31 protein-coding genes and 2 pseudogenes are annotated in these 43,125 nt (G+C 37.4%); 25 read left to right on the plus strand and 8 right to left on the minus strand.

Annotation, left to right across the window (positions count from 1 at the left end):
* Positions 1–109: 109 nt before the first annotated feature.
* The gene (locus tag FY049_RS21055) at positions 110–5,392 is read left to right on the plus strand and encodes a DUF637 domain-containing protein (protein WP_446084311.1); all 5,283 of its coding nucleotides are present in this window, start codon (positions 110–112) and stop codon (positions 5,390–5,392) included.
* A 15-nt stretch (positions 5,393–5,407) separates the two neighbouring features.
* Positions 5,408–5,731, plus strand: coding sequence for a hypothetical protein (locus tag FY049_RS21060; protein WP_446084312.1), 324 nt, complete (start codon positions 5,408–5,410; stop codon positions 5,729–5,731).
* Positions 5,732–5,985: 254 nt separating this feature from the next.
* Here the strand turns inward: FY049_RS21060 and FY049_RS21065 are convergent, their stop codons facing one another.
* The 3 genes from FY049_RS21065 to FY049_RS21075 all read right to left on the minus strand — a co-directional run bounded on the left by FY049_RS21065 (position 5,986) and on the right by FY049_RS21075 (position 9,445).
* The gene (locus tag FY049_RS21065; RefSeq protein ID WP_446084322.1) at positions 5,986–7,257 is read right to left on the minus strand and encodes a tyrosine-type recombinase/integrase; all 1,272 of its coding nucleotides are present in this window, start codon (positions 7,255–7,257) and stop codon (positions 5,986–5,988) included.
* A gap of 443 nt (positions 7,258–7,700) precedes the next feature.
* A complete protein-coding gene (locus FY049_RS21070; protein WP_262086501.1) occupies positions 7,701–8,507 on the minus strand; it encodes an alpha/beta hydrolase in 807 nt (268 codons plus the stop codon).
* A 401-nt stretch (positions 8,508–8,908) separates the two neighbouring features.
* The gene (locus tag FY049_RS21075; RefSeq protein ID WP_262781232.1) at positions 8,909–9,445 is read right to left on the minus strand and encodes a DUF4189 domain-containing protein; all 537 of its coding nucleotides are present in this window, start codon (positions 9,443–9,445) and stop codon (positions 8,909–8,911) included.
* A gap of 430 nt (positions 9,446–9,875) precedes the next feature.
* On the opposite strand from FY049_RS21075, the gene FY049_RS21080 reads away from it, so the two are divergent.
* The 8 genes and pseudogenes from FY049_RS21080 (at position 9,876) to phnX (ending at position 18,709) form a co-directional block, all read left to right on the plus strand.
* Positions 9,876–10,205 (plus strand): hypothetical protein, encoded by a 330-nt coding sequence (locus tag FY049_RS21080; RefSeq protein WP_262086499.1) that lies wholly within the window; start codon positions 9,876–9,878, stop codon positions 10,203–10,205.
* Positions 10,206–10,384: 179 nt separating this feature from the next.
* The gene (locus FY049_RS21085) at positions 10,385–11,119 is read left to right on the plus strand and encodes a UTRA domain-containing protein (RefSeq protein ID WP_411909874.1); all 735 of its coding nucleotides are present in this window, start codon (positions 10,385–10,387) and stop codon (positions 11,117–11,119) included.
* A gap of 149 nt (positions 11,120–11,268) precedes the next feature.
* Positions 11,269–12,270: a putative 2-aminoethylphosphonate ABC transporter substrate-binding protein gene (locus FY049_RS21090; RefSeq protein ID WP_410549118.1), complete on the plus strand. Its 1,002-nt coding sequence runs from the start codon at positions 11,269–11,271 to the stop codon at positions 12,268–12,270.
* 70 nt (positions 12,271–12,340) lie between these two features.
* Positions 12,341–13,534, plus strand: coding sequence for an ABC transporter ATP-binding protein (locus tag FY049_RS21095; protein ID WP_446084313.1), 1,194 nt, complete (start codon positions 12,341–12,343; stop codon positions 13,532–13,534).
* Positions 13,528–15,242: pseudogene (locus tag FY049_RS21100) on the plus strand (putative 2-aminoethylphosphonate ABC transporter permease subunit). Before FY049_RS21095 ends, FY049_RS21100 begins: the two are co-directional and overlap by 7 nt.
* Positions 15,243–15,356: 114 nt before the next feature.
* Entirely contained in the window at positions 15,357–16,511 is a 1,155-nt protein-coding gene (locus FY049_RS21105) for a TIGR03364 family FAD-dependent oxidoreductase (RefSeq protein WP_446084314.1), read from the plus strand.
* Between the two features lie 56 nt (positions 16,512–16,567).
* Positions 16,568–17,701 (plus strand): 2-aminoethylphosphonate--pyruvate transaminase, encoded by a 1,134-nt coding sequence (phnW, locus tag FY049_RS21110; protein ID WP_446084315.1) that lies wholly within the window; start codon positions 16,568–16,570, stop codon positions 17,699–17,701.
* 192 nt (positions 17,702–17,893) lie between these two features.
* The gene (phnX, locus tag FY049_RS21115; protein ID WP_446084316.1) at positions 17,894–18,709 is read left to right on the plus strand and encodes a phosphonoacetaldehyde hydrolase; all 816 of its coding nucleotides are present in this window, start codon (positions 17,894–17,896) and stop codon (positions 18,707–18,709) included.
* A 293-nt stretch (positions 18,710–19,002) separates the two neighbouring features.
* Here phnX and FY049_RS21120 read toward each other — a convergent pair.
* Positions 19,003–19,183: pseudogene (locus FY049_RS21120) on the minus strand (3-oxoadipate CoA-transferase); the annotation flags it as partial.
* Between the two features lies 1 nt (position 19,184).
* Positions 19,185–20,381: a peptide antibiotic transporter SbmA gene (gene sbmA / locus FY049_RS21125; RefSeq protein WP_151958178.1), complete on the minus strand. Its 1,197-nt coding sequence runs from the start codon at positions 20,379–20,381 to the stop codon at positions 19,185–19,187.
* Between the two features lie 1,178 nt (positions 20,382–21,559).
* Here sbmA and FY049_RS21130 point away from each other — a divergent pair.
* Positions 21,560–22,528 carry an esterase/lipase family protein gene (locus FY049_RS21130; protein WP_056513849.1) on the plus strand — a complete coding sequence of 323 codons (969 nt, stop codon included), beginning with the start codon at positions 21,560–21,562 and terminating at the stop codon, positions 22,526–22,528.
* A 272-nt stretch (positions 22,529–22,800) separates the two neighbouring features.
* On the opposite strand, the gene FY049_RS21135 is transcribed toward FY049_RS21130, so the two are convergent.
* Positions 22,801–24,984 (minus strand): solute carrier family 23 protein, encoded by a 2,184-nt coding sequence (locus FY049_RS21135; RefSeq protein WP_446084317.1) that lies wholly within the window; start codon positions 24,982–24,984, stop codon positions 22,801–22,803.
* A 985-nt stretch (positions 24,985–25,969) separates the two neighbouring features.
* Here FY049_RS21135 and FY049_RS21140 point away from each other — a divergent pair.
* The 8 genes from FY049_RS21140 (at position 25,970) to FY049_RS21175 (ending at position 33,936) form a co-directional block, all read left to right on the plus strand.
* Positions 25,970–27,313: a putative bifunctional diguanylate cyclase/phosphodiesterase gene (locus tag FY049_RS21140; protein WP_446084318.1), complete on the plus strand. Its 1,344-nt coding sequence runs from the start codon at positions 25,970–25,972 to the stop codon at positions 27,311–27,313.
* A 221-nt stretch (positions 27,314–27,534) separates the two neighbouring features.
* On the plus strand, positions 27,535–28,521 hold the full coding sequence (locus FY049_RS21145) for a quinone oxidoreductase family protein (protein ID WP_056513858.1): 987 nt from the start codon (positions 27,535–27,537) through the stop codon (positions 28,519–28,521).
* Positions 28,522–28,532: 11 nt separating this feature from the next.
* Positions 28,533–29,381 (plus strand): TauD/TfdA dioxygenase family protein, encoded by an 849-nt coding sequence (locus FY049_RS21150; protein WP_446084319.1) that lies wholly within the window; start codon positions 28,533–28,535, stop codon positions 29,379–29,381.
* Between the two features lie 58 nt (positions 29,382–29,439).
* Positions 29,440–30,492 carry a 3-keto-5-aminohexanoate cleavage protein gene (locus FY049_RS21155; RefSeq protein ID WP_004724790.1) on the plus strand — a complete coding sequence of 351 codons (1,053 nt, stop codon included), beginning with the start codon at positions 29,440–29,442 and terminating at the stop codon, positions 30,490–30,492.
* Positions 30,493–30,610: 118 nt separating this feature from the next.
* Entirely contained in the window at positions 30,611–31,954 is a 1,344-nt protein-coding gene (locus FY049_RS21160; RefSeq protein WP_446084320.1) for an MFS transporter, read from the plus strand.
* Positions 31,954–32,607: a DsbA family oxidoreductase gene (locus FY049_RS21165; RefSeq protein WP_004724786.1), complete on the plus strand. Its 654-nt coding sequence runs from the start codon at positions 31,954–31,956 to the stop codon at positions 32,605–32,607. The genes FY049_RS21160 and FY049_RS21165 overlap by 1 nt, the downstream gene beginning before the upstream one ends.
* Positions 32,604–32,933, plus strand: a complete 330-nt coding sequence (locus FY049_RS21170; protein ID WP_056513865.1) for a Rieske (2Fe-2S) protein — start codon at positions 32,604–32,606, stop codon at positions 32,931–32,933. The genes FY049_RS21165 and FY049_RS21170 overlap by 4 nt, the downstream gene beginning before the upstream one ends.
* Complete coding sequence (locus tag FY049_RS21175; RefSeq protein ID WP_056513868.1) at positions 32,926–33,936, plus strand: YeiH family protein; 1,011 nt, start codon at positions 32,926–32,928, stop codon at positions 33,934–33,936. Before FY049_RS21170 ends, FY049_RS21175 begins: the two co-directional genes overlap by 8 nt.
* Positions 33,937–34,067: 131 nt before the next feature.
* Here the strand turns inward: FY049_RS21175 and FY049_RS21180 are convergent, their stop codons facing one another.
* Together FY049_RS21180 and FY049_RS21185 are read right to left on the minus strand one after the other, a co-directional pair.
* A complete protein-coding gene (locus tag FY049_RS21180) occupies positions 34,068–35,099 on the minus strand; it encodes an AraC family transcriptional regulator (protein ID WP_224965537.1) in 1,032 nt (343 codons plus the stop codon).
* A gap of 399 nt (positions 35,100–35,498) precedes the next feature.
* The gene (locus FY049_RS21185) at positions 35,499–36,596 is read right to left on the minus strand and encodes an OmpW/AlkL family protein (RefSeq protein ID WP_234623775.1); all 1,098 of its coding nucleotides are present in this window, start codon (positions 36,594–36,596) and stop codon (positions 35,499–35,501) included.
* A 342-nt stretch (positions 36,597–36,938) separates the two neighbouring features.
* Between FY049_RS21185 and FY049_RS21190 the strand changes: the two genes are divergently transcribed.
* From FY049_RS21190 to FY049_RS21215, 6 genes are all read left to right on the plus strand, one after another.
* A complete protein-coding gene (locus FY049_RS21190) occupies positions 36,939–37,529 on the plus strand; it encodes an RBBP9/YdeN family alpha/beta hydrolase (RefSeq protein WP_224963934.1) in 591 nt (196 codons plus the stop codon).
* Between the two features lie 194 nt (positions 37,530–37,723).
* Positions 37,724–39,559: a DUF1302 domain-containing protein gene (locus FY049_RS21195; protein WP_224963933.1), complete on the plus strand. Its 1,836-nt coding sequence runs from the start codon at positions 37,724–37,726 to the stop codon at positions 39,557–39,559.
* A 660-nt stretch (positions 39,560–40,219) separates the two neighbouring features.
* Complete coding sequence (locus FY049_RS21200; RefSeq protein WP_004724773.1) at positions 40,220–40,555, plus strand: hypothetical protein; 336 nt, start codon at positions 40,220–40,222, stop codon at positions 40,553–40,555.
* A gap of 927 nt (positions 40,556–41,482) precedes the next feature.
* A complete protein-coding gene (locus FY049_RS21205; protein WP_224963932.1) occupies positions 41,483–42,019 on the plus strand; it encodes a Csu type fimbrial protein in 537 nt (178 codons plus the stop codon).
* 60 nt (positions 42,020–42,079) lie between these two features.
* Entirely contained in the window at positions 42,080–42,634 is a 555-nt protein-coding gene (locus tag FY049_RS21210) for a spore coat protein U domain-containing protein (RefSeq protein WP_224963931.1), read from the plus strand.
* Between the two features lie 11 nt (positions 42,635–42,645).
* On the plus strand, positions 42,646–43,125 hold a 480-nt coding region (locus FY049_RS21215), incomplete at its 3' end, for a Csu type fimbrial protein (RefSeq protein ID WP_446084321.1).

A 43,125-nucleotide genomic window follows, 5' to 3' on the forward strand; every position in this document is an offset into this window, starting at 1 on the left:
GGATATAAACATAAAAAATAATCTAATTGCAGCACAAAATGCTGGATTGGTTGTTAGTTACGACTTAAATATTGCAGCTGGGAATAAGCAAGAACTGAAGGGTAGTCTATTGCAGGCAACAGTAGGCACAATCAACTTAAAGGCGGGTTCAAACGATACCAAAGGATTAATTAATATTCAGGATGGTACTGTCTGGGCAGGTGAAAATCTGAATTTAAACAGTTCAGGTGATATTGCGATAAAAAATATGGGGCTGATTGCAGATAATGCAGTTAGTAAAGTCAAAAATATTAATGCTTATAGTGATCAGAATTTAACATGGGAACATACTGGCCCAGCCTTAGCTCAGATTTCAGGCAAAGTACAACTGGATGCTGCAAATAAGCTTAACCTTTTAAATGGTGCTCTTTCAGCCAAAGATGATATCAACCTGCAGGCGAATCAATTGGTTTTAGGGAGTGCTTTGACTTCGGACAAGTCGATTAATATTACATCCAAAGTCGGTGATTTAACGTTAAGTCATGGATTGACCGCCAACGGTGATATTAATGCTTCTGCTGATAAAGGCAGTTTAATCACCAGTGGTTTAAAAGCCACATCCAATGGTGGAAAACTTTCACTGATGGCAGGAAAAAACGTAACGCTTACTCATGCAGGGCTGACTCGATCAGTATTATTGGGTGCTCAGGGAGTTAATGTTGCTTCAGTTGGAGATGGCAACGTCACTGCTTTATCATCAGATTTATATTCCAATCAGGGTAATGTTTTAATCAATTCTAATCTTAAAGCCAGCTTGACTGACACGACCTTAAACGCCACTAAAAATATTGAGGTTTTTGCAAAAGATAACCTGACTTTGGATGGTATGATTACATTAGGTAGAGCACATACGGCCTTAAATTCTAAAAAGAATATCTATATCAACAGCTCTGCAGTGGCAGCAGATGTACCTATCTTTAGTTCAGCCAAATCCACACAACTTACCTCTACAGGTAGTTTGTCTGTAACCAGTGGCGGAGATATTAATGTACAAAATGCAAAATTGACGGGTGGGGCTGTACTTGTTGAAGCAGGTGGAGGTTTTAACCCAAATACAGCAGTTGAGCTAAATGCAACAGGCAGTGATTTATTAAAAAATGATACGAAGATTAATAGTATTAATGGTGATTTAAGTGTTCAAACGAATAAAACATTAAATATAGATCCTAAAAAAATCACTTTAAAAGCTACTGGTGATATTGAATTAGTCTCTAAAGCTGGTGATTTGAACTTACTTGGTTATGGTGGGGCAGCTGGAAATGGTTCTGAGCAAGTGGTTAAATTAAATACGTCTAACGGTGGGGTGAGTTTAGAAGGTAAAAATATCAATATCGAAGGTGCTCAAATTAATTCAAATAATGATATTAAAATTATTTCATCAGATGGAAATATATTGGTTGATGGAGTTAAAAATACCTTTAATAATTATAAGGTTGTTAAAATTATTAATGATTTGAATAATACTAAAGCTATTTTAGATTCAAAGCAAAAGAGTTTATTTCAAGACCCAACATATAAATTCATTAATGATAACTATGGTGTTTGGGTTGAAGGAACTATTGACCCACAAGTTTTATCAAATGCTAAAAAGCATTTAGAAAGTTTATATGATGTAAAAGTATACATTGATAAACAATATTCAAGTTTTAAGAAACAATGGAGATATTTTGTTGATATTAGTAATAAGTATCCAAATAAAATAAAAGATTTAGATGAAGATCTTAATTTTTACAAAGATAATTTATCCGGATATATGCATCAAGGCGTTAATTTAAAAAGTAATGTTGGTAAAATAGATATTATATCGAATAAAGGTACGCAAATTACTGGTGCTGAAATTGTTGCATCGAATGGTATTGTAAATATTGAGGCACGCGGACCTTTACCACAAATATATACAAGTACGACACTGGATAAAGATGGAAAAGCAAAAAAAATTGGTGCAAGTATCATAATTGATGGCTTAGCAGATTTTTATGATAGAGGTAAAGATACAGATGCAGACTATAGTGTGCGTCGTTTAATTAGCCCTACAGTGATTAATGGTTCAACAGGCGTAAATATTAAGGCTGTTGGAAATAGCTTTAACGACAATTTAGTTTTACAAGCAACTGGTGTGGTATCTCAAAATGGTGATGTTAGCATCCAGGCCAATAAAAATATTTTATTCGATGCTGCTGTAGAAACTAACTATGATCGCTCAACAAAAACAGAGAAGAGGAAATCGTGGGGAGGGCTTAAAAAAAAGTATATTACGACAAGAGTTGAAAATGAAGAAGCAAATGCTGCTTCAGTAGAAATTATTGGTAAGAATATTAAGGTTGAAAGTAAGGAACAGAACCAAAATAATAGTATTGATATCTATTCTGGTAAATTTATAGCTGATGGAGGAAAAATATCAATACGTTCAGGCGGCAAGCTTAATTTTTATACAGTACAAGAATCATCAAGCAGTCAAACTGATGTGACGAAAAAATCATCATTTGCTGGCATTAAAATAGGAAACTCTAAAACGAGTACTAGTAGAGAAATACTTTCAGAGTTACCAACAAAATTAAAAGCGGATTATATTGGTGCTAAGTCTGGTTATGATATGCGTTTGGAAGGAACTGAGTTTCAATATTTAAAAGAAGCAACATTAGAATCTGGTGGGAAAATTGAATTATTCCCAGCAATAACAAAAATTACAGAAATAACAAAAAAGGAAAAGTCTTCTGTTGTTTGGCAATCTATGCAAGATAAAGGCTCAATCACTGAAACGGCAAAATTACCAAGTTTTAATGGGGCAACACCACCAGTTTTTAAAGCAGCAGGGGGGATTAGTATACAAATACCCGTGGGAGAGAAGGATCAGAATAAAGTACAAATTAGAGATGAGATATTAAGATTAGCAAACCAACCTGGGAATGAATATTTAAAAGATTTAGTTAATCGTAATGATGTTGATTGGAATAAAGCCATTCTTGCTCAAAAGGATTGGGATTATAAGTCACAAGGTTTAACAGGCGCTGGCGCAGCAATAGTTGTAATTATTGTTACTGTTTTAACATCTGGTGCTGCTTCTGGTGCAGTAAGTGCAATTTCAGGTTTAAGTGGTAGTCTAGGTGCTAGTGCTGGGGCCAGTGCTGCAATAGGGGCAGGTGCTGGTGCAGCAGTAAGTACTCTCGCAACACAGGCGAGTATTAGTTTGATTAACAATGGTGGCGACATTGGAAAAACCCTTAAAGATTTAGGTAGCAAGGAATCTGTAAAAGGCTTAGCAACATCAATTGTAACAGCAGGCCTATTAAAGCAAGTAGGTACTACACTTGGGTTGAAACCAGAAAGTACTCTATGGTCTGAACGAGTAATTAATAATTTCACTAATTCGGTTGGTTCAACTTTAGTTCAAACTGCAGTGAATGGTGGTGATCTCAGTGAAAATCTTCAAAAAGCATTATTGTCTGGTCTTGCTGGAGCATTACAAGGTGAACTTGCTCAGCAAATAAAGGGTTTGGAAGGCAACTATGTTTTACATAAGATTGCTCATGCAGCTGCAGGTTGTGTTGCTGGGGCTCTTCAAAAGAGTTGTGAGGCTGGAGCTATAGGTGCAGCAATGGGCGAGATTGTTGCAGGAGCTATACCTAGTGATAAACCAGTAGATCAAATGACAAATGAAGAGCGGATTGAATATGGGAAAAAGGTACTAGGGCTTTCTCAATTATTGGCGGGTACAGTTTCTGCAATGGCTGGTTATGATGTAAATATTGCAGCTAATGCAGCGAATGTTGCTATTAATAATAATTATTTAACTTCTAAACAGGTAGTTGAGTTAGATAAAGATATAAGAAATTGTGGTGGTAATAGTAATTGCTTAAACCAAATAGATAATAAATATTTTGGTAAAAATGGTTATTTTGCAATTAACCAAGAAGCCTATTTAAATTGTAAGACCTTAGATTGTAAATTAGAGCATGAAACAGCGCGACAAGCTGGAATTTTGACAAAAAAGAATACTCCATTTGTCGATTATAATTTACAAACTAAATTTATTAATAGACAAGATGCTTCGGCTGTAGGTTTATTAAAAAATGCAAATAGTGATACTGCCTTTATTCAAAGTGCCTCAAAAATATTAGCTTTTATTGATGTGAATTGTGGAGGGACAATAAATGCATCTTGTAATACTAAATGGCAGAACTATCAGGAAAAACAGAAATCGGATATGGTACTTCTGTTTGGTATGGTTGCTTCAGTTGGTGGGGGAGTAGTTACTACAGCTGCAATTAGAGGCTGTTTAACCAATACAGCGGCTTGTAATGTATCATTTCGCTTAGCAGTCGATGGTTTGTTTGCAGATGGAGCAATTTATGGCCCTGGAGCAGCAGGTATTACTTTGGCAGCTCGAAATCAAATGCTTAAAGAGGCTGATGAGTTGAAAGGGCTCTATAGTAAAGTTGTTTTAAAACAAGAATATAAACCACTTAGTGCCACGCAATGTAGCGGTTCTTCATGCTTTGTTGCTGGAACATTAATAGAAACAGACAAAGGATTAAAGCCTATTGAGCAATTGACAAATGGTGATCTTGTTTGGTCAAGAAATGATTCAAATTTTGAATATAGTTTTAAAACAGTCATTGGTACAAAACGTACAGAGAATCAATCGATTTATAAGATTATTATAAAAAATCAGAAAGGTATAAATGATATTTTATACACGACAGTAGAACATCCATTCTGGGTGAAAGGACAAGGTTGGATAAAGGCAGAACTATTACAATCGGAAATGCAGCTTTTAGATCGAAACAATGAAGTTTTAACAGTAGTAAGTCAAGAGAAATTATCTCATATTGATACTGTTTATAATATTGAGGTTGATCAGTATCATACGTACCATGTAGGTGAATTTGGAATTTGGGTTCATAATGCTAATTGTTGTGACTTTATTACAACTAATTCTGGACAGGTTGTAGATTTACGAGGGTTAACTAATAATCAACGTTTAAGCTTAGAAAGAGAGGCAACTGTTGCATCAATTACAGGTGGAAAAATTGCGGTTGAGCCCTATACTGTAAATGGAAAAATAATATTAGAAGATGTTTGGATTATCGGTAAAAATGGAAATAGATTAACTGGTATTGATGTATATGGTAAAAATGGAGAATTAATTTTAGTTGGAGGACCTGGAAAAAATAGTTCTGATAAAGTTTGGCAAGGTACTGAAATAGCTTTGAAAGCTATTAAATCAGAAGCAGTTTCAAAAGGCGTCAAAGCGCAGGTTTATTATCAAAGAGGAAATAGTGAAAGATTTTCTCAATTAATAATACAGTCTGAGAAAATTTTGGGTAAAGGTAATGTATTTATATTTGATTGATTAAGGAGAATTAAGATGGGGATTTGTATTGTAGCTTATAATAATGAGAACGATAATAAAACATTTTACTTAGGAAGCTTTAGTGCTTTATTTTCGCAGATTTCTAGCTCTACATTTGAAGATATGCCTATGTTTAATAAATTAATTGATGAATCTCATAGTGAAGATGAATTTTTTATCGAAAATGAAGATTTAAAAAGGTTAATAGATGAAATACATCAGCTTTTAAAAGATAATAGTGCTGTTTATTTGTCTGAAAATTTGAGAGGTTCTTTGCAAGATTTCTTATCTTTTTTTAGCAATAAAAAAATAGAATTCTGGAAAGTTTTGATCGCATAGTTTCTGTTTTTAGTAACTGTGTATGATAGCGGATTTATTGCATAAATTGTACTAGCTCAAACCAATCCGCCAGTTACCCATTTTTTAGTGTGTCTGTCAGTTTAAATTTGTGCTAGATTCTTTCAACTTATAATTCGTTTTCAATCTAGTCTATAAGTTATTTTATATGCGCCTTTTAAAACTGATAAATAGAATGGATTCGAGAAGCTTCCAGCCATCAGAGGGCTGGAGGCTCAGTTTTATGCGGGTTTTGCTCATTTTGAGCTACAAAACTGAGCCCAATCTGCCATTAAACTTTTACGTTTTTCTAAGTATGCCCCACGTAAGTATGCAGCTTCAACTTCATCAGGCAGTTTATGTGCAAGGACATGTTCACAGACTTCGCGAGGATAATCGGTCATATCAGCAGACCAGTCACGGAAAGTAGATCGAAAACCATGTGTGGTAATTACTCGATTTTGTTTTGGGTCAATATAGCCTAAGCCATTTTCCTTAAGTTTTTGTTCATGCATACGCTTAATCAAAGCAGTTAAGGACATATCGGAAAGCATGCCACCACCACGAGGTGCAGTGAAAATGTAACACTGTGATCGAGCATCAGCTTGAATTGATTTTAGCAATTCAATAGCTGGCTCTGAAAGCGGAACACGATGCTCTTTTTCAGCTTTCATGCGTTCTTTGGGAATAGTCCATACTTTATATTCAAAATCAATTTCTTGCCATTTAGCTCCAAAGATTTCACCAGAACGACAAGCTGTTAAAATTGCAAATTCTAGCGCTTTAGGTGAAATACCATTTTTATGGCGCAGGTGTTGAACAAATTCTGCTAACTGATCATAAGGTAAAGAAGGGTGAGGGCGTGATACTTGTTTTAAATTACCTAGAATAGGTTCTAAGTTACCTTTCCATTCGGCAGGGTTATCACCTTCAAAATATTCCATAGCCTTGGCATAATCAAAAATGGTTTCAATACGGCCACGGAGTCGTTTAGCCGTTTCATTTTTCTCAGCCCAAATGGGTTCCAAAACTTTGGCAATATCGACTTTAGTTATTGAGCCAATCACACGGTCACCTAAAATAGGATAGATATAAGTTTCTAACGTGGTCGACCATTGAGCAATATGTTTCTGATTTTTCAGCTCACGTGATTTATTGGCAATTACAATTTTGGCACATTCACTGAAAGTACGATCACGGAGCTTTTGAATACGTAAAGCTTGAAGTTGATCTTGTTTTTGTTGGATAGGATCATTCCCATTTCGAATTTGGGCTTTCATTTCATGAGCTTTAGCCCTTGCTTCTGCTAGTGACACTTCTGGGTAAGATCCCAATCCAATATCACGGCGATGAAGTTGCTGTTTGCCATTTTCATCAAAGCGCTGACCTACAACAACACGTAGTACCCAAGCACGAGAGTCATTCACAATACGCAGGTGCAAACCATTGACACCGCCTACAGCATGCCTGCCATTTCCTTTGATTTTTGCTACACTGAGTGCAGAGAGTTCCTTGGCTTTCTTAGGCATAGGCTTGTTCTTGTCCCACATAAAAACCCACATAGAATATTAGAAATGATTGGGTTTTGCAAGACGCGGTTGGATTGATTTTTACATAAATTGTTGAAAAATATATTTATGTTGGATTGGGTTGGACGGCATAATACAGGTGTTATACGGACACCGCTCCCGCCAAATAAAAAGGGAATCAAACGAATAGTTTGATTCCCTTTTTATTTGGCACAAATTTGGCACTATTCGAAATTGTAGCTGATGACCATTCAAGTCCATTGGCGACGCTACGCAACATTTGGCTGCTATTGTATTGATCGCGATCTCAGCGAATAGCGGCATCCGGAGCCGCTCCAAAATGGACAAAATATTTTTCTATAGATTTTAGCTGCAGGCTTATTCACCTAAGAATCATATTGCTGAATAAGCCTTAGAGATAGGTTTGTACTGCAAAACCGTTTCTAAGCAAAATGCTGCTTTAAAAAGGGTATTACGCATGCTGAATATTGTTCAGGGAAATCTCGATAAATATAAGTATGTTCTGCATCCGCGAAGATTTTAATTTCTACTTTTGTTACATGGTCGAGCCCTACTTTAAGCCGGTGGCCAAACTCGGGTGGAGTATAAATATCTTTTTCTCCATACATTAATAAGATGGGTGGTTGATATTTTACTTGTGTAGATTTTGCTAACGGATTGAGTTCCTGATTAAGTTTTGGTAGTAGTGTATTTGATACCTTGAGCATTGCATGAGCGACTGGATAATGTTTCCAGAATTCTGGTAATGTCGGAAATGTGCCTTCAAATACTGCAATTTTATATGGGTGTCCATCTTTTGCTAATGAGCATAGTCCCCAAGCTGCACCAAATGACGCACCAATTAAACCTACATTTAATTCGGGTGTTCGCTTTTGAGCATATATCCCTGCATGATATACATCATTGGGATAGTCAAATGAGAATCCTTCACTTTCTCCAAAACCATTAGCATCATAAATAAGTACGTTATAGCCATTTTTTAAAAATAGATCTGCATGTCCGTAACGGAGCCAAAATGCTTTAGCCGCTTTTCCCATTGGATGAGCAAGTACTAAAGTTGCTTTTGCTGCTGGTGCACTTTTCCAGTAGCCTGCGAGTGCTTGCTGGTCAGTTAAGGGAATAGTGACAGCCTCCCAGTCTTCTTTAGAAATAGCTTGAGGCCAAATCCAAGGTACTTCGAATCTTCCAAAAAATGGCTTTCGTAGAATTTGGTGAGCAATTTTTTTCATTTTGGTTATCCGATATTTTTCAAAGTTTATAATATCTAATAAAGTTCCTTTTTGGAACTTGTATTTCAAAATGTATTACTTATTAATTTCCTTTATGGAAATTGGGTATCGCTCATATTTTTAACCATTTTAATGATACATCGGGCAAACATGACGAATACGTTGAAATTAAGAAATGGAATAGATCAATTATCATTTATTTTTTAATTATATATAGAACGCAATAGCTATAATTCGAGTTGATAAGCCAAATTACTGAAAATAGATCCTGCAACAAAAAATTGTCGTGGTTTAAAGTCCAAGTAGTGTTTCTGGCATACGATTGTTTTACCTTTATGTAGATTAATAAAAGCAAAATCATCATTTGGGGTATGAATCAGTAAATTATGTTTTTGTTAGTGCTAGTATCCGAGACTACAGCCAGAATATACAATACGACAAGGCTGTAAATTTTCACTTAAACAAAACACTAATGCACCTTTTTTAGCCCCATCCTCTGAAAAATCAAGTAAAATTTTTGATTTTTGACCATCATTAATTGGATCAGCTATAGCAACACAGCGATTAGAATAGGTTTTAGATACTTCACATTTTTGTCCGCCATCCTGTTGACACGCTTTTAATGCTTTTGCTTGTGCCTCATCTTTAGATTTAAAATTTCTTGTAAAACCAATTGGACGCCCTTTTAAGCCTTTACTTTTATCCTCTGCAATCGCACCCCATAATGTTTCAATCATAGGATACAAAGTTGGATTTTGATTCGTATATCCACCACTTCCTCCACCTGGAATAGGTGCGCAACCTTGAGCACCTTGCCCACCTATTGGATAATAGCCTGAAGGACAATTCCCTTCAGCATGTGCATTCTCAATAGTTAAATAAATGATAAGAATAAAGAAAATGGATAAATTTAAAATCTGATTATTTGTCAATGTCATTCATTAATCTCCTTTAAAATCATGGCTTAATAATAAGGAAAGCTATGAGTTATTCTATATAAATCCTATATTTTAAAATGATAATAAGTTCTTTTGTGTTTTTAAATGTCAGTGCAATCTCGGTAGAAAGGATAGCACCTAAAATTTTTAGTTCCGTCTTTTAATGCAATAATTTGGCTAATTGATGTGGCATTAAAATGAACATTGGCTTTCTTTCATATAGAAAAAAACAAATCGTTCGGTAATACCCCCATTTTGAGTTGATTGAATGAGTAGAACACCAAAGTCCTTATACTGTGATCATATGCTGCAGATTGTTTTATAAAAGCTCATATAGTTTTGGCTGACTAAAATATCATTTTCATGTCACTTTAAAGTTTGGCAAATTATTTTATTGTAAAAGTCAACAAACTTAATCTGAGAGAAACTCATGAAAAATGTACTTAATCGAAGTGTAACAGCTTTAATCTGTATGGGTGCTTTAATGACCACAGTTCAAACATGGGCACATGAGGATGAAGATAAAGTGTTGACTAGAACAGTCGATGAACAGCCAATAGACAAGAAACAAAAGAAATGTGAAAAAAATTGTAAAACAAACAATGATCCTAAAACTCAAACAAATAACTCAACGCAACATCAGCATGGAAACGCCTCAGAAATGTCACAAATGGATCATTCAAAAATGACCAATATGCCTTCTTCGATGAAGGATATGGATCATTCAAATATGGAGATGCCAAACAAAACAAATAAGTAATTCTTTGAGAAAAATTATGAGTCTTTTAGACTCAACACATTTCATTGTGATCTCCAAAAGCTCATCAAAAGATGAGCTTTTTTAAAACATAAAATTTGTGTATGAACTATGCTTATTTTAAAAATGTCATCGCTTAGACACGATATTTGAGTATATTAGAAGAAATTTTCACAAAATAAATGTGTATGCCTGTTCAAGAAACGACTTCTCCACGTATTCCCAAATATATTGCCATTCGAGATGCTATTGCCCATGAGATTGAGTCAGGGCAATGGAGTGCCAATACCAAACTGGCTTCAGAGCGTGTGTTGATGGAACAATTTGCTACCACACGTGTCGCTGTTCGAGAAGCATTATTGGCTTTGGAAATGGATGGTCTTATTTATCGTTTAGATCGCCGTGGTTGGTTTGTTCGTGCGCCACGAATTATTTACCGTCCGCAATCAACCAAAAGTTTTAACCAATATGTGACTGAGCAAAGTGGTGTACCAAGTACGGAATTGATTTCTGCGGAATTGGTGCAAGCGACTTCCTGGGATGCAGCACATTTAAAAATTTCGGTGGGTGATGATATTTATTCGATGTGGCGACGTCGTAGTATCAATGGTCGTCCTGCGGTAGTTGAACATTTACGTATCAATGCAAGTTTATTTCCTCAATTCTTAGAACAACAATTAGAAGGTTCTATTACGACTTTGATGGCAGAGCACTATCAACGGCAATTGACCCGAGCGCATATTAATCTCTATCCAACGGTATTGTCAGAACAACAAGCCAAAGCATTGCATGTCAATGTTGGTAGTATGGGTTTATATATTTGTCGCACCAACTGCGATCAAAATGGAGTGATTACCGATGTTGACCAAGAATATTGGTTACATGATGTACTCGATTTGCATTTTGAAGCGTCATGATAAAGAATTAAAATAATTAATCTGGTTTAAACCAGATTAATTAAATTGTCATAAACTTTTGTTGAAATACAGGCTATCAAGAAGCAGCATTCGTTAGGAATGTCATAATGAGCCCGTATCTAAAACAGCAGCAAAAAAAGCTCCTCGCCATGGGCACAAGTATTTTATTTGCTTGTGTCAGCACGGCATGCACCACGTCTTCAACCTCGAATGATGCTGAGCAAATCACGGTCTATACCGCGGTTGAAGCGGATCAATTAAAGCGTTATCAATGGGAATTACGCAAAGCACATCCTGAATTAAAAGTAAAATGGGTGCGTGATTCGACAGGTGTGATCACCGCAAAATTATTAGCAGAACAAAAGAATCCACAAGCCGATGTGGTGATGGGACTTGCTTTGACCAGTTTATTGGTCATGGAAAAAAAAGACTTATTGCAACCGTATCGCCCGAAACATGTCGAACAACTTAAAATCGATTTTTATAGCCAAAAAGACATTCCAACATGGACAGGCATGACTGCTTGGGAGTCGGCTGTTTGTGTCAATACTGTTGAATTGGAAAAGAAAAAATTACCGATTCCGCAAACCTGGCAAGACCTGACTAAACCAATTTATAAAGGGTTAATCGTGATGCCAAATCCGGCATCGAGTGGCACAGGCTATTTGGATGTGACTGCATGGATGCAAATTTTTGGTGAAAAGCAAGCTTGGCAATATATGCAGGCACTCGATAAAAACATCTCTCAATATGTACATTCAGGCTCTAAGCCTTGCAAGATGGCGGCTCAGGGTGAAACGGTCATTGGAATTTCGTTTGGTTATCCGGGCTTTAAGTTGAAATCGCGTGGTGCGCCTTTAGAAATCGTCTATCCGAAAGAGGGGCTAGGTTGGGAAATGGAAGCCTCAGCCATTGTCAAAGGTACGAAAAAACTCAGCAGTGCAGAGAAGTTTATTGATTGGAGCATTAGCCAAGCTGCCAATGAAGCTTATGCACAAAACTTTTCAATGGTGGCACATCAAAATGTTCACAGCAAAAATCAGGACTTCCCAAAAAATCTTGCGCAGCAATTGGTGAAGAATGATTTTTATTGGGCAGCTGAACAGCGTGAATCAATTCTAAAACAATGGTCAGCAAAATTTGAAAAGTAATTGAATCATGTACACAACAAGCTATTCAGAATCAGTTATTCAAAATTAACGATAAAAAACTAGGTGCAGTATGCAAATTCCATCGCATTTACAAAATAGTAGGACAGGGCAAGCCATGCCAAATTCGGCAGGGCATCTGCTCTCAACTTTAAGAACATTTAAAATGGCAGAATCAAAAACAGTGCTTGAAGTGATGGATATTCAAAAATCTTTTGGTTCAAGCCGTGTCTTGGAACACATTAACCTTGACCTGAAAGCAGGTGAATTTGTTAGCTTTTTAGGTCCATCAGGTTGTGGTAAAACAACATTGCTACGCATCATTGCTGGGCTTGAACAGCCTGATTATGGCAAAGTGATTAAACAACAAATTGATATTACCCATTTTAATACTGCAAAACGTAAATGCGGGATTGTTTTCCAAAACTATGCACTATTTCCAAACTTAACTGTGGCGGAAAATATTGCATTTGGTTTGCATAAAAAACACTGGTCAGCGCAAGAGATTCAATTTCGTATCAATGAATTATTAAACTTAATTGAATTGCCCAATATTGCAGAAAAATATCCCAATCAATTGTCAGGCGGTCAGCAACAGCGTGTGGCTTTAGCCCGTGCGATTGCGCCCAATCCTGATGTTTTGTTGTTGGATGAACCGTTGTCAGCTTTGGATGCGTTGGTACGTTTAAACCTCCGCCAAAAAATTCGTACCATTCAATGCCAATTAAATTTGCCTGCGATCATGGTTACGCATGATCAGGAAGAGGCGTTAAGTATTTCTGACCGTGTGGCAGTGATGAATAAAGGTGTGATTGAACAACTCGATACGCCACATAATATTTATTACAAACCGCAAACTCGTTTTGTAGCACAGTTTATTGGTTCGATGAATTTTATACAGACAGTAGCGGTCGATACGCATCGTTTAAAAATGAATGAGCAATCTTTTATTGAATTTCCACATTTAAACTTTGCCCAATATGAACACTATGAAATTGCTTTTCGACCTGAAAATGTCAATTTAGTTGCTGGAAATGAACCTTCTACTGAATATTTAAATTTAGCTGTACATATTGTCAACACTGAGTTTTTAGGCGCAAAACGTCGTTTATTCTGCGTGGTGCAAAACCAAAATCATGCCGATGACAATATGTTGCAAGTTGATGTGGATCACCAACATATGGCGGTTGTGCAAGATGGAATGTATCTGCAAGTGCCGATTCGTGACTTACATGTGTTTGATTCACGAGGGCATGCGAGATGTTAAATCAGTCTGCCGCAGATGCTTTATTAAGTAGTCAAACAGCACATCGTTTTCGTTATTCATTGCGTTCAAGTGCAGTGTTGTTTGTCGCAGCAATTCTATTCACCTTGAGTTTGATTGCACCCTTAATCGTATTGATGCAAAGCGCATTTTTAAATGAACAGCATCAATTTGTCGGGTTGGATAACTTTACAGCTTATTTTTCCAATCCGGCCTTAATCTCATCGATTTTTAATTCGATGTGGATCGCCATTACAGCCATGTTGATTACGGTGAGCTTGGCAAGTGTTTATGCTTTTGCATTGATTAACTGCAATATTCGAGGCAAAGCTTTCTTTAAAACCGTGGCATTTTTACCGATTCTTGCACCTTCACTTTTACCTTCATTGGCTTTGGTGTATTTGTTTGGTCAGCAAGGTGTTTTTAAGGGCATGATGGGCGAGGTGGAAATTTATGGTCCACTAGGCATTTTGATCAGTTATTGCTTTTGGCTATTTCCTGCCATGGTCATGTTGATGATGGGGGCATTTCGCCATATTGATCAACATTTGATTGAGGCTTCGCATGCTTTAGGAAAAAATACGCTACAAACTCATTGGGCTGTGACTTTTCCTGCGATTCGCTATGGTTTAGTCAGTGCCTGTCTGGTGGCATTTACTTATGTCATTACCGATTTTGGGATTCCCAAAGTGATTGGCGGGTCATTCAATATGATGGCGTTGGATGTGTATAAGCAGATCATTGGTCAACAAAATATGAACATGGGTGCCGTCATTTCGATTTTGTTGCTCTGTCCTGCGGTGTTGGCATTCATTTTTGATCGATACCAAAGTCGTCATCAGGAACGCTATCAAAATTTCCAAATTCAGCCTTATCGTTTGCGTGCCAATCCTCGAATTGAAAAGCATTAACTGTATTTTGTGGGGTGATTTCAGGCGGTATTTTACTGATTATTGTGACTGCGATTCTCGCATCATTCATTCGCTATTGGCCCTATGATTTGTCAATAACCTTAAATCATTATCGTTTTGAATATGTTGATGGTGGTGGTTGGGCAAGTTATTTTAACTCAATCAAATTGGCATTGTTCAGTACCGTTTTCGGTACGATGATAATTTTCATCATTGCCTTATTTAGTACCCGTTTTAAAGCATATCCTTTGCTAAAAAACTATGTAAAAGTCTTGGTGTTATTGCCTTTGGCTGTGCCGGGCTTGGTGTTGGGTATTGCTTATATCTTGTTCTTTAACGCACCGCAAAATCCTGTGTCTTTCGTTTACGGTACGATGACGCTGTTGGTGATTTCAACCATTATTCATTATTACACTGTGCCACATTTGACCTTAACGCATGCGATTCAACAGATCCCAAATCAACTTGATCATGCTGCACAAAGTTTAGGATCTTCACATTGGACAATGTTCCGCAAAGTATATTTGCCTTTAACCTTTCCTGCGCTGTGTGATGTGTTGGTGTATTTATTTGTCAATGCCATGACTACTGTTTCAGCTGCGATTTTCCTTTATTCACCTGATACCAATTTGGCATCGGTGGCGGTGCTGAATATGGATGATGCAGGTGATACCGTGGCAGCTGTGGCGATGAGTATTTTGATTTTACTCACCTCATGTGTAGTCAAGTTGCTGCATTGGTTATTCACTCGGAAAATGATGACGTCAACACAACGTTGGCGTGAGCAAACACATTCATAACAAATTGATCTTTCAGTCAATCTTTTTAATTAACTAAACCATTTGAATTGAACGCTTTCTTTTAGGCGCTGGGGATTTTGCGTGCTAAAAAAAGTAGATAAGGTGGAAAAGACAATGAATACAGCACAATTTGACTTAATTATTGTCGGTGCAGGCATTTTAGGAATATCGGCTGCGATCCAAGCGGCAGAGCAAGGTTTAAAGGTACAAGTCTTTGAAAAATATGCACAACCTATAGGTGCGACTCGCCGTAACTTTGGCATGGTTGGGACTTCGACTCTAAGCCGTCCTGATGCGAAATGGCGTGAATATGCTTTGGCAACCCGTGAATTTTATCAACGGATTCAGGCACAAACCGATATTTCATTTCAACAGCGGAACGGGTTGTATCTCGCGAATACTGAACTTGAATGGCAAGTATTAAACGAGTTTGCTCAAGCTGCAGCTGATTATCAGATTCCTGTAAGTCTATTGTCTAAGCAGCAACTGTTTGATCAATATACTTATTTAAACCCAGAAACTGCGCTACGTGGCGGTATGGTTTTTCATGAAGATTATTCAGTTGAGCCACATTTGGTGGGACTGCGTTTGTTGCAACATGCCGAAAAACTTGGTGTACAAATTCATTGCAATGCCTCTGTGGTACTGACGCAATTTAACCAAGGCATGGCGTACATTCGCTTGGCATCAGGTCAAACATTTACCGCAAATAAAGTCATGATTTGTCATGGTGAAGAGACACAATTGTTGTATCCCGAGCTCTTACAACAAAAAGGTTTATTGCGTTGTACTTTACAAATGGCATTAACCAAACCGCTAAAAGTCAATCTCAAAGGTTCGATTTATTCAGGATTGTCGATCTCTCGTTATCCCGCTTTTGAGATTTGCCCTAGTCATCAAGATTTACGCAATGAATCACAAATCGATTTAGTTGAAAAGTACGGTATTCATATCCTGATTAAACAAAATGAATTCGGACAAATTATTTTGGGCGATAGCCATGAATATTATCCGATTGAAGACATACCACAATTTAATCAACGTGAAGAAATTAACCAATTCATTTTGCAATATTGCAAAGAAAATATTGGCTTAGAACTACCTGAAATTGAATCTCGTTGGAATGGTTACTATCTGACTCATCCTACGGAATTGGCATGTGTGATGGAAGCTGAAACCAATATTTTCCTTGTCAGTGCGATTGCAGGCAAAGGCATGACCACAGGCGCAGGATTTATGAAAGAAATGTTAGAAAATTACATTTTGTAATCTGGTTTAAACCAGATTTGTTTATGCTGTATGAAATTGATCAAAGGTTAGGCGAAATGAACGTACAAATTGAACTTTCAAACACAATTGAAAACGATGTTGAAAATAAATACTTACTGTTGACACCAGGACCATTGTCTACTTCGAAAAGTGTGCGTCGTGTGATGCAACGTGATTGGTGTACTTGGGACAAAGAATATAACGCATTGGTTCAGGAGATCCGCAGTCGTTTGGTGGCGTTGGCAACTGCAAAACCTGAACAATATAGTGCTGTGTTGATGCAAGGCAGTGGGAGTTTCTCTGTAGAAGCAGTGTTAGGTTCGGCGATTCCAAAGGATGGTAAAATTTTAATTATCAATAACGGGGCATATGGTGCACGCATGGTGCAAATGGCTCGATGTTTAAAAATTGACGTGGTGGAATTACGCTACCCTGAAATGCAAATCCCTCAACTGGCTGATATCGAAAAAGCACTTGAAGATGACAGCATCACTCATGTGTCATGTGTGCATTGCGAAACCACCACAGGTGTATTAAACCCAATTCAAGCGATTGGGCGTATTGTCAAAGCCAAAAACAAAGTGTGGATTGTCGATGCGATGAGTTCTTTTGGTGGCGTGCCAATGGACATTGCAGAGCTCGAAATTGATTTCTTGATTTCAAGTGCCAATAAATGCATTCAAGGTGTACCTGGCTTTGGTTTTATTTTGGCAAAACGTGAGCAATTACAAGCGTGCAAAGGTTTGGCTTGTTCAGTCAGTTTAGACCTATACGACCAATGGAACACCATGGAACACCATAATGGTAAATGGCGTTTTACTTCACCCACTCATGTGGTGCGGGCTTTTTATCAAGCGCTTTTAGAATTAGAGCAAGAAGGCGGAGTAACCGCACGTTATCAGCGTTATTTCAATAATCAACAACGTTTAGCCGCAGGTATGCAAGCGCTTGGTTTTGAAATGGTCTTAGATCAAGACGCACCACAATCTCCAATTATCACTACATTTTTATATCCAAATGAAGCCGATTTTAGCTTCCAAGCCTTGTATGAAAATCTGAAACAAGCAGGGTTTGTAATCTATCCGGGCAAAGTCACCGACTTAAATTGCTTCCGTATCGGCAATATCGGAGAGATTTATTTAGATGATATTGAACGACTTTTAACAGCGATTGAGCACTATCGTATTTGATTGGAATTCACAGTTCCTTTTCTTGTGCCATTTATGGCTTAGGGCGGAGGTTAGGCTGGGGAGATTATAAATCCTCTTCCTAGCTCTCCTTTTAAAAGGAGCGGGCGCTGCCATTAGAAATTAAATATTACGCAAAACTTAACTTACGCAATACAGCTATTTTTAACTTTGAGAAATGAATAGGATAACCTTATGAACACTTCAAATTCAGCATTACAAGCCGTCGTTTTTGATTGGGCAGGTACAACAGTAGATTTTGGTTCACGCGCACCAATTTTGGCATTTATGGCTTTATTTGCAGATAATAAAGTTGAAATTTCAATTGAAGAAGCACGTGCACCAATGGGTTTGGAAAAACGCGATCACATTGCGGCAGTTTTGAAAATGCCTCGTGTTGCAAGTGCGTGGAAACAGGCACATGGTGCTGAAGTGACTGTGGCGGATATTGACCGTTTATATCAGGACTTTATTCCATACCAATTGAAAAGCATCCCAAGCTGCTCAAAATTGATTCCGGGTGCATTAGACGCATTTGCTGATATTCGTGCCCGTGGTGCAAAAATTGGCAGTAATACTGGTTATGCTTCGATGATGATTGGTCAATTGGTGCAAGATGCAGCTGATCAAGGTTATGTGCCTGACTGTACTATTACAGCCAGTGATGTGAAACATGGCCGTCCTTATCCTGAAATGTTGTGGAAAAACCTAATTGAACTTGATGTGTTAGATATTAAAACTGTGGTGAAAGTGGATGACACAGTGGTCGGCATCGAAGAAGGTTTAAACGCTGGTTGTTGGACTGTGGGCTTGGCCGTCAGTGGGAATGAAGTGGGGCTAAGCTTCGAAGAGTGGTCTGCACTATCAGCGTCTGAACAACTAGGTTTAAAAGAAAAAGCATACGCAAAAATGAATGCTTCAGGTGCACATTATGTAATTGATAGTATTGCTGACTTACCTGCGGTATTGGATGCGATTGAACAGCGTTTAGCAAATGGTGAAAAGCCTTAATAGATGATGAATACCAGTCTTTATGACTGGTATTTTTTTAGAGCTGAAATATCAATTCTTTTTTTAATTTCCTCATGCTGCATGAAAATGATGAATCCATGAGAAATTGTTTAATTAACTTGAGTGTTTGCTTGGTTGTTTGTGGTAGACCAAGCTATGAGTTAAATCGATTTTATAAGGAAGCGAGTACGGTTTTCCAAAATTATTCTTATAAAACTTATGTTGCCTAATAGCATCCATTCAATGTTTTGCAATGTAAGTTGCCCCCCTTTCATGAGGAACGAAGGGAGGTTTTATACAGTTACATCAATCAACTTCGCATCCAGTTATCGACTGCAATTCGTCAAAGCTTAAACCGTCTACATTTTCAATGACTTTCACACCTTTCTCAGCCACATCAATCACACAAAGATCAGTATAAATACGATCAACACATTTCAAAGCTGTTACAGGATAAGATAATTTAGTCTTAATGTTATTTATCTAAAATTGATTCAAAAGCTTTTAAACGTTTGTGAATGGAAAGTAACTCTATAATTGTTTTCCAAGAGTTAATCAAATATTGAAAAGATTGACGTACTTGATCAAAAACATTGGTAATTTGGGTAATGAGTCCTAATGTCATTTTTCCAGTTGCAATGGATGGAAATAAAACGAATAAGCTAAACAAAATATCTAATTGAATATACCAGATGCTTGCTAGGTTAAAATAGGTGTAATGAAAGTACAATCGGAAATAGTTTTGCCGAACACTTCCAAATAGTGCTTTTAATGTTTTAGGTTGTGCCCGTTGCTCATGATCCTCTCCATAAACCAATTCTTTGCGATAAGCCGCTTCAACCTTTTGATTATTAAATTGTAGACCAGGTAATTTAATCCCGACCAGCATAAGTAAAACTGTACCGAATATTGCCCATACGATTGCTGCCCAGACTAAAGAGTGATCAATATTTCCAACCAGTGGTAATTCTGTTACTTGTTTAGAAAGTTCAAATAAAATAGGCAGGAAAGCAATTAATACCATGATCGCCTTAATAAAATTTACACCAAGGTCTTCTAAAATTGTTGCAAAACGCATGGTATCTTCTTGAACACGTTGGGAAGCACCTTCTACATGACGTAGTTCTTGCCAGTGCTCGGTATAATATTCATTCATAGCTGTGCGCCAACGAAATACATAATGGCTGGTAAAAAAAGAATTGATTACAGCTAAAGTAACTGCAACTAGAGCAATCAATAAGAAAGTAATTGTTCCCATATAGAGTTCTTTAATATCACCTCCACCATTTTCTAACATGTTTTGAATAAGGTTATAGAATGGTTGATACCAAGCATTGATTACGACGCTTACTTGAACGCCAAACCAGATATTAAATAGAATAAATGATGACCCCCATACGGACCATCTTTGCCAACGGTTATCTGATTTTAAATGCCAAAAACCTGCAAAAATAGACGTTGAGATGAAGAACCATAAATAAAACCATATAAAAGAGAGTGACCAGAAGCGACTAACGCCTATGGGAAGTTCTATATTTGCATAACCTTTGGGTAAACCTAAAAACTCACCCCAATGGCTTCCACCAGAATTCCACAAAAATAAATTAATGATGAACCAAGCAATTAAGGATAAAAAAAACCACTTTGGATTGGGAAAAAACGACCTAAACATGTAAAAAATGCCCTGTGACTTGAAGGAACGCAGTTAATAAGATTATTTAAGTGTTATGTTATAATATAACAATAAAGGGCATTCAAGTGCATTTCTAATGTTGAGTTTTCATTTCATCTGAAATTTAAAAAATAAAAGCTTACGGTGAACTTATCGTTCTGTACCAAATGACTTTTTGGGATAGTTACAATCGAAATTGGCCAACAAAATAAGCAGTTATCATTTAACTAATGTGCTTTAGACCATAAGAAAAATCTGAGTTTTGCCTAGTATCGTTTGAGGTGTATTTGCAGTAAAATTTTGATTTTATGGAAAAATTTATATAAATAATGAATTTGAAAACGGACAAGTTAAATCAAAATTTAAGTAATGGGATTCATTTTTGTAAAAGTATTTCAGTGGGTTGCATGGAAGTGCTGCGGTAACTTTTGAAAAATGGAAGGTTTTTCATAGTTAAGTTATTCAAAGCCACACCAATAAATAATGATGACTATTCGCATGTATCTGTTTAGGTGGTATTTAGCCAGCGGGACGATTTTCTTGGCTTCACACAGCATCTCTAAAGTCGTATCTCAGCTTTTTTCAGCAAAATGAACTGATGAGTTACTTTTCGTTCTTTTCATATCCAAAACAACAAAGTCATCAACGCCCCGTAATATGATTCAGAAATATTTTAAATATTATCAATGGGCTTCTTTAAATTTAAAACAACTACAAAACCTCTTTCTTTTGGGTGAAGAGGTTAGCGATCTAATTAGACAAGTAAGCGACTTACAATACTTACACAGTCAAGCGAATAAACGTGATAGATCATGAAAATCTTTCAACTACTGAGCAAGCTCAAAACTGGAAAAATAATTCAATACACTTTTAGAAAGACCGAAAAGAAGAAATTCAGCAACAGTCAAAACTAAAAGATATTCCGACACTGCGTGATTTAGTCAAACAAATGCAGTCACTTCATTTATGCAATCAACCAGAATAAATGTGCCTGTAGAACTTTGTATATGTCTATGACTAAGGAGGATAAATAGGATTGAGTAAATAAGGCTTTTAGATGACAGCTTTATTTATGAGGAGCACTATGCAAAAAAACAAAAAATGCATGGTTATAGAGGATTTATAACGTGAATGATGCTGATTTCTAAAGAAAAGAAATCAAGATAGCAGGGAAATATATGAAACAGACTTTACTCACCGCTAGTATTGTGGCTTTGGCCACATTGGCTATGCCAGTTTTTGCTTCTGGTTTACAGAGCGTTAGCAGCAACTATGTGGCTTCTGATTATGCAAAAACCAAATATCCAGTTGTATTTAACCATGGGATGTTTGGTTTTACTCGACTCGGTCCGACAGCTTTTGGGATGGACTATTTTTATCAGGTTCTTCCTGATTTGGCACGGAATGGTGCGACGGTTTATGCGACACAGGTTTCTCCACTAGAATCCACCGAAGTTCGTGGCGAGCAGTTGCTACAACAAGTAGATGAAGTTTTGGCACTCTCAGGAAAGTCAAAAGTTAATCTAATTGGTCATAGTCATGGTGGACCGACCATTCGTTATATTGAAGCAATTGCACCTGAGAAAGTCGCTTCACTCACTGCTGTTGCTGGAACGTTTAAAGGGTCCAAAGTGGGAGATGATATGTTGGATAATCCTGCTGAGAAATTTTTATTTACCGTCTTAGGACAATATATCGTTGCTCCAGTGGAGTTACTTCTACAAGGTAATCCTGATTTGCCGATTAGTCTGGATCGCTCATTGAAATCATTAAGTGAAAAGGGTTCTGCAGAATTCAATGCAAGGTTCCCAACTGCAGCAATCCCATCTGATTGTGGCAATGGTCAGAAGATTACCAGTAATGGGGTTTATCATTACTCGTGGACAGGTAAAGCTCAAGCAACCAATCTACTTGATGTCATTGACGTTGCCATTTCCACCATGGCACCAAGATCTTATAAAAATAATGACAATGATGGTTTGGTTAACCGTTGCAATGCACATTTCGGACAGGTGATTCGAGACGACTATAATCAAACTCACCTAGATGAAATTAATCAGATTTTGGGCTTGAAAGCATGGTTTGGACCTGATCCTGTGTCACTTTATCGTCAACAGGTTAATCGACTAAAACTTGAAGGCTTATAAGGGAATATTATAAGAAATAGACTCTAAGCGCATCATAAGGGAGTCTGAATATTCAGGCTTCTTTTGTTTAGAACACAATGATTGGCTTTAGGTTTAATCTTTACTAAAAATTTAGATTCTTTCATCTATGAATAGAAAGCTGATAGAGATCCATAACAGATCCTTACTAGCGGGGAAGATGACATCCATGTCGATCACTACACTTGTCTTTAAGACCAGCTTTATGCTGATATCCTTATACAGATCATAACGAGATCATACTGGTATCGACTTTATAAAAATTCCACCTTTCCTGTTTTTACATCATAAATACCACCTGCAATGCCAATTTCACCTTCTTCGACCATCTTTTTCAGTACTGGGCTATTTCTTAAGATATAGGCAATATTATTTTGTACATTTGCGATGGTCACCGCCTGAATGAAATTACTGGTGAGTTGGTAATCGGTCATTTCTTTATGCACATTTTCTGCCGCCTGCATAATCGGTTTAAGAAAATATTGTACATGTGGGGTTTCGCTGAGTTGAGTAATATCCTTTTTTTGTTCATACATCTGACAAGCTGCTGTCACTGCACCACAATCTGTATGACCCAATACTAAAATTAATTTGGAACCCTTACTCTTACAGGCGAATTCTAGAGAGCCTAATACTTTTTCGCCCGCTATATTTCCAGCGATCCGTAAACTAAATAAGTCACCAATACCGACATCAAAAATCCGTTCTGTTGGTGCACGTGAATCCATACAGCCTAGAACGGCGGCAAATGGATGCTGTCCAGATTGTGCAGTGACTTGAATTTGACGAGCAATATTATGATAAATCCGTTCATGGTTAACGAACCGCTGATTGCCTTCTTTGAGTAGCTGAAACACTTGTGCAGGCGTAAGTTGTCGTTGAATTTCCTGAGTACTGACATCAATATCCAGTTCTTCTTCTTTAATTTCAGGATAATGTATTTTAAAGCCAATTAGTTTTACATCGATGCCATTTTCTGCAGCTGTTTCATCCCTAAAATCTTTAATCACTTGATATACATCCGGATCAATATAATAGGTATTCGACGCATCGATCACTACAGTATCGCCACTGACTATTTTCTCTAAGGCAGAAACTAATGCGGAACGATTTAAAAAGCTAATATTGGGTGCCAGTTCAATACGGGTAATATTTCCATGCAAATGTGCTTCATGGATGATACGAACACCACGGAATAAATTATTTTTTAATACAATGATAAAACTAATCAACAGCCCTAACAAAATACCGATAAGTAGATCCGTCGCGATAATTGCAACAACCGTTACAATGAAGGGTAGAAATTGCTTCCATCCTTGACCATAGATCCGTTTAAAAAGTGAAGGGCTGGCTAATTTTACGCCAGTTAAAATTAAAATGGCGGCAAGGGAAGATAATGGAACAACATTGATTAATGGTGTCAGAAATAAAACCGCAATAATCAATAAAATACCGTGAAAAATTGCAGAGAATTTGGTCTTTGCACCACTTGCTGCATTGACTGAACTTCGGACAATCACTGAGGTAATCGGCATACCTCCAATTAAACCAGACATGGTATTTCCGATACCTTGAGCCACCAACTCTTTGTTTGGCGGAGAGGCACGCTTTTGCGGATCCATTTTGTCCGCAGCTTCTAGATTTAATAGTGTTTCAAGCGAGGCGACGATCGCCAGCGTAATGGCACCTGTATAAATTATAGGATTATTCCATTGAGTGAAGTCAGGGAAACTGATAATTGATTCAACACCTGAAAAAATATTGGGAAGATTGACTAGATGTTCAGTGCCGACTGCGAGGCTGGAATTGGTACTGATAAAAAAATAGTTTAAGAGTCCCGCAAAAATGACCGCAATAAGTGCAGAGGGTACAACCATTTTTTTTAAAGGTGTTTTATCCCACAATAAAATAATGAATATACTTGAGATACCAATGATTGCCGCACCATAATCAAGATGCTGTAATAGGCCTGTCCCTTCGGACCAACGTTGTTGAAGAATTTCGGTTTTAATCCCAAAGAGCAGAGGAAGTTGATTGATAATCAAGATTAATCCGATGGCAACAAGAAGCCCCATAATCACATTGGTTGGGATAAAATTTGAATAGGTCCCCAACCGAAATAACCCGAAAAATAATTGGATGAGGCCGGCTAAAACTAAACAAAATAAAAAAGCTTGGTAGTTGCCTTCAAGCTTATCTAGCTGTGTTAAAACAATAGCGGTAAGCCCAGCAGCGGGACCTGACACACTGATATGAGAACCACTCAAATAACCGATAACGATTCCACCAATGACACCCGCAATAATACCGGAAATCAAGGGTGCACCTGAGGCACTGGCTATACCTAAACAGAGCGGTAGAGCAACTAAAAAAACAACTAAACCTGAGAGCAAATCATTTGTATAAAACTTTCTTCTGGGAACCAATTCCTGTTGCATAAATATTCTCGGCAAATTTATAAGTTTGATATGCATTTGGATACAGCCTATTTCATGCTGTACACAAACTTGCCTAAGTTAGATGAGAATGCGTCCGTAAACTTTAATAAAGACCAAATGACAACAGATTATGAAAGAAACTCTATATCAGCTTTACAAATGATAAATTTTTCTGAATATTAAAGAAATTCTTAAATATTTGTTCGAACAATTTGGTTAAATTATAAGTATTTTAATACGTTAATTTTAATTTGATTTTTAGGTTTTTGGCTAAAAAGTGCTGATGAAGTCTGTATAACTTATGGCTTGAGCAATAAGGAATGGTGATGTATTTGTTTTTTAATAGGTAAGTTTTACTTTCGAGCCGTGAGATCCTTTTCCAAAAAATTATTCAGATGTAAAACTTTTATTGTTTTTATATTGGGTTTTGTAGGGTTTATGAAATATTTTAGAAAATATGTTTTTTCACGTGAATTTGGTTGTTTATTTGAGTGGGTAAAATGAGTATTGCGGTGTTTTAACTACACAATACTTGCGGAGATATTTACTATATCTACTCATCTGTTGGTGCTATATCATGTGAAAAAACATGTTATATTTCATTTGTATCTGAAATGGATTTTCAACTAAAACGGTCTGTTGAGTACAACTCGTTTAGTAGGAGGCAGGAGCTGATACAATTTCATTAAAAAATACTTTTTATCTTCACGACTATTTTTAATATTATTCGCAACATTGATTTTGAAAACTTTTGCGCTATAAATGTCAAAAAATATAAATGGATGGATTACTAGATGGATAATTATTTAAGGGACTAAATTGAAGACGACATTCGTTTTTTAAAAGCTAATCAAGCATATTAACAAGTCAGATATTTATAAATTATAAGTATTTTTAATAGCTTAGTGTTTATTGATGTGATTCTGAAATTGTGTATAAAACAATGCGGATACTTGATCAATAAATATTTGTAATGGGGGTATTTATGGTCATTTTATCCTATTTAAAAAACCAAAATAAACATTTCAACGCCATAAAAAACCAACAAATAACGATTGCAGCTAAAGCAAACATTGTTATCTGTATCGCATTTTGCCTATTTTGGACAATATATTTTAGCTTTGCTGAGATGTGGTTCATTGTTTGTATTGATATTTTTTTTACAGCAATGTCTATCTTCAGTTTATTTTTGATTTATATACATCGAATTTCAGCGGGCATATTGGTTTCACAAATTGTCCTCTTTGTTTTTCCTGTGGTTTTTTGCTTAATATTTGATGTGGCTACAATAGATCACCCCAGAGTTGCGCATTTATTTCTTCCAGCAGGAGCTATATTGGGATATTTGAATTATCGAAGAGATCCCAATGCGTTACAACTGATTTTAATTATCTTATCCATTGCCGCTTTTATCTTTTTTAGCGGGAGTGCGTTTACTTTAGATGGAGCAATACCTTTAGCTGAAAGCATTCGAGCTTATGGTGGTTGGATTGCAATATCCGTTGCCACTTTAATGATTTGTATCTCAATTTTTGTGATGCAATTGGAGTTGCAAATTGAAAACAAGTTGGTGCAGGATCTACGTTTAGCGCTTTCAAAACAACAGTTTGAGCTCTTTTATCAACCTCAAGTAAATTCTTCTGAAAAAATTATAGGCGCTGAAATTTTGTTACGTTGGTGTCACCCGACACTTGGCTATATCCCTGCGAAAGATTTTATTCCTGTAGCGGAAACTTTGGAGTTAATGCCTAAAATTGGAGATTGGATACTGATTCAGGCAAGTAAAGTATTACAAGACTGGCGTAAAAATGAATCTACAAAAGATCTTACACTTTCAGTCAATATAAGTGCTGATCATTTCATGCAAGAGAATTTTGAGCAAATCGTTACTTCCATGGTGCAGAAAAATGCAGTGTTTCCATCCCAACTTATATTAGAAATAACTGAAAGGGTTGCGTTAAATAATATTGAAAGTGTTATAGAAAAAATGGGTTTTCTACATAAAAATGGCATTCAGCTTTCTTTAGATGATTTTGGTACTGGCTATTCATCATTAAGCTATTTGCAGAAAATGCCCATTAGCCAAATCAAAATTGATCAGAGTTTTGTGCAAGCGGCTTTAGAAGATGAGCGGTGTAATAAATTGGTATATGGGATTGTTAAAATTGGCCTTGATTTAAACCTGCGTGTTTTAGCAGAGGGGATTGAGACCGTTGAGCACTTTAATCGCTTTCAAGAAAATGGTTGTACTGAATTTCAAGGCTACCTATGGGGATGTCCTATGCCTTTAACTGATTTTATGAAAAAAGTAGCTGAGGAAAACCATTAAAGTTTAGATAAAAAATCCACTCAAGATAAACTATAAAAATTATTCAAATCCCTAAAATAACTCAAAAACAGAGCCTTACTAAACTAGCTTACAATTTTAACCACAAGCGTGTCGTAAAATGCTAAGTCAGTGTCGTCTTATGTAAAGTGAGCTGCATCTGCTGTGTTGTAGTTTTAATCATGATTTTTAAATATTGATAAAAATACGGCATGGATAGGGAAATGGCATTGAATAAAGCAATACGGTTTTATGAAACAGGAACACCAGATGTTCTGCAATATGAAGACATCGATGTTGGTGAACCAGCAGCAGGGCAAGTGCGTCTGCGTCATGTGGCAGTTGGATTAAATTATGCTGACACTTATTTTCGTGACGGCACATATAAGATTCCACTGCCAAACGGGATGGGCGTAGAAGCGTCTGGTGTAGTCGAAGCCGTCGGTGAGGGTGTAGCTCACATTCAAGTGGGTGATCGAGTCACTTATACCGGTTTTTTAAATACGTTAGGTGCTTATAGCACTGCACGTCTAATCTCAGCTGATGTATTAATCAAACTACCTGAAGAAATTTCTTGTGAAACAGCCGCAGCAATGACCATGCGGGGATTAACCTCGGCTTATTTAATGCGTCGTATTTATGACTTTAAAAAAGGGGACACCATTTTATTACATGCCGCCGCAGGTGGTGTGGGTTTGATTGTTTCTCAATGGGCAAAGTTACTCGGTTTAACTGTGATTGGTACAACCTCTTCAGAAGAAAAAGCGCAAATTGCCCGTGCACATGGCTGTGACCACGTTATTAATTATAGCTATGAAAATGTTGCAGAACGAGTACGAGAATTAACCGATGGAGTCGGTGTGAATGTGGTCTTTGATAGTGTCGGTAAAGACACGTTTATGGCATCGCTTGATTCATTAAAACGCCGTGGCTTATTGGTTTGTGTGGGGACTGCTTCTGGTGCAATTCCAGAATTTAACCCCGTCTTGTTGGCAATGAAAGGCTCTCTATATATGACTCGTCCAGCACTGGCAGATTTCATTGCTGATCCTATAGAAAAACAAGAACTTGCCAATGAACTATTTGACCACGTCCGACATGGACGCATCAAAATTGAAATCAATCAACGCTATGAACTCAAGGATGCAGTTCAAGCTCACCGTGATCTAGAAGCACGTAAAACCACAGGATCATCAATTTTTGTCATTTGAAGGGATATCTTATGCAAGTTGAACAATTAAGTTGCAATATCGGTGCAGAATTGTTGGGGGTCAATCTGGCAGATGCCATTGACGATGATGGGCTATTTACTGAAATTCGTCAGAATTTGTTAAAGCATCGGGTTTTATTTTTAAGAGATCAAAACCTAAGCCGAGCTGAACATGTAGCATTTGCTGAGCGCTTTGGACAACTAGAAAGCCATCCTGCTGTTGGAAGTCATCCAGAGCATCCTGGGCTGGTACAAATTTATAAAAGCCCAGAGAGCCCAATTGATCGTTATGAAAATGCTTGGCATAGCGATGCAAGCTGGCGCAAAGTTCCGCCAATGGGTTGTGTACTACGTTGTATTGAATGTCCGACAGTGGGTGGAGATACCATGTGGACCAATATGGTGATGGCCTATGAAAATCTACCCGTAGAAATCAAAACAAAAATTGCAAATTTACGCGCCTATCACAGTATTGAAGCCAGTTTTGGCGCAATGATGCCGATTGAAAAACGTTTGGCATTAAAAGAACAGTTCCCCGATGCAGAACATCCTGTGGTACGTACGCATCCTGAAACGGGTGAGAAGATTCTTTATGTCAACGCCTTTACCACTCATTTTAGTAATTACCATACCAAAGAACACGTCCGTTTTGGACAAGATGCCAACCCCGGTGCAACCGATTTACTGCGTTATTTAATTACCCAAGCCTATATTCCTGAGTACCAAGTTCGTTGGAGTTGGAAGCCGAATAGTATCGCAATTTGGGACAACCGTAGTACACAACATTATGCCGTAATGGACTATCCACCATGTCATCGAAAAATGGAACGTGCGGGCATTATTGGCGATGAAACTTACTAAGCTGAGCAGTTAAAGATTTTATTCAAACCCTATTTTAAAAATACATATGGAGATGTTTATGCAATTTTTTGATGACTCATTACACCCTGAAAACATGGACAAAGTGGTGATTACGGTAGCACCTTATGGGCCTGAATGGATGCCTGAGGATTTTCCTGAAGATATCCCAGTGACCATGCAAGAACAAATTCAAAAAGCGGTAGAGTGCTATGAAGCAGGTGCTTCAGTCCTCCATTTGCACGTTCGAGAGCTGGATGGGAAAGGTTCGAAACGTCTGTCTAAGTTTAATGAACTCATTGCAGGTGTGCGTGAAGCGGTGCCTGATATGATCATTCAAGTGGGTGGATCAATTTCTTTTGCCCCAGAAAGTGAAGGTGAAGCTGCAATTTGGTTAAGCGATGATACGCGTCATATGTTGGCCGAATTAATGCCAAAACCAGACCAAGTAACCGTGGCGATCAATACCACTCAAATGAATATTATGGAGTTGCTCTATCCTGAATATTTAGAAGGCACTTCTTTGGCACATCCAGCAATTCAGGCAGCTTATGCAGAAATGACAGTACCCGCAGGTCCAGCTTGGGTTGCAGAGCATTTAAAGCGTTTAACTGAAAATGGCATTCAACCGCATTTCCAATTAACTGGGATGCATGGTTTAGAAACGCTGGAACGTATGGTGCGTAAAGGGCTGTATAAAGGTCCGTTGAATCTAACCTGGATTGGAATTGGTGGTGGTTTTGATGGGCCAAATCCTTTTAACTTCTTTAACTTTATTCATCGCGTACCTGATGGTTGTACTTTAACTTCAGAGTCTTTACTTAAAAATGTTTTGCCGTTTAACACCATGTCAATGGCGATGGGCTTACATGCACGCGTCGGAAATGAAGACACCATTATTGATCATCAAGGTCAGCGTTTTTCTTCAGTACAGCAGATTCAACAGACCGTGCGTATTGCCCATGAATTAGGTCGTGAAGTTGCATCAGGTAAAGAAGCACGTGAAATTTATCGTATTGGCGTGCAATACGACACGATTGAAGAAACTTTGTTGGAAAATGGTATGGCGCCCAATCGTAAAGCAGGTCAAAAGGGTGTTCCACAGCGTAAATAATGATTTGAGCCAAAAGGATTTTTGATTCAAACAGTGAGAAAAAGATGATTACGTTACTGTGAAGTCGCGTAGTCATCAAAAAAATGAATGAGAAATTATAAAAACACAAGGAGAACGTATGGATGCGCATCAATATTCAAGTCCTGCGGACGGTGTAGATACTTCGGTTGGCATACCACGTAAATATGCATGGTTGGTTTTTGCACTCACATTTGGTCTGTTGATTTCTGACTATATGTCACGGCAAGTCTTAAATGCAGTATTCCCACTGATCAAAAGTGAATGGGCTTTGACAGACAGCCAACTTGGATTATTAAGTGGAATTGTGGCCTTGATGGTGGGTTTATTAACCTTACCTTTGTCGATCTTGGCAGATCGTTTTGGCAAAGTAAAAAGCTTAACTTTGATGGCCGTGTTATGGAGTATGGCAACCTTAGGCTGTGCAATTGCTGAAAGTTATCAACATATGTTTATTGCCCGATTTATGGTGGGTGTTGGCGAAGCTGCCTATGGCAGTGTCGGGATTGCTGTTGTTGTATCGGTTTTTCCTCGTGATATGCGTGCAACTTTAGCAAGTGCTTTTATGGCAGGTGGTGTGTTTGGCTCATTCTTAGGCATGGCTTTAGGCGGTGTAATGGCTGAACATTTTGGCTGGCGTTGGGCATTTGGTGGAATGGCAGTCTTTGGGCTGATTCTGGCATTTTTATATCCTATTGTGGTTAAAGAAAACAAGATAGGAACCGTTCAAGACAAAATTAAGACCCTACAGAAACAGGAGAAGTCGAGAAGTCCTTTACGATCGATTTATTCAAGTCGGTCTGTGATCGCCACTTATATTGGCAGTGGCTTGCAATTGTTTGTGGGTGGCACGGTCATCGTTTGGCTTCCCAGTTATCTCAATCGATATTACGGATTGGGTACAGATAAAGCGGGGCTGGTCGCGGCAATGGTTGTACTCAGTAGTGCAGTTGGCACGATTTTATGTGGGATGTTATGTGATCGTTTAGGACGAGATCGACCAGATCGAAAAGTCAGTTTAGCGATTGCATTTTGTTTGATCGGTTGTGTGTTGCTATCCATCGCTTTTGCCATGTCTGTCGGAAATGCTCAATTAATCATGATTTGTATTGGGATGTTTATCGCATTGGGTACCAATGGACCATCTAGCGCAATGGTTGCCAACCTGACACATCATTCTGTACATAGCACAGCATTTGCAACATTGACTTTGGCAAATAATTTTCTCGGTTTGGCTTTAGGGCCTTTAGTGATTGGAAAGCTATCTGACGTGATTGGTTTACACCATGCTTTTCAATTGATGCCTCTGATGAGCATTGTGGCTGCTGCCGTATTCTTCTATGCAAAACGCCATTATGCCCATGATATTAAAAAATTTAATGCACAAGCCGCACGACAAGCTCAAACAGTACAAGCACAGTCATGCAATATGGGTAATCAGTAATGACACGTAAAATGAATATTGAAGTTTTTTTTGATTTTATCTGTCCTTGGTGTTTGATTGGAAAACGTCATTTACAGACTGCGATTCAAAAATTAAAACAAAGTGATCCAGATGTTGTGGTCAATATCCAGTGGCGTGGTGTACAGCTTTTACCCCATATTCCACTGGTGGGTGTTCCTTTTGATGCCTTTTATTTACAGAGATTAGGCAGTTCAACAGCCGTTCGAATGCGTCAAACTCAAGTTCGTCAAGCAGCGAAAGCGGTCAATGTTGATATCGATTTTGATCGCATTCGTCGTATGCCAAACACAGCTATGGCACATCATTTTTTTGCAAATATTTCAAAAGTATATCATTCAGATCAAAGTGAGCGATTTTTAGATGCGCTATTCACAGCCTATTTTCATCATTCGGAAAATATAGGCGAGTTAGCAACATTGCAGAAAATAGCCATGTATTGCGGTTTTGCGGATGAGGTGGTTGAAGGTATTTTAGCAAAACCATTCGTTCCTTTTATCTCAGCAGATACAGGGGGTAAAGGGGTACCATATTTTGTTTTTGATGGAAGTTTTGCAATGGCAGGAGCGCAACCTGCAAGTGCACTTTATCAAGCAATGCTGGAAACGCTTCAAACACAAGGACAAATGGTATGAGCTTGCGTTTTCAAGTTCCTCAAGAAAAAATCCCAACTTTAGGCAATCGATCCTTTTTGATGATCGGTGACCGATCTCTAATTTTATTTAATATTGCTGAACAATTTTATGCGATTAATGACAGTTGCCCGCATCAGGGTGCCTCATTACTCAATGGGAAATTAGAAGGCAGGGTAATTCAATGTTGTGCACATGGTTTACGTTTTGACTTGGCAAATGGTTATTTACTCAATTCAACACAGCTACAAGTTCAATCATACCCAGTAGAAGTGATTGGCGAAAATGTTTTTATTGGTTTGGATTGTGGAGTAGCGCTAGATGAGTAAATTAGATTCTATGGCTTGGCAGCCACGGCTAAGTGCGCTTATGCCTGGATTTATTGTCAGTACTGTGGTTGCCGCTGCGGCCTGTTTTTTATCTGAGCATTATGGTGCACCAGTGATGTTATTCGCTTTGTTGCTTGGGATGGGCGTGAACTTTCTTGCAACAGAAGGAAAGTGTAAAGCGGGTATCGAATTTACTGCGCGAGAAGTATTGCGTTTTGGGATCGCCTTACTCGGAATGCGAATTACCCTTGAGCAAATGACTGCGCTAGGTTGGCAGCCCATTGTTTTGGTCATTTCATTGGTCGTCATTACCATTCTTGCTTCAGTCATCGCAGCAAAAGTGCTCGGGTTTAATAAATTTTTCGGTATGCTGACTGGTGGTGCGACAGCGATCTGTGGAGCTTCCGCAGCATTGGCTTTGTCTGCAGCATTACCCAGTCATCCACAAAAAGAAAAAGCAACCTTATTCACCGTCATTGGAGTATCTGCACTTTCAACTTTAGCAATGATTGTTTATCCCATGATTGCGCGATGGTTGGAATTGACACCACAACATGCAGGGATTTTTTTAGGTGCAACCATCCATGATGTCGCCCAAGTGGTGGGGGCAGGTTATAGCATGTCTACAGAAACAGGCGATACTGCAACAGTGGTGAAATTGATGCGAGTTGCCATGCTTCTACCTGTGATCATCTGTGCAGCCATGATTACCCGTATGCAAGGCGTACCCTCTACGGGCAAAAGACCGCCATTATTGCCTTGGTTTGCAGTAGGATTTTTAATTCTTGCCTGTATAAATAGTACTGGATGGGTACCTACAGTTGTTCAAACTGGAATGAATGAATTATCTCGTTGGTGTCTGATTATTTCGATTAGTGCGCTAGGGATGAAAACACAATTAAAAGAGTTAGCAACGGTGGGTATTAAACCGATCCTGCTGATGATTGGAGAAAGCGTTTTTCTGGTATTGTTGGTACTCAGCCTGATGCATTGGTTATTTTAGTAGAGCTTTGATTTAACAAAAGTTTTGCAAGGTACAACGTTAAAGTTGATTTACGCAAAACTTTTGTTTTAAGTGGCTTTTCTTATTATTGTTTTGAAGTTAATACCAAGTTAGTCGTACCTTACTTGAATTTATATCGTATTTTCATCAATGATCTCAGCCTTATTGTGGGTACGCCAAGCATTGGGTGTTATACCAAATTGACCGATAAACCATCGTGTAAAAGAGCTTGGCATAGAGTAACCAAGAATATCTGAAACTTGAGCCAGTGAATAATTGATATTTCTTAAATAGCGAAATACCAAATTTCTGCGGACATCATTCATTAATTCACTAAAATTTGTATGTGCAGCTTCTAGACGCCGTTGCAGCGTTCTGACATTGACTTCATGGGTCTGCGCGACTTGATCAATTGTGGCACGTCCCATCGGTAAAAGCAGGTAGATACTTTTACGGATATCAAAAATAAGTGATGATTCATTGTCTTTTTGTAAGATGTCAATATCGAGATAGCGCTGTGCATGGTTTGCCATTGCTGTATTTGCTTGAGGATTGATTTTATCAAGCTCTGATGATGAGCAGACAATACCATTAAACTCGCTACCAAATTCAAGTGAACTTCCAAAAACACGTTGATGCACTGTTAAGTCTTTTGGTGAATCGTGGGTAAAATGAATACTTAATGGGTGCCATTTTTGAGCTAATAATGCAGTACAAAAACGATGGGTAATCCCCAAAGCCAATTCAATCGCTTGACGACTATACTTTGCTGAAGCAGAAATCACTTCTACCCGAATAATCACGGTTTTTCCAACTTCTTCTATATATATTTCAAGCGCGTTATTGATGATATTTCGGTATCTTACAATTGTTTTTAAGGCATCACGTAACGTCTGTTGATAGCTTAATAATAGGCTTAGCTCACCAAAATCAGCAATTTGACGTTGTTCGGCCATATGTAGACCAAACACTTCACAACCACTGATTTGAGCAGATTGCTCTAATAGTGTCATGACTTTGTCGACGGAAATACGTTGTTTTGAATCATTTAATTGAGCAGAATAAATTCCAGCATCAGATAATAAATGGTATGGATTAAGGTCTAATTGTCGGCTTACATCCAGATAATTCTTGAGTACCGCTGTATGTGCAAGAGGAACCAATTTACACTCTCCTTGTCTTTTCATTAACCGTCCTGGTCAATACACCACTGTTTGAAGACTGTACCAATACGCATTTATAAAAAGTTTTTGCGTATGTGTAATCTCAATAATTTTATCAAAATTTTTTAAAAAGCATCTCAATTCATTACACATTGAGATGATTGAAATAGAGTATCAAATTTGTTTAACAAAGAGGAGTGTTTTAAAAGGACTGCACTTTATTGAGTAAAGAACAGCCTTTTAAAACGTATTAATGTGCGACACAACTTAGGGATATTGCTTACACATTAATTCTTTTAGATGGGGCATTGCGACTCATATCGGATTGTAGATATTTAGTACACAATATTTTTAAAATTAAATGGTCGGTAGATATAGGGCTACGATCAATCCATTTAATTAAAAACGATAGCCTACCCCAAGATATGTGACCAAAGGATCTAAATCAATTTTTGTCGTGGACTTGATCAATTGGGTACCTGTCGATGTATCTGTGACAGTCACAGTTGCTACATTATTAAAGTTTGGCATATAACTTAAAGATCCAGTGGTAAACCAACGATCGGTTAAATCAAAGGTAAATCCTGCTGTGAGTACTGGTGCAAAGGCATCACTGGTTTTAACTTTAACTTTTGGTGTCGCTGTTGAACTGCCTTGACCACCGTGCAATGCTTCACCCGCTCGATCATTGAGGATATTATCAATCATATAACCTGCTTGAATAAGGTCTTGTTCTACACCGCCATTGAGCTTTAACTTATTAAAATGACCATATACAACACCCGCGCCAACAAAAGGTCGGAACTTATCTTGTCCTGAAGTGCCAAAATGATATTTGACTGTTGCTGCAGGCGTCCATGCAGTTACTTCTGCAACTTTGCCATGTGCATCAAGATCGGTAATTAAGGTATCTTTTAGCAGTTTTAAACCATTTAAATAGGTCGGTGGTGTGCCTTTTCCGGGAGTATTGGCAGTGGAAAGTGCCGAAGCTCTAATTTCTCCTACGCCATCAATATCAATTTTTGGTGGGATACCACCGACTAATTCAAGAGATACATGATCATTTACAAAGTAGCTTAGAGTTAAACCCAATGTATCGGTATCCGCGACTTCCATTCCACCTTGAGCGGTATAATCAGAAATACCTGTGATATCCGATCTGGCTCCGGTGGTTAGACTTGCTGGAACTTTATAATTGGGGTCTGCTTTACCATTTTTGATAAAAGTATTTAATAAAAGCCCACCCATTCCCTTAATTTCAGATGCATTGGTTTCGTAGTTGGCAATATCACTTCCCCATAATGATGATCCAACGCCATAGCTGCCACCTTCTACAACACTGGTTGTTACATGTGTTGAATTGGCTTTGCCTTGAGGCATGACATGCATCCAGCCTGCACTGACAGCCCAGCGTTTAGAGGTTGTAGAATCCGCATAACATAAATGAGTTGTTAATAGACATGCCAATGGCACAGCTATTCTACAAATTTGATTCATTTTAATTTCCTTGTAGTTCACTTTTTTATGGTTTCAGCGGATCCTTTCTGAAACACGGCCCCATTATTAAAGTTGGCATTGGTTAAAGCAATCTCACTGATTTCATCAAGAATATTGAGATTTTTAATGAAAAAATAAGTTAATCTAAAAATAAAACAATTAAATCAATATCTTATAACTTTATAAACCCATGCTCGAATGCTTTATTAGAGCTGTCATTTGTCATCAAATGAAAAGCAGTTGTCATCAAATGTACGTCACCAAGATCAACTAAACCGTATTGTGAATAAGCAATTTATAGAATTCATCTTCATTCATTTGGCGAAAACTTAAGGTAGATCAATGGAAAAAATACAGACAAAGGCAACTGTTTTAATTGTCCCAGGTTTACGTGACCATGTTACTGAACATTGGCAAACCTTATTGGAGCAAAGGCTTGTTAAGGTACGATCTGTCCCTGCATTAGAAACAGACAAAATCAACTGCATAAAAAGAGTTAAAGCGATTCAAACGCAACTTGAAGAAATTGATGGTGCTGTGATTTTAGTTGCACATAGCGCAGGGGTATTAATGACCGTTCACTGGGCAGCTCTGTATCAACACAATATTCAAGGGGCTTTGTTGGTGACACCACCCGATTTATCAGCCAAATGGCCTGAAAACTATCCAAGTTCTGCAATGCTAAAACAGCAAGGATGGGATCCTTTACCCAACAAGGTTTTGCCTTTTCCGAGCATTGTTGTTGCAAGTACCAACGATCATTTAGCCAGTTACCAGGCCGTTCGGACTATGGCAAAAACATGGGGCAGTCAATTGGTGAGTTTAGGTGAAGTGGGGCATCTTAATCCTGCTGCTGGATATGGGTATTGGGCACAAGCTGAACAATTTATTCAACAATTAGACCAAGTGGATGATTCGATATGTATCGCTTAGTTCTTAGAACTTTATAGCGGAATTTATTTAGAAGTGACTTGGTTCAATTTACACGCCGTTTTAAGACAGCATTGCTCAATGGTTAGCAGTATAGGTAACAGATTAAAAAATTAAAAAATATGCATATTTCAAAATAGTCAATATGGCTATTTATGGAGTTAAATCTAATTAAATCATATCGATATGGAGATCGAATGATGCAAAATGTGATATGTGGCAATAACGCGAAACGCACGATTATTTTCACTCAAAAGCTGGGTGTCTGTTTAGTGCTGTGCTTAAGTATTTCAAAAGTGTCTGCAAAAAGTGTTGAGATCAATGAGGATTGGAAATTTGAAACCAGTACGATGCTCAGCCTAGGTGCGAATTGGAGTACTCAAGATGCTTCAAATCAGTTGGTGTATAAACCGGATGCAAATCATATCGGAAAGGACGGTTTAAGCGTTGACGTGAATGGTGACGATGGGCATGTGAACTTTAGTCAAAACGATAACATTTCCCAAATTATAAAAGGGTTGACTGAGTTTCGTTTGAAAGGACAACAACAGGGTGCAGTAATCAGCACTAAATATTGGTATGACCATGCTTATGAAACTGGTCGTGGAGATTTAAAAGCCTTTGATGATTCTGCGTGGCCTAGATTAGCCAAATTTAAGGGCATTGATCTTTGGGATGCCTATATCTGGAAAAATTTTGCTTTAGAAAATGGTCAAAATGCCAATCTAAAATTAGGCAAACATACCTTAAATTGGGGGAAATCGCAGTTTTTCCAAAATGGTATAAATTCAGTCAGTGCCTTGAATTATGGTGCAATTAATCGGCCGGGAGGAGAGGCAAAAGAGCGAATAATTCCTGTCGAAATGTTTTCATTTGAGGCTGGAATAACGCCAAATCTTAAACTGAACGGTTTTTATCAGTTTAAGTTTAGACCTTCTGTTGTGGATGGCTGTGGGACGTTTTTTGCAATTTCGGACTTTGTTCCAGAAAATTGTGGACCCATTATTTTGACCGTTACACCAGGGGATAAGTTGTCTGAAAGTGCTTTAGATGCACAGACTTATATTCCACGTGCAGAAAGTCGATATGCCAAGAATAGAGGGCAATATGGTTTTGCTTTAAAGCAAACTTTACCTCGTTGGAATAATGCTGAACTTGGCGCATATTTTGCGAACTATCACAGTCGCAATGCTAATTTTGATGGTACAGCGGTAACTGAACCAGGGTCTGCATATTTTAATACTGCTCGTTTTTTTTCAATTTATCCAGAAAATATTAAAATGTATGGATTAAGCCTAGCTGGAAAAGTGGGGACAACTGCTGTTTTTAGCGAATTAACGCATAAACCCAATCAGCCCTTGCAATTAAATGGAACAGATATTGTCTATGCTCAAGTTTTAGACAAAGATACGCCCCTTACACCGCCTGGAGTTGCGGCTGAATTTGGACAATATTTACAAGGTTATGTAAGAACGCCTGTAACCCAATTTTCACTGGGTGCGAGTGATCGGTTAAACAATATATTGGGTGCAAATGCATTGAATTGGGCGGCAGAGTTTGCAGTGAATCATATTGCAGATATTGGTAATCATCGTTTTGGACGGGTCGGTGCATTTGGACGGAGTGAGCTTTCATCTGGTGCCTATAATCCTGAAACAGGTGAATACAAATGTACGCCTTATGGCACCGCACATCTTGCAAATGATGTGATTGATCGTATGAATGAGCGCTTTTGTAATCGGGATGGTTTTTTTACGCAATGGTCATATGGCTATCGTTTACGAGGAGCTTTAAGTTATCAAGATATTTTACCTGCGACCGTCATCACACCAAGTGTAATCTTTCGCCATGATATAGCAGGATTTAGCCAAAATTTTCAAGAAGGTCAAATGAGTATTGCAGCCACTATTTCAGTGAATTATCAGCAAAAGTATGCAGCTGAACTTGCGTATACCAATTTTTTTGGTTCGAATGATTTTAGTACACTGGATGACCGAGATTTTGCTTCGTTGGTATTGAAAGCTAATTTTTAACATTGAGAAATTGGAAATTGGATGCCATCTTTATTGAATTGTTTGGCATCCAACATAAATCTTGTCTTTTAAAAAATTAATTTATATATGCTTAAAAATATTGAATTTATTTAGTGGGGAAGAGTTAATTTCTGTCGCTAAGAGGATTCACTTATTTAATCTTATCAATATTCTTTGAGCTGCTAAGAATATTGAACATCACGGGCCCTGTAATCATTTATGAGTATAAACCTCGATATATTTATACATATTGGCGGAGGAAAATTTTTTAGAATAAACGCTCAATGACTTTAGAATCAGCAAGCTTATATTAATGTATTTCCAAGTAAAACTTAAATAGATAAACTTATACTTATTGTTCGCCTTTAGAGCAATTAAAAAACAGCTTATTGTTAGGTGGTATATTACATGAAATATGCATTAAATTGTAAGATTTGTACTCAATTTTAAATTTAGTTTTTTAAAAATAATATAAATTTAAATATTTGTTTTTTAATAAATATTCTTAATAAATTATGTATTTAATTATAATAAAGATAAGTGTAAAAGTTTGCAAAACATGGTGGGTAGTGATAAAAAATGTGCATTATCTGAATAGCTTAAAGAGTTCCTACAGATATATTGAAGAATAGAAATATGAATGTTGGATATAGATAAATAATGAAAATTTATGAAATGGTGTTTCATAAAGGTATAGATGAAAGCACTCATTTTTTTTATAGTGAAAATACCTATGCTTCACGACAGCATTTTATCGAATTAATACGTTTAGATATTGACGCTGAACTGAGTAATTTTAAGATGACATGTCTAAGTGATGATCAATATGATTTAAAAGCATTGTTTGAAGAAGTTCATAAAGAAAGTCATTTGCATGTAGATAAAATGGAAGCTGAATTTATTCGTGATGCAATCGCTACATTTGACCAATGCATTTGTTTAAGAGTTAAAGAGCGAGATGTTCTTAAACCGAGTGGAAACACCTTTCATATTTAGTCGTCATCCAAATTGTATACAGAGATTCACGATTTTCGGTCGGCATGTTAAAGTGTCATAACGTATCCCATTCTTCACCCCAGAACGAATGGGATTTTTTTATTTTTGATGAGTAGATAAAATAACCACTAAGTGTTAACTTTTATTGATTAAATCATATTCTTAATAAAGTCCTCGCCACTAATTTACAGCCTCATCATCGTGATTAATCTACCAATACAAAGCCATTGTGAGCAATGATTATAAAAGACTAATTTGGGGTGCTTAATCATGGTCATGGTTACTTTGTTATCACTAGTTTATTTAAAATTGGAGTTTTGGAATTAATCATCATATCTTAGATCAATTGAATGAAATGAGATGTAAAAAATTTGAAGGTAATAATTAAATATAAAAGGCGATTCTAAAATTTTTTAGATAAAAATTTAAAATATAGATAAGCCGATAAAGCATTTTTAAAAATAAGTTTTAATTTTATAAAGAATAAAAAATATTTAAGTTTATCTTTGCTATATTGAGTTTGGTTTAATATACATAACATAAAATTTTATCAAGTAAAATTTTGAAATATAGGGTTTAATTTTGTTTTTATGGAGCTTGATCAAGATAAAATACGATATTGCCTAAGCGAAATTTTAAGTCCTTAGATTGGCATATTTAGCTTGGTGTTATTTAAAAGAAAATTAAGTTAATTTCACTTTTACTTTGTAAAATTATCAAGTGAAATGTATTTTTTGATGTTTTAAATATAATAATAATTTAATTCTATGATTCCAATAAAAGTTTAAATAAATACAATAGGTTATAGTTGTTTTGTGCTGCTTATTAGTAGATTTATTGAACACTTATTCATCACATGTGATTATGTAAATACTTTCACACTTCTTGTGTAAAAGTTAACAAATAATACAAATTATGGGAATTAATATGAATATTTTCACAAAACTAACACTAACTGCATTATTAAGCACGGCTTATATCGCGACTGCACAAGCAGCTGTTACTGGTCAAGTTGATGTCAAGCTGAATGTTTCAACAGGTTGTACTGTTGAAGGTTCTACTGTTACTGGAAATATGAACCAATTTGGTACATTAGATTTCGGTAAAACTTCTGGTACTTGGGCAAACGTTTTGACTGGACAAGTTGCTTCTTCAGCGACAGGTGGTCATCTCGCTGTAGAATGTGACGGTGCAAACCCTGTTGACTTTACTGTTGCAATTGACGGTGGTCAACGCGCTGATCGTAGTCTTAAACATACAACTGCTGCCGACCTAGTAAACTATAATGTTTACCGTGATGCAGCACGTACCAATCCATATGTGATTAATACAGCTCAGCCTTTCACTGCTGCGGCAGGTGTAGCTCAAGAAGTTCCAATTTTTGGTGCAATTGCTGCGAACACTGGTACTGCAAAAGCACAGGGTGATTATACAGACACTTTATTGGTGACTGTTAATTTCTAATCAGTATACGTAACAGTAAACAGGTTTGTTGTTGAACAAGCCTGTTTTAGGGAGGTACGTATGCACCTGTTACTTAAACAATGCGTTGGATTGCTACTTTGTAGCATTGTTTCATCGCTCACCAGTGCTGGGCAGTTGGCTGCTAAGTTAAATGTGCAGCTTGAATTAGAGCCATCCTGCAAAATCAACAATGAGACCGTGAATAACGGAACCAATGGCTTAAATTTTGGACAGCTAGACTTTGGAGAAACCACCGCTGCATTTAATCAGGTGATAGAGACCAGCTTAAGTCAGGGTTCTACATCAGGTTTGACCATTCAATGCCCTGGCAATGCCCCAATAAAAGTTACCTTTGGTGCTGGGCAAAATGACAGCAAGGTTCCAGCACCTTTTGGTGCAAATTATTTTCGTGCAATCAGTAATGGCACAGATTTTCTTGCTTACAACATCTTATATGGAACTGCTCGAGAAGCGTTAAGGCCTAATCAATCCATCACTTTGACCAACAATGGTCAGCCGCAGACGCTTAATCTTATGGGTCAAACTGTTAATAATGGTCGGTCAGTCTCGCTTGGACAATATACCGACACTATTCCAATTACCATTGAATTTTAAAGAACAAAATCATGAAAAAAATAGGTTTAAGTGTTCTGCTGATTTCGATTGTTCAAAGTGGGTTTGCTGTTGATCCAGTAACTTCGGCAAGTTTTAAAGTGCAGGCGACCATTGAGAATGGGTGCAAACTCAGCAATGTCGAACAGTTACTTGATTTTGGTCGTCATCCTGTTGTGGCGCAAGGGCAATTAAAAACATCTGTGATTAATACTGCGCAAAGCTGGAATGTCCAATGTACTGCACGGCTACCTGTAAAGATTATGTTGAATGGTGGTGATCACTTTTCAAATAACTTTCGGCGGATGAAACATGCCCAGCAGAATGAGTTTGTACCTTATCAGCTTTATCAGGACAGTAGTTTGCAAGGTGAATATGCCAGTGGCAGTAGTTACTCACTGACACCAACCACTACTTTGAACACCGTACTGGGTTTTGCAGTTTATGCTGTTGCAGACTTGAATAATAACAATCAACCACGATCAGCAGGCCTT

The sequence above is a fragment of the Acinetobacter sp. 1125_18A genome (genome assembly GCF_052824985.1).

Excerpts from the sequence above, each read along its gene's own strand:
- FY049_RS21060 (WP_446084312.1), top strand. The coding sequence starts at position 5,408 with ATGGGGATTTGTATTGTAGCTTATAATAATGAGAACGATAATAAAACA.
- FY049_RS21065 (WP_446084322.1), bottom strand. The coding sequence starts at position 7,257 with ATGCCTAAGAAAGCCAAGGAACTCTCTGCACTCAGTGTAGCAAAAATC.
- FY049_RS21070 (WP_262086501.1), bottom strand. The coding sequence starts at position 8,507 with ATGAAAAAAATTGCTCACCAAATTCTACGAAAGCCATTTTTTGGAAGA.
- FY049_RS21075 (WP_262781232.1), bottom strand. The coding sequence starts at position 9,445 with ATGACATTGACAAATAATCAGATTTTAAATTTATCCATTTTCTTTATT.
- FY049_RS21080 (WP_262086499.1), top strand. The coding sequence starts at position 9,876 with ATGAAAAATGTACTTAATCGAAGTGTAACAGCTTTAATCTGTATGGGT.
- FY049_RS21085 (WP_411909874.1), top strand. The coding sequence starts at position 10,385 with ATGTGTATGCCTGTTCAAGAAACGACTTCTCCACGTATTCCCAAATAT.
- FY049_RS21090 (WP_410549118.1), top strand. The coding sequence starts at position 11,269 with ATGGGCACAAGTATTTTATTTGCTTGTGTCAGCACGGCATGCACCACG.
- FY049_RS21095 (WP_446084313.1), top strand. The coding sequence starts at position 12,341 with ATGCAAATTCCATCGCATTTACAAAATAGTAGGACAGGGCAAGCCATG.
- FY049_RS21105 (WP_446084314.1), top strand. The coding sequence starts at position 15,357 with ATGAATACAGCACAATTTGACTTAATTATTGTCGGTGCAGGCATTTTA.
- phnW (WP_446084315.1), top strand. The coding sequence starts at position 16,568 with ATGAACGTACAAATTGAACTTTCAAACACAATTGAAAACGATGTTGAA.
- phnX (WP_446084316.1), top strand. The coding sequence starts at position 17,894 with ATGAACACTTCAAATTCAGCATTACAAGCCGTCGTTTTTGATTGGGCA.
- sbmA (WP_151958178.1), bottom strand. The coding sequence starts at position 20,381 with ATGTTTAGGTCGTTTTTTCCCAATCCAAAGTGGTTTTTTTTATCCTTA.
- FY049_RS21130 (WP_056513849.1), top strand. The coding sequence starts at position 21,560 with ATGAAACAGACTTTACTCACCGCTAGTATTGTGGCTTTGGCCACATTG.
- FY049_RS21135 (WP_446084317.1), bottom strand. The coding sequence starts at position 24,984 with ATGCAACAGGAATTGGTTCCCAGAAGAAAGTTTTATACAAATGATTTG.
- FY049_RS21140 (WP_446084318.1), top strand. The coding sequence starts at position 25,970 with ATGGTCATTTTATCCTATTTAAAAAACCAAAATAAACATTTCAACGCC.
- FY049_RS21145 (WP_056513858.1), top strand. The coding sequence starts at position 27,535 with ATGGCATTGAATAAAGCAATACGGTTTTATGAAACAGGAACACCAGAT.
- FY049_RS21150 (WP_446084319.1), top strand. The coding sequence starts at position 28,533 with ATGCAAGTTGAACAATTAAGTTGCAATATCGGTGCAGAATTGTTGGGG.
- FY049_RS21155 (WP_004724790.1), top strand. The coding sequence starts at position 29,440 with ATGCAATTTTTTGATGACTCATTACACCCTGAAAACATGGACAAAGTG.
- FY049_RS21160 (WP_446084320.1), top strand. The coding sequence starts at position 30,611 with ATGGATGCGCATCAATATTCAAGTCCTGCGGACGGTGTAGATACTTCG.
- FY049_RS21165 (WP_004724786.1), top strand. The coding sequence starts at position 31,954 with ATGACACGTAAAATGAATATTGAAGTTTTTTTTGATTTTATCTGTCCT.
- FY049_RS21170 (WP_056513865.1), top strand. The coding sequence starts at position 32,604 with ATGAGCTTGCGTTTTCAAGTTCCTCAAGAAAAAATCCCAACTTTAGGC.
- FY049_RS21175 (WP_056513868.1), top strand. The coding sequence starts at position 32,926 with ATGAGTAAATTAGATTCTATGGCTTGGCAGCCACGGCTAAGTGCGCTT.
- FY049_RS21185 (WP_234623775.1), bottom strand. The coding sequence starts at position 36,596 with ATGAATCAAATTTGTAGAATAGCTGTGCCATTGGCATGTCTATTAACA.
- FY049_RS21190 (WP_224963934.1), top strand. The coding sequence starts at position 36,939 with ATGGAAAAAATACAGACAAAGGCAACTGTTTTAATTGTCCCAGGTTTA.
- FY049_RS21195 (WP_224963933.1), top strand. The coding sequence starts at position 37,724 with ATGATGCAAAATGTGATATGTGGCAATAACGCGAAACGCACGATTATT.
- FY049_RS21200 (WP_004724773.1), top strand. The coding sequence starts at position 40,220 with ATGAAAATTTATGAAATGGTGTTTCATAAAGGTATAGATGAAAGCACT.
- FY049_RS21205 (WP_224963932.1), top strand. The coding sequence starts at position 41,483 with ATGAATATTTTCACAAAACTAACACTAACTGCATTATTAAGCACGGCT.
- FY049_RS21210 (WP_224963931.1), top strand. The coding sequence starts at position 42,080 with ATGCACCTGTTACTTAAACAATGCGTTGGATTGCTACTTTGTAGCATT.